Genomic DNA, 57,229 nt, shown 5'->3' with positions numbered 1-57,229 from the left:
GCCATGACCTCCGAGACGGAACCGGTCCGCGCACGCTGCCAGCCGGTCCCGGCCCAGAGGTTCAGCCGTTCCGCATCCCCGGCGGCAGCTGCGGCCGCGCGCAGGGGAGCGGTGAGGTGGTGCACGGCGGGATAGGACTCGGGTGCGTCGGGGTGGTCTCGGACAAACTCGTTGACCAGTGCCCGGGCGGACCGTCCGGTGAAGGCCCGCGTCAGCCGGGTCTGGGTGAAGCGCGGGCTGGCGAGGGCATCCTTGTGCAGCTGCCGGGCACCGCTCTCGTGCGTGCGGAGGAACGCGGTGCCCAGCTGGGCGGCCTGCGCCCCCGCGGCCAGTACCTCCTCCAGCCCCGCACGGTCCATCACGCCGCCGGCGGCAAGCAGCGGGAGTCCGACGGCGGCCCGCACCCGGGCGAGCAGCTCCGCCGTCGTGCCCGGCCCGCGGTCGGCGCCTCTGGATTCGTGCGCCGCAGTGCCCGGCTGGAACGCCGCGCTGTGGCCCCCGGCGCACGCATGCTGCACCACCAGCGCATCGACGCCCTGGCCGGCGGCCTCGAGCGCCTCGTCCACCGTTGTGACCGTGGCGAGCACGGCTGAGCCGGACCGCTGCAGCGCCCGGACAACTTCGGACCCGGGCAGCCCGAAGGCAAAACTGACCAGTTCCACCGGATCGGCCAGCAGCGCGTCGATCTTGCCCTGCCAGTGGTCGTCGTCGTCGAGCCGCAGCGGCGGGACCTCCACGCCGTACCGCAAAGCATCCGCCCGCAGCCGGGCGCGGTAGTCCTCCAGCTGCGCCCGCACCTCTGCGGACGGTGGCAGCTGCGCGGGATCGGGAACGAAGACGTTCATGCCGAAACGTGCCCCGGCGGCCCGGGTGCTGCGGACCTCCGCCTGCATGGCGTCCACGCTCTTATAGCCCGCAGCCAGGAAGCCCAGACCGCCGGCGTTGTACACCGCCGTCACGAAGGCCGGAGTGGAGGTCCCGCCGGCCATCGGTGCAGCAATAATGCGGGTACCAAAGATGTCGTGCGGCATTGCTCACTCCTGGAAAGGATTCAGTAGGCTGTTCCGGTGACCCATTCTGACATCCCGCCGGCGGCGGACCCCGTTTCCCCGACCGCACCCGCCGCCGTGATCGGCCTCGATATTGGCGGGACCAAGACCCGCGGCGTCCGCTTCGAGGACGGCACCGTCGTGGCCGACGAGTCGGTGGGCAGCTCCAACGTCCAGAACGTCAGCCGCGAAGAGGCGGCCCTGCACCTGGCGGAGCTCTTCGCCCGGATCGGCGGCGGACCGGTCGCCCAGGTCTACGCCGGAGCCGGCGGCATCGATACCGACGAGGACGCCGCCGCGCTCGCAGCCCTGATCGAACCTCACGTGCCGGGCGCCCGCATCACCGTCGTGCACGATTCGCGGCTCCTGCTGGCGGCCGGCGGCGCCAGCACCGGCGTTGCGGTCATCGGGGGAACGGGCTCGGCCGCCTGGGGCCGGAACAGCCGTGGCGAGGAGGCACGCGCCGGCGGCTGGGGCTATCTGCTCGGCGACGAAGGCAGCGGGTACTGGCTGGGCCGCGAGGCGGTCCGCCACAGCCTGCGGCGGATGAACCAGGGGCTGGAACCCGACGAGCTCACCGCCGCCCTGCTGGCCTCCTGCGGTGTGGACGACCCCAACAAGCTGATTGCGCTCTTCCATTCACCGGACACCGGACGCCGGTACTGGGCCGAACGGGCGCGGCTCGTCGTCGACGCTGCCGCCGCCCGCCACGCCGCTAGCCAGGAACTCGTGGACCAGGCCGGACGAGACCTGGCAGCCCTGGCGCTGCAGACGGTCCGGAAGCTCGGCATCGACGGCCCCGTGATCCTGGGCAGCGGACTGGGCATGAACGTCCCCCGCCTGCAGGAATCGTTCCGCACCGCCCTGGCCGCCGAGGGGATCACCGATGTCCGCGTCCTGGAGCAGGACCCCGTCTTCGGTGTGCTCCAGCTCGTGGCCGAACAGGGCTGACGCGGCCTGCCGGGCGACTGCGCCGCCGGGCTACTACGCTGCCGGGCTTCGACGCCGCCGGGCTACTACGCTGGAGGAATGAGCCTTAACTTCGACACCCGGCCCGCTGCCTACGCGGTCATCATCCGCGACGGCGCCATCCTCCTGGCGTACTGGAAGCAGGGCGGGAAGGAAGGCTGGACCCTGCCCGGCGGCGGCCTGGACCTGGCCGAGCACCCCGTCGATGGCTGCCGCCGCGAAATCTACGAGGAAACCGGGTATCACGCGGAGGTCGGCGGCATGCTGGGGATCGACGTCGGGCACTGGCCCGCGGAGATCCGGATCGACGGCGGCGAACGGGACTTCCAGTCCCTCCGGCTCATCTACGAAGCAACGATTACCGGCGGGGAGCTGCGGCACGAGGTGGACGGCAGCACCACGCACGCGGACTGGATCCCGCTGGAGGACGTTCCCGGGCTCAACAAGGTCTCGCTCGTCGACGCCGCGCTCCGGCTCCACCGCGAGCGGCCCCTAAACGGCCGGCTGTCCTAAACGGCCAGCTGTCCTGATCGGCCAACTTTCCTGACGGTTTCCTAGCCAGGCCCGGGGCATCCGGCTATTCTAAAAGCCGACAGCAAAGCCGACAGCGAAAACAGGGGAGGTGGAAACGATGACTGCAACAGTCCGGTGTGCCATGAGCACCCACACCAGCCAGGCCATCATTCCTGCCCCGGCCATCAGCACCCACTAGCCGCAACCCTGCCAGGTCCGATCCGCAGCGCGGCACGTGCACCGGGGCCCATCAAAGGGTTTCCGTTGACTACTTCATTTGCACATTCCGGCGCGTCCGGCGCCAACCACCCCGTCCCCAACAGCCTTCCCGCGGGTCCGGCAGGGTACGGCTTCACGGCCGCCGTCGCCGAACGGTTCGCGGCGCATCCCGTGCGGGGCGGCACCGGCGCGGGCCGGGTCATCCGAGTGGACCGCAACCTGGTCCTGACCGCCACGCACGATACGACCCTCCATTTGCCCTATCCCGGCACGGGGGAGCTGCCCGCCACCGGCGACTGGGTCTGGCTCGGATCCAATACCGCGGGGGAGCCCGCCATTGCGGGGATTCTGCCGCGGCACTCGGAACTGAGCCGCAAACGCGCCTTTGACGCGTCCTCGGAGGCGCAGGTCCTCGGCGCCAACGTGGACATCGTCGGCGTCGTGGTGCCCGTGGACCGGCCGCTCACCCACAACCGGCTCGAACGCACCCTCGTCGCCGCCTGGGACTCGGGTGCCACCCCGCTGGTCATCATCACCAAGGCGGACCTCGCCGATCTGGCTGACGACGTCGTCGGGAAGGTGATCCTCCAGGCCGCCGGCGTCGCGGTGGTCACCACCTCCGCGGAGCAGGGCGACGGCCTCGACGAACTCCTGGGCCACCTCCCGCCCGGCGGCACGCTCGTGCTGCTGGGTCCTTCCGGGGCCGGCAAATCCACCCTCATCAACGCCCTCGCCGGCGTGGAGGTCCAGGATACGGGGGACGTCCGGGCCAGCGACGGCAGGGGCAAACACACCACCACCTCACGCGAACTCGTGCCCCTGCCCGGAGGCGCCGTCCTCATGGACACCCCCGGGGTGCGCGGCTTCGGGCTGTTCGACGCCGACAGCGGGATGGCCGAGATGTTCGGCGACCTCGAGGACCTCTTCGCACAGTGCCGGTTCTCCGACTGCGCCCACGGCCGCGAGCCCGGCTGCGCAGTGCAGGCCGCGCTCGCGGACGGGTCCCTCGATGACCGCCGCTGGGAGAGCTACCTGAAACTCCAGCGCGAACTCGCTGCCCTGGCCCGGCGGCACGATGCTGCCGCCCGCCGCGCCTATGCCCGGGAGTGGCACCAGCAGATTGCGGCTGCGGGCAAGAGCCAGCGCTCGGCGGAAAGGGACAGCTACGAGGCCGCTGCCAACGATGACGGGAAGCGCGGCCGGAAGGGCCGGGGCGGGTCCAAAGGGGGCGGCCGGCGGACCCGCTGACCGGCACGTAGTACCAATACAGCAACGCGGGGTCACCTGCGGCCCATTCCACCCGCTGGAATGGGCGCGAAGTGACTGTGAGTCTTTACGTGGCTGGTCTGGGACTAGCTGGCAGTGTTGGTGCCGGTCGTTCTGCTTGGCGCGTGACTCGAAAAAACAATTGCCCCTTGAGGGTGCGTTTCCCCCGATTTGTCCGCGCTGGGTGGAGCGGTAGGCGTTGGCCTGTCCCACGTCGGTGGCTTGATTAGAAGCTTGCCCGGCCCTTTGGAGGTTGTGGCTCATCACAGTTTTGCCTCGGGGTGACTCTTCCCAGGTCCAGTGCCGGTCGTGATGCGACCTGTCTTGTCCGTTCTAAAGGAAGGAGGGTGGCCCGCGTTGACTATCGTTGCGCAGACCCGCCCGTTCGTCATCGGCGTGGACTGTCACGCCCGCACTCAGCCGCGGCCATTCCCCCCGGCGGCAGACTCATAAAGGGAGCCGCAACCGGCATAAAGGCCCTTGGAGGTGCCGGGAGAGCCGCAAAGAGCGCTCATGATATCCTGCCTACGCCTCGGGTGAGCAGCATGAAGCTGCAGAACATCGCCAACAACCTCTACAAGGGAACGACGAACCCAAACAGGATCGGGAACGGCACGACATGGATGCCATCGCGAATGAGCTGGCGACAGGCGCCCAGACTGGCACCAAGTGGCACACGATCAAGGGTCAAGAGTCGCTCCAAGGGCTGAATAACTGGCTCCGCAGAAATCCCGATGCTCCGTATCACGACCGACTCGTTGCCCAGAGCCTTGCCGACGAGTTGTCTGTCGTTCTTGGAGGTGCTGGATGAGCGCGGCAACCGAGAATGCGATCCAGCAGCTTGTGGCGACTCACCCCGCCCTGGCGCCCGTCCTGGCCGAGCACCTCGAAGAGAACTTCGGTGAGATGCTTCCGCACCTCGTGATGGCGGATGTTGTCAGGTGGCTCGTCGCCCACCGCGGCTCGGATCCAGCCATGTGTGCATCGGTCCTGGCTTGGATGGAGACGAGGTTCGACGAGGGCCCGGATGATGTTCGAGGTCTCATAGCGGTCAGCGGAGTCCAGATGATCCCTGATCCAGGCCAACCTGGATCAGAATTGCGGGACTTGCTCGGGCCAGCACTCCGTGAAGTCGACCCTTGGCGCGCGTGACCGGGTTAGCCAAAGCGATCTGCATTCGAAAGGCGAACATCCCCATCCTGCGGGCATTCCCTGGCACTCCCGGCCTCAACTACGACCGCAATGAGGGCATGGCCAGTATTAGCTTGGAATACAACAGCATTTCAAGACAACGCACCAACGCTGGTGGCCCCGATCAGACTCCGCGTCGTTCCGGCCCCCGCAGTGTCCTAGGAACTCGTCTCAACGGATTCTGTCTCAGGCCTGAGTTTGTAGGGACTTTGTGAGGCGGGCTCGCGACCGCTGCTGAGGGCTGGCGACTGTCCAAATGTTGACCTACCGCGGTACTACCCCGTCGGTGGTGGCGGGGGTGGGTCCGCTGGTGTCTCGGCGCGCCATGGGGCCCTCCACTCTGCAGCCTCCCAGCCATCCATAATGTACAGCCGCTCGCGTGCAACCCGTTCGCCACGGAACTCCATGATGCTGACGGTGTACATCCATGGCGCGCCGTCGTAGCTGATCAGGTTTTCCACAACGACAAGGTCGCCACGATGAGTGATTCGTCGGGTGCGGAATTGGAGCTTCGCCGGGTACTGTCGTCGCCATTCGCGGAAGTTCTCCACGCCTTCGAAACGTTCGCCTGACTGCGGAAACTCGAGCACCGCGTCGTCGTGGTAGATCTCGTGCGTGATGTCCTGGTCCGTGCTTGCGTACTCCCAGTGACGCCGCAGGGCCTGCAACAGGTCCGCTTCTTCGAGCATCACTCACCTCCCATGACAAAACCGATTGTAAGACTACGGCCCTTGCGCCACAACGGGCGTCCGTCACAGGGGGTCCCAGGATCTAGGGCTTCGGTGCGTCACCGGGCCCGTGTTAGGACGGCCGACGTGTTGAGGCGGCCGTTCATCCATGGCCGGGCGTCCGCCGGCGCGGCCGGCGGCTGGGTGTTGCCGGTCCGTCGCAGGGCTCCGGCCCGCCCTGGCCCTGTCTGTCTACGACGATGCTCCTATAGGCGTCAAATCGAACATCCAGCCCAAGCCTGGCCGATTTGTGGTTTGGATTCCGTCAGAGACTGGAAGGAAAAACTCGCCTACCCAAGTTCCCCTACATCGCAGCTCGGCACTGTCCGTGATTTCATTCCAGACCGGTACCCCTGTGCAGCAGCCGGGCTCCCAGTAGCCGCCACAGCTGTCAGCGGAGAGCGCGGCCGCGCCGGATGACCAGCAGGATGCCCCCGAGCAGGAGGGCGCCTCCGCCCAACCCCGCTGCGGCCAGCAGGGTTCCGGCCCCAGTGCTGGCCAGCTGCCCGGAGCTACCCGCTCCGCCGGCCGCGCGTGCTTCTGCCGCGCCGGCGGCAGCAGGGTCCATGACAGCCTCAGGGGCAATGGCAGCGGCAGGGTCACTGGCGGCAGTCGTCGGCGTGGCCGAAGTCAGGGGTGTAGCCGCCACAGTCGCCGAAGCGTTGAGCGTCTGGTACATGCCGAGCGAGGTAATCGGGTTCACACTGACCGAGAGCTTCTTGCCGGCGTCGGCCTTCGTCAGGACGTAACTCCAGCCGTATGCCCCGGCGATCAGGACGCCGTCGCGCAGCCACTGTACGTCGGAATCACTCCCTGCTCGGTCATACCAGGGATCGGGAGTCAAGGTCACCTTCGACCCGGCGGTCAGGGTCCCGCTAATGGTCCGCGTCGACTCACGCGCGGTCACGGGCTTGGGTGCGGTGACTTTTGCCCGGGCGGTGGTGTAGCCGGGGGCGGAGGCGGTCACCAGGACGGTGAGGGTCTTGCCAACCTGGGGCTTGTCCGGGGTGAACGTCGGGCCGCTGGAGAGTTTCTCCCTGTCTGAGGAGAACCAGTTGTAGGTGAACGTCAGCTTCTCGGCCGGCACGGACCAGGTGCCGACCGTCACCTTCATCTCGGAGCCGGTCACGGCGTCCCCGGTCACGACCGGCTTGGTGACATTCGTCAGCTGCTTCAGCTCCACCCCCGCGGCCGCCGGCACGGCGACCGCGTTGGAGTAGATGTGGGTGTCGTACCAAGTGCCGGACTCGAGGACCAGGGTGTGGCCCTGGTCCTCGGCCGTGATCTTGTAGGTCAGCGCGGTGGCTCCGGGAATCGCGACGCCGTCGCGCAGCCACTGGTAGGTGTGCGGCTTGCCCGGGCTGGAAGACCAGGGAACATCATCAACGGCGGTGAGGACGTCCCCCAGGCCGGTGCCGCCGGTGACCACGGCGCCGGGGGCTGGATCGAAGTCAGAAACCTTTCGCTGTTTAGAGGTCACGGTGGCCGGCTTGAACCCGGGCGCGTGACCCGTGACCCTGACGCTGAACAGCCCCGTTGAACGGCAGCCCCTCGGGTCGAACATGTCCGCGGTGGCACCCGGGATGGGCTTGCCGTCGCAGAACCACTGGTACTGGTCGTAGATGACCGGTGCGCCCTTAAACTTCGCCCCAGCGGACACGAGGCGGCTGGGCCTATCCGGGTGGGTGTTAAATGGATAGATACCAACGTACCCCGCATACACGACAGACGGGACGGTGCCGCCGGCGTTCGTGACAGGGGCGGTTTTGATGGACTGCTGGGTCGTCTTTGCATAGCTCGGCGCTGCCGCCGTGGTCGTGACCCGGATGCCCTTGCCGAGGTCCGCCGTGGTGAGCAGATAGGTGAGACCGGTGGCGCCCAGGACCGGCACGTCGTTGCGCAGCCACTGATGCGTGAGCTTCGCGTCGGCGGGATCCCAGTCACCGTCAACAACGGTCAGGGTGCTGCCGATCTGGAGGGCCCCGCTGATGCCGGGCCGCGGGCCGGCGACGGCGCCGCCGTTGACCAGCACCGGGTACGGATGCCCGTCCGGCGCCGTGCAGAATCTGACTGAGTCTACGACCGGGCCGCAGGTATCGGCGGTCGGGTTGGCCCACATGGTCTCATCGGCCTGGGCCGGCACGGCGAGGCCGGCAAGCGAGAGCGCGGCCAGAGCCCCGGCGATGCCGAGGCGGATGGTCTTCTTGTTCAATTTATCCCCCAGATTTTGAGCCGGCTCCCGGCTCTCCCCGTCGCCCAGCCTAGTGCCCAGGCACAGCTCTAGGCTATTTTTGCCCAGGTCAGGGCCCCAAAGGCTTCAATCGTTCGACCTTAATGTAAACCGATTGGATAACGTGGGGCTACTTTTTCCTGTTTGGTCGGTCAACCATTGGCGGTACGTTGTCGCAAGGTCGTCGTCGCGGAGGAGGCCGCGTTCCAAAAGGAAATCTTAGAGGGCCATTGGCCAAGTTCTCTGGCTGCGGTTGTGATAGTGAGACCAAGGGTGGCGCGCTTTTGGCGCAGATCGGTGTTATCTGGGGCTGGTTGAGGATTGGTGATCTGGCGGTAGATTTCCCGGGCTGCGTAGCGTTTGAGGCAGCGCATAATTTCCCGTTTGCTCTTGCCCTCCGCGGTGCGTTTGGCGACGTAGTCTTTGGTCCGTTGGCAGGACGCCATGCGGACCCGGACCACTTGATACAGGGCATGGTTGGCGTTGCGGTCACCACCTCGGCTGAGCCGGTGACGGGTGGTCTTGCCCGAGGACGCCGGTATCGGTGCGACCTCGACGAGGGCAGCGAACTGGGCCTCATTTCCAAGACGGTCCGGGTTGTCGCCACCGGTGCCCAGGAGCTGGCTCGCCACTTCCGTTCTTCCGCGAGGGACTGGCAGCGAGCAGCCAGGGTTTTCAACGTCAGCAGGCACACGTACTCGGGGTCAGCAATGTGGCCCGAAGGCCGGGTGCGCTGCAGGGACGTGATCAGCGCTGCGGTTCCGAGTGCCCGGTATTTTGCCCGGAGTTTGTCCGGGGCTGAAACGAGAAGACCCTTAATCTGATTGATTGCCGCGGTGCGGGCCTTAACGGCCGAGGTGCGCCCCGGCGCGCAGGATTCGCAGGGATTCAACGGGACCATCTTTGGCTTTCGGGATCGAATGGGTCCGGCCGTCGAGGACGGATTGGGCGGCCTCGTAGGCATCCCACGGATCTGATTTGCCCTTCAGCCGGCGCGCGGCCCGGGTTGGACGGTTCACCTCCAGTACGGTCAGTCCATCACTTCGAAGCGTCCTGGCGATTTCGGCCCCGTAGGAACCTGTTCCTTCGACGCCTAATGCGGTGACTGTGCCGTAGCTGGTGACGAAGTCCACGATCTTCCGGTATCCGGATCCCACAGCCAGGAATTCCCTGTCTGCGAGTGGTTTGCCGTGTTCGTTGATGATGGCCACGTGGTGTGTGTCGGCCTGGGTGTCGATACCGGCGATGATGTTGGTTGTTTCGGTTGCCAAAATGGAAGTTGCCCCCAGTCGAGATCGATGGCTGATGAATGGGGCGCGGGCCAGGTGGGCAGACAAAACGGTAATGGGACTGGTCGCATCAGGCTCCTATGAAGTCATGTCCGCCTGGCTCTACACCCTTTGACGGACCTTGAGCCAGCGGACAGATCGTCGATAAGACAGTGCCGCCAGGCACGTCAGTTTTTTGCTGGGTAACTCCGGCTCAAGACCTTTTCCAGTATTACCGTCTTTTGGCTGCTGTCCTGACGGATTGTACGTGTCCGCTCCGGCCCGTCTAATACGAAAGTGAGGGTGGTCAGGCTGCGTTGGCGGCGGTGATGGTGAGGTTGAAGCCACGGCTCTTGAGTTTCTTGATGGCGTTGTTCTTGGCTTTGATCGGGTCCAGCCGGGTGAAGTGGTCGGCGCCGGGGTCGGCGTAGCATTCGCCGTCGGCGAGCAGGTGCCAGGCCGCCATGAGGATGGAGTGTTCGAGGGCTGGCTTTCATGGGTCCGCGGCGGGCGGCGACGCGCCAGTATTTTGCGGCCAGGTAGGTGTCCGTGCTCCGGGAAGCGGACAGGGCCGCGATGCCCAGGGCGGCTTTGAGGTATTTGTTGCCGGGCAGGATGTGGGCTGACTTGATCCGTCCGGCGGATTCGTTGGCGCCGGGACAGACGCCGGTCCAGGAAGCGAGCCGCCCGGGTGTTTCGAAGCGGGACATGTCCGCGCCGGTTTCGGCGATGATCACGTCGGCGACTTTGAGTGAGATTCCGGGGATGGTGGCCAGGAATTCCCTGACGGCACGAAAGGGCTCCATCGCTTCCTCGATCCGCTCGGTGAGCGCGTCGATGATGCGGGACTGGGTATCGATCTGGTTCAGATGCAGCCGGGCCATGAACGCGTGGTGGCTTTTGAAGCGGCCGGTGAGGGCCTCCACGAGCTCGGGGATTCTGGAGCGAAGGGTGCCTTTGGCGAGCCCGGCCAGGACGTCCGGGTCGCGTTCCCCCTCGATGAGGGCTTCGAGCATCGCCCGGGAGGAGACTCCGGTCAGGTCCGAGACCACCGAGGAGAGTTTGATCCCCGAGCCCTCGAGGAACTTCTCTAGACGCTGGATCTCGCGCGTCCTGTCCCGGGTGGCAATGGCCCGGGCCCTGGTCAGGTCCCGCAGTTCACGGATCGGTTCGGGCGGGACGAACGAGGCCCGAAGCAGCCCGTGCGCGCCCAGCTGAGCGAGCCAGGCCGCGTCAGAGACATCGGTTTTGCGGCCCGGGATGTTCCTTGCGGCCTTGGCGTTGACCAGCATCACCGGCAGCGTCTCTTCGAGGAGATAGAAGAAGGGTTTCCAGTAATCGCTCTTGGCTTCCATGACGACCGTGGTGACGTGCTCGCGTTCCAGGAAGTCCCGCAGGGCAAGGAACTGGCCTGTGGCTGCGCCCCACGTTGTGACCGTGGAGGTGTAGGTTCCGGCCCGTTGCCCGGGCAGCCGGAGACAGACCTTCGCGTCGCGTTTGGAAATATCCAAACCGGCAGCCCGCTCGTGCACGGTATCCATGACTGTTCCTCCTGACACCTTGACCTCGTTATGTCGGCGTCTGCCGAGGGGAGGACAGGGAAAAACAGAGGAATCTAACACTCGTGCTCCAAAGGCAACAATCCACGGTTCCCGTGGAAGCCCTCCGCGCCACGCTAGCCCACAGGCTCAACCACAGCACCACAGACGGACCGGCGTCCACCACGGCAGACACCTTCATGATCCGCCCGAGACCTCATCCGCGGCCAGAGCCCGGGGCGAGGCAACCGCATACTTTCTCCCACCACGGCGCGACAGCGACGCTGAGTCGCTAGCCCCTCCTTCGTCGGGGCCTACGGGGCAGGAAATGTCCCTGTGGCGCTCCTTCGTCGCTGATTCCCTCCGGGAATTTCCCGCCCCTTGCCCTCACGGGTAGACCGGCCTCCGTCGGCCACAGCTCCGCAAGCGTCGCCAGCAGCCAAAACAACCGGGGGGAAGGGAAGCTGGCCGGTCGCCACGAGCCGCGCCCGCACTCGTTTCCACCCGCTGACAGACATAGAAGCATCCCCGCGTTGCAGGTGCAGGTCCTCCGCAGGGCAGTGGACGGAGGCTGCGGGAAAAGAATTTCCGCCCGGCACCCATCCAAAATCGCCGACCCTACGAATGACTACGTCAGCCACAGCACCCCCGGCGATATCCCTGACATTGTCAGCCGCGCTGGTTAGGCTGAGTTCTACGTGCTTTACAGTCAAAAATCAGCGTGTCTATGATCAGTTGGCTGGACCGTCCGTTGTTGTCGCCAACAGTTAGGTAAGCCCCGGAAATGGCTGAAGCCATGATCGAGTTCCAGAACGTCACCAAGCGATACCAGGGCGGCCAGCCCGCCGTCGACGGCCTGACCATGTCCATCGACAAGGGCGCCATCACGGTCTTCGTTGGGCCCTCGGGCTGCGGCAAAACCACCTCGCTGCGGATGATCAACCGCATGGTCGAACCGACCTCCGGAACCATCACCGTGGACGGCCAGGACGTCACCGCCGTGCCCGCGGCGAAGCTGCGCCGGTCCATGGGCTACGTCATGCAGTCCTCCGGACTGATGCCGCACCGTTCCGTCCTGGACAACATCGCCACCGTTCCCCGGCTCAACGGCGTCTCCAAAGCAGAGGCGCGGAAGCGTGCGCAGGAACTGCTCGACGTCGTCGGGCTGGCATCCGCGCTGGGCAAGCGGTACCCCTCACAGCTGTCCGGCGGCCAGCAGCAGCGCGTCGGCGTTGCCCGGGCGCTCGCCGCCGACCCTCCCGTGCTGCTCATGGACGAACCCTTCAGCGCCGTGGACCCCGTGGTCCGCGATGAACTGCAGCAGGAACTCCTCCGGCTCCAGCGCGATCTGGCCAAGACCATCGTCTTCGTCACCCACGACATTGACGAGGCCACCGTCCTCGGCGACAAGGTGGCAGTCTTCGGCCTCGGCGGCAAACTGGCGCAATACGCCACACCGGAGGAAATCCTGCGCGCCCCGGCCACCGACTTCGTGGCGTCCTTCGTGGGCCGGGACCGCGGCTTCCGGCACCTGGCCTTCAGCCCGTCCGACGGCGTCACCGTGCACCCGGCCCAGACGATCACCCCCGATGCACTTGTGCGTGCCGGCAACGACTCCGGCGAGTGGCAGCTGGTGGTCGACGGAAGCCTGCGTCCGCTCGGGTGGTCGGGTCCGGGCAAGGGCACCGCGACCGTTCCCGGCGGATCCCTCTTCCGGAAGGGCGACACGCTCCGCCGCGCCCTCGACGCGGCCCTGTCCTCGCCCTCCGGTCTCGGCGTCGCCGTGGACGCGGACGGCCGCGTGGCCGGCGTCATCACCGCTGAGGAAGTCCTCGCCGTGATCGAGTCGGACCGCCATGTCCGCCAGGGCGCGCGCTGATGGAGTGGTTCCTGGCCAACAGTGAGCAGGTCTTCAGCCTTGCCGTCCAGCACCTTGTCCTGGCCATCCTGCCGATGGTGTTCGGCGTGCTCATTGCCGTCCCGCTGGCCCAGGTCGCCCGGCAGAACCGTGGGCTCCGTTCCGTGGTCCTGACGGCGTCGTCGCTGCTCTACACCATCCCGTCCCTGGCGCTGTTCATCATCTTGCCGACCGTCCTGGGAACCCGGATCCTTGACCCCGTCAACGTGGTGGTGGCCCTGACCATCTACGCCGTCGCCCTCCTGGTGCGCGCCACCCTGGACGCCTTCGACTCGGTGGACGAGGACCTCCGGCAGGCCGCCGTCGCTATGGGCTTCAAGCCCTTCGCACGCTTCCTGCAGATCGACCTGCCGCTGTCCCTGCCGGTGCTATTTGCCGGGCTGCGCGTGGTCTCGGTCAGCAACATCTCGCTGGTCAGCGTCGCGGCGCTGTTGGGCATCGGCAACCTGGGAATGCTGTTCACCTCCGGCCTGCAGCGTGACTTCGTCACCGAGGTGGTGGTGGGCATCATCGCCATCCTCATCCTCGCGCTGCTGATGGACGCCGTCCTGGTCCTGCTCGAGCGGCTGCTGACCCCCTGGACCCGTGCCGCGGCGTCCACCGGCGGCAGCCCCGATTCGAGTGCCGGCCAGAACAAGACGGGCTCCGCTGCCGCGGCGCTGCGGCTTTCGGATGCGCAGACCTCCGGCGGTGCCGCATGAGCAGCGTCGTGACGGACACCATTGCCTGGCTCACCGATCCGGCGAACTGGTCCGGCAGCGCCGGGATCCCGGTCCGGCTGGCCGAGCACCTGCTGTACACGGGCCTGGTGATGGTGATCGCCACAGCCATCGCCGTCCCCATCGGCCTGTACGTGGGCCACACGGGCCGCGGGCGGGTCGCCGCCGTGGCCGTTGCCGGTGCCCTCCGGGCCCTCCCGACCCTCGGCCTGCTCACCCTGTTCGTGCTCCTGGCCGGCATCGGGCTGATGCCGCCGATCTGGGCCCTCGTGATCCTGACGGTCCCGCCGCTGCTCGCCGGCACCTATGCCGGCATAGCCAGCGTGGACCGGAACGTCGTCGACGCGGCGCGGGCCATGGGCATGACGGAACTGCAGGTGCTGTTCCGTGCCGAGTTCCCCAACGCCCTGCCTGTGATGTACGGCGGGTTCCGGACAGGTGTGCTCCAGGCCATCGCCACCGTCTCGGTGGTGGCGTACATCAACCTCGGCGGCCTCGGCCGGTACCTCTTCGACGGCCTCGTGCTGTCCGACTTCCCCCAGATGCTGGGCGGGTCCCTGCTCATCGCCGGACTGGCGATCGCCGTCGACCTTGTCCTTGCCCTCATCCAGAGGCTGTTCCTGTCCCAGGGAGCCTCAACCCAGCCAAACCGGAGCCAGCAGGCTGCGGTTGATCTCACAGACCCCGTACCCGCGGGGACTGTTGTTCAAGGAGGTACGTCATGAAGGAAATCCGCCATCGAGCACTCGGCAGGCGCGCATTCGGCGGCCTGGCCGCCGGCGTAGGCCTGGCCATGGCACTGTCCGCCTGCGGCGGCTCATCCGATCCGCTCTCAACGTCCCCCGCCACCGGCGGAGCCACGTCCGGTTCGGGCGCGGCCCTCGTGATCGGTTCCGCCGACTTCACCGAGAGCCAGATTATCGCCGAGGTCTATGCCGGGGCGCTGAACGGAGCCGGCGTCACGGCGAGCACCAAGCCGAACATCGGTTCACGCGAGGTCTACTTCAAGGCCGTCCAGGACGGGTCGGTGGACATCATCCCCGACTACAGCGGCAACCTGCTGCTGCACGTCAGCCCGGACGCCACGGAGGTCTCGGCCGAGGACATCTACAAGGCCCTGCCGGGCAAGCTGCCCGAGGGTCTCGCGGTGCTGGAGGCCTCCAAGGCCGAGGACAAGGACGCGATGGTCGTCACGAAAGCCACCGCGGAGAAGTACCAGTTGAAGTCGATCGAGGACCTCGCCAAGGTCTGCAGCGAAATCGTCGTGGGCGCCCCGGCGACTTTCGCTGAGCGCGCTTACGGGCTCCCGGGCCTGGAGAAGAACTACGGCTGCGTGCCCAAGAAGCTGGAGCCGTTCAGCGACGGCGGCGGTGCCGTGACGCTCAAGGCCCTGCTCTCGGACCAGGTCCAGGTGGCCGACATCTACACCACCACCCCGTCCATCGCGGACAACGACCTGGTGGTGCTGGAGGACCCGAAGAACAACTTCATCGCCCAGCAGGTCCTCCCGCTGTACAACACGGCCAAGATGACGGACAAGGCGAAGGAAACACTGAACGCCGTGTCGAAGGTCCTCACCACCGAGGACCTGATCAACCTCAACCGCGCGGTCAGCGGCAGCCAGAAGCAGAACCCCAAGGACGCTGCGGCGGCCTGGCTCAAGGAAAAGGGACTGGTCCAGTAACAGGGTCCGTCCGGATCCATCTGACGTACGACGGCGGCTGCCGGCGTCCCCCTTCACGGGGAGCGCCGGCGGCCGCCGAGCCGTTTTCTGACAGGGGTGTCCTGCCTGTGACGGCCGGACACCCGTGTGAGGCAGATCTCGGCGGAAGTACATCCCCCATATGGCATATTTGATGGATGGCAGAATTCAAGCAGTCCACCAAGCTTCATAATGTCCTCTACGACATCCGTGGACCGATCCTTCAGGCCGCCCAGCAGATGGAGGCAGAGGGGCACCGCATCCTCAAACTGAACATCGGAAACCCGGCCCCCTTCGGGTTTGAAGCGCCGGACGCGATCCTGGTGGACATGATCCGCCACCTGCCCCATGCCCAGGGCTACAGCGATTCCCGCGGCATCTTCTCCGCCCGGACAGCCGTTTCGCAGTACTACCAGACCCGCGGGATCCAGAACATCCACGTGGATGACATCTACCTGGGCAACGGCGTCAGCGAACTCATCACGATGTCCCTCATGGCGCTGCTGGACGACGGCGACGAAGTCCTGATCCCCACGCCCGACTACCCGCTGTGGACCGCCTCCGTTGCCCTGGCCAGCGGCCGGCCCGTGCACTATCTCTGCGACGAGGACTCGGGCTGGCAGCCGGACCTCGAGGACCTCGAAGCCAAGATCACGCCGCGCACCAAGGGCATCGTGGTGATCAACCCGAACAACCCCACCGGCGCCGTCTATCCGGAAGACACCCTCAAGAAAATCGTCGCCCTCGCGGAGAAACACGGACTGGTCCTCTTCGCCGACGAGATCTACGAGAAGATCCTCTACGAGGACGCGGTCCACGTGAACATGGCCAGCCTCACCGGCGACGACGTCCTGTGCCTGACGTTCAGCGGCCTCTCCAAGGCTTACCGCGTGTGCGGCTACCGGGCCGGGTGGATGGCCATTTCCGGGCCGAAAAAGGATGCCGCGGACTACCTAGAGGGCATCAACCTGCTGGCGAACATGCGCCTGTGCGCCAACGTCCCTGCCCAGCATGCGATCCAGACGGCGCTTGGCGGGTACCAGAGCATCAATGACCTCATCCTGCCGGGCGGGCGCCTGCTGGAGCAGCGGAACAAGGCCTATGACATGCTCAACGCCATTCCGGGGGTCAGCACCCAGCAGGCCCGCGGCGCCATGTACCTCTTCCCGAAGCTCGATCCGGAGGTCTACCGCATCCGCGACGATGAGAAGTTCGTCCTGGACCTGCTGCGCGAGCAGAAGATCCTGGTCTCCCATGGCCGGGCCTTCAACTGGGTCCGTCCGGACCACTTCCGGATGGTCACCCTCCCGCTCGTGAAGGACCTGGAAGAGGCCATTAACCGCATGGCGGACTTCCTCAGCCGGTACAAGGGGAACTAGCCTGAGCTCAGCAGCGCGGCGCGGACGGTGGTCCGGCGGTCCGAACGGAGGCTGCCCGAACCGGAAAGAGGCTTGGCATGGCAGACGTCGTGAAATTCAAGGAGCACCCCGCGGACACCCTGATTGCGGGCAAGGGCTTCAAGCTGAAGGACACGGATCCGGACGCCACCCCGGGCTACCCGGGGGACAAGTCCGACGGCGAGGCGCTGCTCGACGACCTGGATGACAACCTCGCGCTGCTGCAGGAGCAGCTTTTCGCCGAATCGCGCTTCGGCGGCACCAAACGCATCCTGCTGATCCTGCAGGCCATGGATACGGCCGGCAAGGGCGGGATCGTCACGCACGTCATGGGCGCCATGAACCCGCATGGCGTCCAGATGAAGTCCTTCAAGGCACCCACCGCCGAAGAGAAGTCCTACGACTTCCTGTGGCGGATCGAGAAGGAAGTGCCGGCCGCCGGGATGGTGGGCGTCTTTGACCGGTCCCATTACGAGGATGTTCTGATCCACCGCGTCCACCGCTGGGCAGACCCGAAGGAACTCGAACGCCGGTACAACGCGATCAACGAATTCGAGGCCCGGCAGACGGCCGCCGGCACGAAGATCGTCAAGGTCATGCTCCATATCAGCCGGGACGAGCAGAAGCAGCGGCTGCTGGCCCGGCTCGACGAGCCGGCCAAGCTCTGGAAGTACAGCAGCAATGACCTCAAGGAACGCGCGTTCTGGAGCGACTACATGGACGCCTACCAGAAGGCCTTCGAGAAGACGGGCACCGAGATCGCCCCGTGGTACGTCGTCCCGGCGAACAAGAAGTGGTACGCCCGGATCGCCGTCCAGCAGCTGCTGCTCGACGCGCTGGAGGGCCTCAAGCTGGAATGGCCGGTTCCGGACCTCGACGTCGCGATGGAACGGGAACTGGTCGAGCGCTCCTGACCGGCCGGCGCCGGCTAGCCGGCCTGTGAGGGCTGGTCGCGTGCCGCGGCCAGGCGCTTCCGGGCCCCTTCCAGCCACTGTTCGCAGCGCTTGGCCAGCGCCTCGCCCCGTTCCCACAGCGCCAGCGACTCCTCAAGGCTCGCGCCGCCGGTTTCGAGCCGGGTGACGATGCCGACGAGCTGCTCCCGTGCCTCCTCATAGCTGAGGCCCTCGATGTCGGCGTTGGGCTTTGTTTCTGCTGTCATGGCGTGCTGCTCCTTGCTGGGTCCCGCAGGACGGATCGTTCGGGTGGGAGGGCCGGGTGGGTTCTGTACTGCCGGTGGCGCCGGGTCATTCTTCGGCGGGTTCCTGGCCGCCGGTCGACTCCGCGGTGAACCGGCCTCCGGCCACGCGGACGGTCAGGGCGGTGCCCGACGGCGCCTGGTCAGGGTGCCGCACAACGTCCCGGCGGGTTCCGGGAGCCGTGCGGCCGTCGGCAAGCTGCACCACGGCGTATCCCCGGTCAAGGGTCTTCTGCGGCGAGAGTGCCCGGACCTGGGCCTTGAGGTGGACCAGCTGGTCGGCGGCCCGGACGACGGCGGTCGTGACCGCCGCCTGCGAGCGGCCCTTGAGCCGTTCGACGTCGTCGTGGCGGATGCTGACCATGACCTCGGGGGAGGCCAGCACGGGGCGGGAGCGCAGCGACGCCAAGCGGTCGGCCTCACGTTCCACCAGGCGGGTCACACCGCGCCGGAGCTGGTCCCTGGCCTGACGCACGCGGGCGAGCTCCTCGACAACGTCCGGGACGATGCGCTTGGCGGCGTCGGTCGGCGTGGAGGCGCGCAGGTCCGCGACATCGTCAAGGATCGGCCGGTCCGCCTCGTGGCCGATCGCACTGACCACCGGTGTGGAGGCACCCGACACCGCCCGGACGAGTTCCTCGCTGCTGAAAGGCAGCAGATCCTCCAGGGCACCGCCGCCGCGGGCGATGACAATCACGTCGACTTCGGGATGCGCATCCAGTTCGCGCAGCGCGGCGATGACCTGCGCGACGGCGGTGTTGCCCTGGACGGCCACTTCACGGATTTCGAACTCGACGGCGGGCCAGCGCAGCGCCGCGTTGCGCAGCACGTCCTTCTTGGCGTCCGAGTTGCGGCCGGTAATCAGGCCGATCCGGTGGGGGAGCAGCGGCAGGCGTTTCTTGCGGGCGTCGGAGAACAGCCCTTCCGCGGCGAGGGCATGGCGCAGGCGCTCGATCCTGGCGAGCAGGTCGCCGAGGCCCACCGGCCTGATGTCCTTCACGGACATGTTCAGCCGCCCCGTCTTGAGCCAGAATTCGGCCTTGAGCAGTGCCACCACCCGGGACCCGCGCTCCAGCGGGATTTCCTGGCGGTCCAGCACATTGGTCCAGGCGGAAGCGGGGAGGGAGATCTCGGCGTCGATGTCCCGCAGCGTCAGGTAGGCGTTGGTGCCGCGCCGGTTCAGTTCGATGACCTGGCCTTCGACCCAGGCGGAGGGGGCGCGGTCGATGTGCATCTTGAGTTTCTGGGACAGCAGCTGCAGCGGCCAGGGGTTGTCCGGGCTGGTTTCCGCTGCCGTGGCCGGAACCGTCGTGGCTGCCGCGACCTCCTCAGACATGCCGACGTCCCGGGGCGGAGATGGGCTGGTGCATATGCGTGGGTGTCCTTTGCCGGGGCGGGGCTGTCAGCAGGTGCGTCCCCAGCGACTGCGCGTCAGGAAAGGCCACCGGCCGGCAACTCGAACTTGTCGGTTTCAACTCTATCCATAGCTTTATCATCGGGGGCCGACTTTATCGTTCCGCAGGCCGCCCCCGTAGGATGGACACTAACCCCCCAACCACCTAGGACTTCTCGTGCGCACTCTTGTCTCGGCCGTAGCCGTACTTATCGGGCTTGTCCTGACGGCTGTCGCTGTTCCGGCCATGTGGGTGGACCGCAACATCGTCCAGGAGGACGGCTTCGTGGCGTTCACTGCGCCGCTGGGCAAGGACCCTGTGTTCCAGGAGCGGCTGGCTACGGCCGCCGTCGGCAGTCTCGGTGCGGAGCAGATCCCGGAAGCGCTCAGCGGACTCGTCACGCCTATTCTGGACAGCGCGGCCCGGTCTTTGACAAGCATGCCCGGCTACCCGGATGCCTGGACCGAAACGCTGCGCAAAAGCCATGAGCTGAATTTCGCCGACCCCAGCGCACCGCCAACCGGGACTGACACTGCCACGTCGCTGACACTGGACCTGGCGCCCCTCGTCGGTCTCGTGGCGAAGCAGGTGGCGGATGCCACCACCCTGCCGCTGGAGGCGCCGGAGCAGCTGCTGATCACGATCGGGCAGCCCGAGCACCGGCAGCTCCTCGACCGGGTGTCCGCGTTCGCGCCGATGGGCTACGCCCTGGCCGTCGGCGCCCTCATCGCCTTCGCACTGGCCTTTGTGGCTGCCCGGCGGCGCTGGACTGTCCTTGCCGGCATTGGAATCGGTGGCCTTGTGCTGGCAGGCGCATGGAAGCTGGCGGCCGACGCCGCCGGGAGTGCCGTGACGGCAACGAACAGCGGCAACGAGGTCGCGGAGATCTTCAAGAGCGAGTTTGTCGCCGCCGCCAGTGCAAGTTTCGGACAATGGATCCTGGTGGCCGCCGTGGTGGGCGGCGTCCTGCTGGCAGTCGGGCTTGTGGTGCGCGTCGTCGGCGGCCGCCGCGCCTGAGCGCCCGGCGCCGCGCCTGCGGTCGCCGCCCGATCGGCGGCCCGTCCAACACCGGTAGCATTGGGGCATGACTTCCACTGCTGTTTCCATTCCGATGCCAACCGTTCCGCGCCGGCGGCGTACGCCGGAAGAAGTCCTGGCTGCAGCCCCCGTCGACGGCCCGAAAAGGGTCCTGCTCGCCGCCCCGCGCGGCTACTGCGCCGGCGTCGACCGTGCGGTCATTGCGGTGGAAAAAGCGCTGGAGCACTACGGCCCGCCGGTCTACGTCCGCAAACAGATCGTCCACAACGTGCACGTCGTCAGCTCCCTGGAGGAAAAGGGCGCCATTTTCGTGGACGAGACCGACGAGGTCCCCGAGGGCGCGCTGGTGATCTTCTCCGCCCACGGTGTCTCACCCGCCGTCGTGCAGTCCGCGGAAGACCGCGGGCTGCGGACCATCGACGCCACCTGCCCCCTCGTGACCAAGGTGCATAAAGAGGCAGTGCGCTTCGCAAAGGACGACTTCGACATCCTGCTGATCGGCCATGACGGCCACGAGGAAGTCGAAGGGACCGCCGGCGAAGCCCCCGAGCACATCCAGATCATCAACGGCCCGCACGAGGTCGACAAGGTCACGGTCAGGGACCCGGAGAAGGTTATCTGGCTCTCCCAGACCACCCTCAGCGTGGACGAAACCATGGAAACGGTCCGCCTGCTCAAGGAGCGGTTCCCCACCCTGCAGGACCCGCCCAGCGACGACATCTGCTACGCGACGACCAACCGCCAGGTGGCCATCAAGAAGATCTCACCCCAGGCCGAGCTCGTGATCGTGGTCGGATCGGCCAACTCCTCGAACTCGGTCCGGCTCGTGGAAGTGGCGCTGGAATACGGCGCGAAGGCCTCGTACCGCGTGGACTTCGCCAATGAGGTGGACGAATCGTGGTTCGAGGGCGTGGCCACGGTCGGTGTGACCTCGGGTGCCTCGGTCCCGGAAGTCCTGGTCAAGGACGTCCTGCGCCTGCTCGCCGACTACGGATACGGCGCGGTCGAGGAAATTGTCACGGCCGAGGAGGACCTGCTCTTCTCGCTGCCGAAGGAGCTCCGCGCCACGCTGAAGCAGGCCGGCGACGTCACGCGCGCCCTCGGGGGCCGCGGGACACGCCCCGCCCAGACCTCCTAGGCGGGGCGCACCAGGTCCTACGCACAACGTCCGTCCTAGGCGGCGGACTCCTGGTCCTCCTCGCGCGAATCGTCCGGGGCTTCGTCCGCTGGCCGCCCGGACCCAAGCTCCGGCCCGTTCCCGGGCTGCAGCTCGGGGGCGGCCACGGAACGAGGCGTCACCTCGACGGCCGCGGGGGTGGCCAGCCCGGTCGCATCCAGGGCATTGAGCTTGCGTGCGGTCGGCAGCACCCGGGCCTCCAGCGTGCCCACCATGGAGTTGTAGCGGTCCACGGATGTCTTGAGTGAGGCGCCGAGCTTGGTGACATTCTCGCCGAGCGTTCCCATCCGCTCGTAGAGCTGGTGGGCCAGTTCGAAGAGCTCCCGCGCGCTGTCCGTCAGGACGTCCTGGCGCCAGGTGAAGGCGACGGATTTCAGGACCGCCAGCAGGGTTGAGGGCGAGGCCAGCACCACGTTCCTGGACAGGGCGTAGTCCAGCAGGGCCGGGTCCGCCGAGAGCGCGGCCGCGAGGATCGACTCGGCCGGCAGGAAGCAGACCACCAGCTCCGGGGAGTTGCCCGGGATGTCCCAGTACTTCTTGTTGCTCAGTGCGTCCACATGGGCCTTCAGGGCCTTGGCATGGGCCAGCAGGTGGGCCTGCTGCCCGCTCATGGACTGCGCGTGCGCCAGCCCGGGTGCCGATGCTCCGAGTTCCTGCGCTGCAAGATAGGCCGCGAGCGGCACTTTGGCATCGACGACGAGCTGCTTCTGGCCGGGGAGCTGCACGACGAGGTCAGGCCGGATACTGCTTTCCGGCCCGGCCCCGTGCTGCTGGCCGCTGTGAACCTGCTCGTGAAAATCGACATGGCGCAGCATTCCGGCAGCCTCGACCACCCGGCGCAACTGGACTTCCCCCCACTGGCCGCGGGCACTGTTGGACCGCAGCGCGGACTCCAGGGCATGGGTTGAGCGCAGCAGCTGTTCGTCCGACAACCGGGCTTCCTGCAGCTGCTGGGCCAGCTGCCCGTACTGCTCCAGGCGGTCGCGCTCCAGCAGCGACACCTGATGCTGCACCGCGGTGAGCTTCTCCGCCACCGGGGCCAGGGCCCGCAGCACGCTGCCGTCCTGGTTCCGGGACTCGCCCAAGTCCCGGTTCTGGGCCGCCAGCAGGCGCCTCTCGGCGTCGGCCGCGGCGAACTGCGCGCTGACCTCAGAGAGCCGGGCCGACACGGCGTCGAAGTCCTCCTCCACGGCGTGGGTGCGGCGCCGGATCAGCAGAAAGACCACGGCGGCGCCGGCGACCGCGCCGACGAGCAGCATGAGCAGGGCAAGAATCAGTGCAAAAGCGTCCATGCCTTCACTGTGGCATGCCCCTCCGACACTTTCCCGCCGACGCCCTGCGGGCGGCGGACCAAGTGGTGGACGAACGGCGCACCTCCCGGCGAACCAGCCCGTCGCAGGGGACCCCGGCCGCAGCAGGTAGAATTAGTACTCGTGGCTCTTACTATTGGCATCGTCGGACTGCCCAACGTCGGCAAATCAACTCTTTTCAACGCACTGACCCGCAACCAGGTGCTCGCAGCGAACTACCCGTTCGCCACGATCGAGCCCAACGTCGGTGTGGTCAACCTGCCGGACCCGCGGCTTGCCAAGCTGGCCGCCGTCTTCGGATCGCAGCGCCTGCTGCCCGCCCCAGTGTCCTTCGTGGACATCGCCGGGATCGTCAAGGGTGCGTCGGAAGGCGAAGGCCTGGGCAACAAATTCCTCGCCAACATCCGCGAAGCCGAGGCCATTGCCCAGGTTATCCGCGTGTTCGATGACCCCGACGTCATCCACGTCGACGGCAAGGTGGATCCCCGCTCGGACATGGAGATCATCAACACCGAGCTGATCCTGGCTGACCTTCAGACCATCGAAAACGCCATTCCCCGGATCGAAAAAGAAGTCAAGATCAAGAAGCGGGACGCCGCGGAGCTGGCCGCCATCAAGGCAGCGCAGGCCGTGCTCGAACGTGGCGACACCATTTTCGCCTCGGTCAAGTCCGACAAGCTGGAAATGGAGCACCTCAGGGAGCTCAGCCTCCTGACCGCCAAGCCCATCATCTACGTCTTCAATGCGGACGAGGGCATCCTGGGCAGCCCGGAGAAGCAGGAAGAACTGCGCGCCATGGTGGCCCCGGCGGACGCCATCTTCCTCGACGCCAAGCTCGAATCGGACCTCGTCGAACTCGACGAGGAAGAGGCCCGCGAAATGCTGGAGATGAACGGCCAGGACGAATCCGGCCTGGACCAGCTGGCCCGCGTCGGCTTCCACACCCTCGGGCTGCAGACCTACCTGACCGCAGGACCCAAGGAAACCCGGGCGTGGACCATCCACCAGGGGGACACGGCCCCGCAGGCGGCCGGCGTCATCCACTCCGATTTCCAGCGGGGGTTCATCAAGGCCGAAGTCGTCTCCTTCGACGACCTTATCGAGGCCGGGTCCATGGCGGAGGCGAAGTCCCGCGGCAAGGTTCGCATCGAAGGCAAGGAATATGTCATGGTCGACGGCGACGTCGTGGAGTTCCGCTTCAACGTGTGACAGATTGATGAATTCATCAAGTAATTAAGGATTAACTCGAGAAGCCCCGATTTGAGAATCGGGGCTTTTCCTGTGCCTGGGGACATTAGCCTGCGGTGCGCGGATCGTCAATAGCGTTGGAAGAATTCGTCCGGTGGAAGGACGTCCAATGTTGCAGCTCTGTAACGAACTTTACAGTCGGTCAACTTTCTTCGCCCGGCGCTGAATTTGGGGTTTACGCTACATCCCATGTGAGACGGACCACACTGCCGCTGGGGGAGTGTGGACGTCTGCCCGGTGCCTACGGCCTCGGTCTCATCCACACCACAGAAACAAGGAGGCGGAATGCGCTTCGGTCGTATTTCCAAAGCAGTGGGCGTGGCAGCAGCAGCTGCCCTCGCCCTCAGCGCCTGCGCAGGCAACAGCGGCGGGACAACCCCGACCACTGCTGCGGCAGCAAGCAAATCAGGGGGATCTGCAACAGTCGTGGAAGTGAACGCGTTCAACACGTTCAACCCGAACACGGCTGATGGCAACACGGACATCAACTCGAAGATCAGCTACGCCACCCACTCGGGCTTCTTCTACATCGACAACAAACTCAACGTTGTCCGCAACGAGAAGTTCGGCAAGATGGAAAAGGTTTCGGACAACCCGCTGACGGTGAAGTACACCATCAACGAAGGCGTGAAGTGGTCGGACGGCACTCCCGTGACCGCAGCCGACCTCGTCCTGCAGTGGGCCGCCTTCTCCGGCTACTACGACGACGCCGACCCCGAGGCCAAGACCGGAACGTCCTACTTCTCCTACGCCGGTGACCCCACGGGCATCGCCCTGACGGACTTCCCGGAACTTGGCGAAGACGGCCGCTCCATGACCCTGAAGTACTCCCAGCCGTTTGCCGACTGGGAAATCGCCATTGGCGGCCCCGGAGTGGACATCCCGGCCCACGTCCTGGCCAAGAAGGCAGGCCTGGCCGATGCCAAGGCATTTGTTGACCTGGTCAAGGGCATGCCGCGCGGCGACGCCAAGGCACCCCAGCCGGCCAACACCCAGCTCCAGGCCATGGCGGAGATGTGGAACACCGGATTCGACTCCAAGACCCTGCCGGCCGACCCGGAGCTGTACCTCTCCAATGGCCCCTACATCGTCAAGGGTGTCAACCAGGACCAGTCCTTGACCATGGTCAAGAACAAGGACTACAACTGGGGTCCGGAAGCGAAGCTGGACGAGATCACCGTCCGCTACATCGGTTCCGCTCCGGCCCAGGTGCAGGCGCTCAAGAACGGCGAAGCCGACATCATCGCACCGCAGGCTTCGGCTGACACGGTGGAGCAGCTCAAGGCCCTCGAAAGCCAGGGCGTCACGGTCGAGGTCGGAAACCAGCTGTCCTACGACCACATCGACCTCAACTTCAGCGGCGTCTTCGCCGAGAAGAATGTCCGCGAAGCGTTCATGAAGAGCGTCCCGCGCAAGGACATTGTCGACAAGATCGTCAAGAAGCTGGACCCGGAGGCCAAGCCGCTCGACTCGCAGCTGTTCGTGCCGGACCAGGCCCTCTACACCGAATCCGTCCAGGCAAACGGCTCGTCCGCCTACCAGGATGTCGACATCGAAGGTGCAAAGGCGCTCCTCGCCGGTGCCACGCCTGAAGTCCGCATCATGTACAACAAGGACAACCCCAACCGTGCGGACATGTTCGCGCTGATCAGCGAGTCGGCCACCAAGGCGGGCTTCAAGATCGTCGACGGCGGCCTCGGCAAGTCGGACTGGGGCAAGGCCCTCGGCGACGGCAGCTACGATGCCACCATCTTCGGCTGGATCAACTCGGGTGTCGGCGTCTCCGGCGTTCCGCAGATCTTCAAGGCTGGTAACGACTCCAACTTCAACCAGTTCAGCGACCCGGAAGCCGACAAGCTAATGGACGAACTGATTGTCACCACCGACAAGGGCAAGCAGGATGAGCTGATCAAGCAGATCGACCAGAAGATCTGGGCTTCTTCCTACGGCCTGCCGCTGTTCCAGGCAGTTGGCGTGGACGCGTACAGCGACCGCATCACCGGCGTGAAGTACATGCCGAACCAGACCGGTGTCTGGTGGAACTTCTGGGAGTGGGCGCAGAAGTAGCCGACGACCGCAAGTGATATTTGCTAGCTAAAGGCGTCGGGACCGGGCATTCTGGTTCCGGCGCCTTTCTAGCGACACCCCCTGATGATGGCGGGCCTGCCCCTACATCCGCGGGGAAAAGGCCAAACTCTGCGACCGGTCCGGGCAACCCCTGGGCCCGAATACCGAGGTTCTTTCCGATGGTGACCTACATAGTCCGGCGGCTTATCACCGCCGCCCTCATACTTCTCGGCGCATCCTTCCTGGTGTATCTCCTGACAGCGGCGTCAGGCGATCCCCTGGAGGAATTCCGCGCCAGCAGCGCCCCCAACAAACAGCAGCTGATGGACGCACGCACCGAGCTGCTGCAGCTGGACACCCCCGCCCCGATCCGCTATTTCCACTGGCTTGGCGGTGCGGCGCAGTGCCTCATCCCGTTCGCCAACTCGTGTGACCTGGGCAAGAACATCGCGGGCCAGCCCATCACCGACGCCCTGGGACATGCCCTGGTCCAGACCCTGACCCTGGTCACCGGGGCCACCGTGCTGGCGATCCTGATCGGCATCACACTCGGCATCATCACCGCCCTGCGCCAGTACAGCACGCTGGATTACGGCGTGACGTTCATGGCCTTCCTGTTCTTCTCCCTCCCGATCTTCTGGGTCGCGGTGCTCCTGAAGGAGTACGGCGCCATCGGGTTCAACAACTTCCTGCGGAATCCCGAGATACCGATCCCGGCATCCCTCGCCATCGGCGCCGTCCTTGGAATCCTGACGGCTGTGACCGTCGGCGGCGAGATGAAACGCCGGCTGCTGATCGGCGGCGTCGCTTTCCTGTTCGCGGCCGCCGTGCTGATGTACTTCTCCGCCACCGAGTGGTTCAAAACCCCGGGGCTGGGCCCGGTGGTCATCGCGATCGCCGGCGTCGGCATTGCGTTCGCCGTGACCCTGCTGTCGGCGGGGCTCAAGAACCGCAAGGCGCTGCAGTCGGCGCTGATCGCCGCCGGGGCCGGACTGGTGGTCTACTTCGTCATCCAGCCGCTGCTCAATGAAGCGACCTTCCTGATGATCGTGCTCCTTGCTGTCGCAGCGGTCCTGGTCGGGCTGGGGATCGGTTTCCTGATGGGCGGCTACGACCGCGGGCAGTCCATGCGGGCCGCCGCCCTGACTTCGTTCCTCGTCGGATTCCTGATCCTGCTGGACCGCTACATGCAGGCATGGCCCACGTACTTCAACAACAGCCGGGTCCGGGGCCGCCCCATCGCCACCATCGGTGCGGGCACCCCGAACATTGAGGGCGATTTCTGGATCATGAGCCTGGACTCCTTCACGCACCTGATCCTGCCCACCATGGCACTGATCCTGATCTCGCTGGCCGGCTACACCCGCTTCACCCGGGCCTCGATGCTGGAAATCATGAACATGGACTACATCAGGACCGCCCGGGCCAAGGGCCTGTCCGAACGGACTGTCGTCATGCGCCACGCTTTCCGCAACGCGCTGATCCCGATCGCCACCATCGTGGCCTTCGATATCGGCGGGCTGATCGGCGGCGCCGTCATCACCGAAACGGTGTTCTCGGTCCGGGGGATGGGCTTCCTGTTCCTGGAGGGCATCTCGCACGTCGACCCCAACCCTGTGATGGGCGTCTTCCTTTGTGTCGCCATCACAGCCATGGGTTTCAACCTCATTGCGGACCTCGCGTACTCCGCACTTGATCCGCGCGTAAGGGTAAAAGCATGAGCCAGCCAAGTCAGCAGGACGAAATCATGGCCGAAGACGCCGGGCTGCCGGCCGCCGGCGTCGAGCCGATCCTCGAAGCCAAGGGCCTGAGCCAGGGGCAGATCGTCCGGAAGCGGTTCCTGGGCCACTCCGGCGCCATCATCGGACTCGTCGTGTTCGCCATCATCTTTGTCACGGCCTTCACCTCGGTCGGCTACTGGGGCATCCCCGGCTGGTGGAAGTACAGCCACGATGAAGTTTCACCCCTGGTCAACGACGGCGTGCCCACCGCCTCGCTGTGGCCGCTGGCCTGGGGCGAACACCCCTTCGGCCAGGACCGGATCGGCCGGGACCTTTTCGCCATGACCATGCGCGGCGCCCAGCAGTCCATCACCGTCATGTTGGTGATCGGCCTCATCGCCGGCTTCATCGGCGTCGTGGTCGGGGCCCTGTCCGGCTACTTCCGCGGCTGGACCGAAGCGATCCTGATGCGCCTCACCGACGTCATCATTATCATTCCGGCGCTCCTGCTCGCCGCAGTGATGGCACAGATGGCCGGCCGGCGGGACTCCGGCGGCTGGTTTTCCGCCTTCGCCAGCAGCAACGGCATCCTGGCACTGGGCATCTTCCTCGGCCTGATCACCTGGGTGGGGCTCGCCCGGTTGATGCGGGGGGAGTTCCTCTCGCTGCGCGAACGCGAATTCGTCGACGCGGCCCGGATTTCCGGGGCCAGCAACGCCCGGATCATCTTCAAGCACATCCTGCCCAACGCCATCGGCGTGTTGATCGTCAACATCACGCTGACCATGTCCGCCGCGATCCTCACCGAAACCGCCCTGAGCTACCTCGGCGTCGGCGTCAAGGCCCCGGACACCTCGCTCGGGCTGCTCATTTCGCAGAACCAGGAGGCTTTCGCCACCCGGCCGTGGCTGTTCTGGTTCCCGGGCCTGTTCATCGTCCTGATCTGCCTGAGCATCAACTTCATCGGCGACGGCCTGCGGGATGCGTTCGACCCGCGCCAGAAGAAGTTCAACGCCAAAAAGGCCAAGGACGCCGGCAGCCATCCCCTCGAAGCGTCACCCGTCACCGCGTTCGACGGAACCAAGGACGACTAGGTGCCGGCCCCCCGCAGTGCCCGCACGGCTGAGCTACCGGGCGGCAACCGACCAGTAGCTGGCCGCGAGCAACAGGACGACGACGGCGGCCGCCGCCCAGCGGTAGGTCACTTTCACCGGTGTGGTGGCGGCATCTCCGGCAGCCAGTTCGCCGCTTTCCACCAGGCCATGCCAGCGCTCGCGCACCAGCCGGGCCGCCTGGCCGGAGTCCGTGGACTTCAGGTCCCCGGGCCGCACGGACTGGCCGGGGCCGTACGTGGTTGCCGGCAGGCCGCGGAGGTCCTCCGGGCGGGCATTGCGCCCGCCCCAGATGCCCGGCGCCGGGGCCGCCCAGGCCACGTAGCTCTTGCGGGCCGTGACCAGGGTGAGGGCAAAGCGGGTGTCGACATGCACCAGGGCCTCCCACGGCACATGGATCGACCGGAACGGGTTCTCCAGGGTGACCCCGCCGTCGTGCACCACGACGGCGGGCATCCAGAACAGCTGCCAGCCCAGGAACGCGACCAGCAGCAGCGGTGCCGTTCCGGCCAGCGCCGCCGGGCCGGCGGTGACCGCCGTGACGACGATGCCGAGAGCGGCCACCGCCCAGGACAGCCAGGCAAACCAGGCGTTCGTTCGGGCCTTGAAGATTTCAACGGTTCCGGCATGCGGCGCAGAGCTCATGCCCCCAATAATTCAGTATTCCGAGCCGCAGCACTAATCCCCGGTGGACCCGCGGCCCGGGTGGAAGGAAAGCCCCATCATGACTGACTTCATCACCCTCGATCCGGCCGTCACCCCGGCTCCGGGCAGGAACGAACCCGTACTCGAGGTCCGCAGCCTCAGCGTCGACTTCGGCGTGGACAAAAAGTGGGTGCCGGCCGCCATCGACTTGAACTATGAGGTGCGCGCCGGCGAAGTGCTCGCGATCGTGGGGGAGTCCGGCTCGGGCAAGAGTGCCAGCTCGATGGCCCTGCTGGGACTGCTGCCGAGCAACAGCCGTGTGACCGGAAGCGTCAAGCTCGCCGGAAAGGAGCTGCTGGGGACGGACGAGGCCAACATCCGGGCCGTCCGCGGCAAGGAAGTCGCCGTGATCTTCCAGGAACCCATGACCGCCCTGAACCCGGTGTACACCGTGGGCGCCCAGATCGTGGAGACCGTCCGGCTGCACAGCGAGGTCTCTCCCGACGAGGCCCGGCTGCGCGCGCTGCGCATGCTCGAGCTCGTGGAGCTGCCGGACCCCGAGAAAGCCTTCCGGTCCTACCCCCACCAGCTCTCCGGCGGCCAGCGGCAGCGCGCCATGATCGCCCAGTCCCTGTCCTGTGATCCCAAGCTGCTGATCGCCGACGAGCCCACCACGGCGCTCGACGTGACGGTCCAGGCGGAAATCCTGGACCTCATGCGCAACCTGCGGAACAAGCTGGACAGCGCGATCGTCCTGATCACGCACGACATGGGCGTCGTGGCCGACCTGGCCGACCGGATCGCCGTGATGCGCCGCGGCGTCATCGTGGAAACCGGGACCGCCGCCGAGATCTTCCACAACCCCCAGCACGCATACACCAAGGCCCTGCTGGCCGCCGTGCCGCACCTGGGCCAGGGCGGCGCTGACTCCACCGAGGAAGTGGACGTCACCGCAGCCCTCGCCGCCGCCACCCACGCCGAACTGAGCTCCATCCCGGAAGAGCAGCTGCTCCGGCGCGAGCGTGAAAACGCCGCGGCCCTGGCCGCCGCGGAAGCCGCCAAGCCGAAGGGGGACCCGGTACTGGAGCTCACGGACGTGGCGATCGAATACCCCAAGCAGGGCCGCGTGCCGGCGTTCCGCGCCGTGGAGGGCGCCAACCTGGTGATCTACCCGGGCCAGGTTGTCGGGCTGGTGGGGGAGTCCGGTTCCGGCAAGACAACCATCGGGCGCGCCGCCGTCGGCCTGCTGCCGGTTGCGGCCGGCACCATGAAGGTCGTCGGCCAGGACATTTCCGCAGCCAAGAGGAACGGCCGGCAGCTGCACGAGATGCGCCGCCACGTCGGCATGGTGTTCCAGGACCCGTCGTCGTCGCTGAACCCGAGGCTGCCGATCGGTGAGAGCATCGGTGAGCCGATGTTCCTGGCCAGGGTGGCGAAGGGCGCCGAGCTGCAGCAACGCATCGAGGCGCTGCTGGACCAGGTGGAGCTCCCGCGGAACTACCGCAACCGGTACCCGCACGAGCTCTCCGGCGGGCAGAAGCAGCGGGTGGGCATCGCCCGGGCGCTCTCGCTCAAGCCGAAACTGATGGTCGCCGATGAGCCGACTTCGGCCCTGGACGTGTCCGTGCAGGCGAAGGTGCTGGACCTGTTCCAGAACCTGCAGAAGGAGCTCGGCTTTGCCTGCCTCTTCGTCACCCACGACCTCGCGGTCGTCGACGTGCTGGCGGACCGGATCTGCGTGATGCAGCGCGGCCGCATCGTCGAGCAGGGCACCCGGGACCAGATCCTGCGCAATCCGCAGGAGCCCTACACCCAGCGGCTCCTGGCCGCCGTGCCGCTGCCGGACCCGGAAAAGCAGCGGGAGCGCCGCGAATTGCGGGCCCAGCTTCTGGCGGCTGAAACGAGTTAGACCTCCATAACCGGGATGGTCCGGCCGCGAATATTACCAGCCGGTAGCGTGTGACTTGAAATACATCGCGCTTGACGCTTACGGTCACGCTTTTGTCGGGTCACGGTTTGGCAACAGCGTTCCACCATCCGGACAACCTGGGGTTAGGCTAGTCACATATGTAGGCCACGTCACAGGGGATATCTCTGTGCCTGCCTGCGGGGAAGCATAAGTCTTTCCCTCACGAACTCCCACAACTCATAGGAGGCGGAATGCGTTTTTCGCGCACTTCCAAAGCACTGGGCATGGTGGCTATCGCCGCTCTCGCCCTGACCGGATGCGGCGCCGGAGGCGGCACCTCAAACGGTGCCAGCCAGGCTGCCGGCGACCCCAACAAGGTCATCGCCGCTTACAGCAACGAACCGCAGAACCCCCTGATGCCGGCCAACACCGGCGAAGTCTACGGCGGCCGCGTCGTCGAGCTCCTCTTCGAAGGCCTCACCAGCTACGACCCCAGTGGCAAGTCGGTCAACGCCCTGGCCGAGTCCATCGAATCCCCGGACGGCCAGAACTACACGATCAAGGTCAAGACGGGCACCAAGTTCACCAACGGCGAGGAAGTCACCGCCAAGAGCTTTGTTGATGCCTGGAACTTTGCCGCGCTGAGCACCAACGCGCAGGGCAACAGCAGCTTCTTTGAATCCGTCGAAGGCTACGACGCCGTCAGCGCCACGTCGAAGCAGATGGGAGCGGACGGCAAGGAAACCGAGGTACCCGCCCCCACCGCCCAGACCCTCTCCGGCCTCGCCCTGACGGATGATTCCACGATCACGGTCAAGCTGACGCAGCCGGAAGCCGACTGGCCGCTGCGCCTGGGCTACTCGGCCTTCATGCCGCTGCCCGCCGACGCCCTCAAGGACCCGAAGGCGTTCGGCGAGAACCCGGTCGGCAACGGCCCGTACAAGATGGAGAAGGAGGGCGCCTGGCAGCACGACAGCCAGATCGCCCTGGTCAAGAACCCGGACTACAAGGGTGCACGCGAAGCCAAGAACGGCGGCGTGACCTTCAAGTTCTACACCGATCCGGCCCCGGCCTACACGGACATCCAGGCCAACAACCTGGACGTCACGGACGTTCTGCCGACGAACGCCCTGAAGACCTACACGATGGACTTCCCGGAGAACAACCTGAACAAGCCGTACGCCGGCAACTCCACCCTGAACATCCCGGGCTACCTGCCCGAGTTCCAGGGCGAGGCGGGCCAGCTGCGCCGCCAGGCTCTCTCCATGGCGATCAACCGCGACGAGATCACCAAGGTCATCTTCTCCGGCACGCGCATCCCGGCCAAGGACTTCACGTCCCCGGCTGTTGACGGCTACAACGAAAATGTTGCCGGTTCCGAGGTTCTGAAGTTCGATGCCGCCAAGGCGAAGGACCTCTGGACGAAGGCTGACGCCATCAGCCCGTGGCCCGCAGACAAGACCCTGCAGCTCGCGTACAACACCGATGGTGGCAACAAGGAATGGATCGACGCCGTTGCCAACAACTTCAAAAACAACCTGGGAATCAAGGCCGAAGGCCAGCCGTTCGCCAAGTTCGCCGAAATCCTGAAGCTGCGGACCGCCAAGGAGCTGCCGGGCCTGACCCGCGCCGGCTGGCAGGCCGACTACCCGTCGCTCTACAACTTCCTGGGCCCGCTCCTGAAGACCGACGCCAGCGCCAACTACGAGGGCTACTCGAACCCTGAGTTCGACAAGCTCCTCAACGAAGGCCTGAGCGCACAGTCCACGGACGACGCCAACAAGAAGTTCACCCAGGCGCAGGAGATCCTGTTCAAGGACCTCCCCAACCTGCCGCTGTGGTACTCCGCACGCCAGGCTGTCTGGAGCCAGAATGTCAGCAACGTTGACTCCGGCTGGAACGGCGTTCTGCAGTACTGGGCCATCACGGCCAAGTAGTTCCCGAGTTCTGCGGAACTCATTTCCACATCACTAAAGCTTGGGGGTCCGGCCTTGCCGGGCCCCCACATGCTTGAAACCGGCAGGAAGCTGTCCCATGATTCCCCTTCGTTCCACCATCTCACCGGAGGCGCTGCTGTGATCCAGTTCATCCTCCGGCGCCTGCTGCAGGTCATTCCGGTATTCCTCGGAACCACCCTGCTCGTCTACTTCATGGTCTTTGCCCTTCCGGGCGACCCCATCCGCGCGCTCTTCGGCGACCGCCCGCCGAGCGAGGCGGTCATCGCGCAGCTGCGCCAGCAGTACAACCTGGACGAGCCGTTCTGGGTCCAGTACGGGCTGTTCCTGAAAAACCTCTTCACCTTCAACCTCGGCGTCGACTTCACCGGCCAGCCGATTGCCGACACCCTGGCGCGCGTCTTCCCCGTCACGGCGATGCTCGCCATCGAAGCCCTGATTATCCAGGGCGTCTTCGGCATCGCCTTCGGACTCGTCGCCGGCCTGCGCAAGGGCGGCATCTTCGACAGCACGGTCCTCGTGCTGTCACTGGTTGTCATCGCCATCCCGACCTTCGTGCTCGGCTTCGCGCTGCAGTTGCTGGTCGGTGTCCAGCTGGGGTGGGCTAAACCCACAGTCGGGTCGAATGTCACGTGGGGAAGCCTGATCCTTCCCGCGGTGGTCCTTGGCATGGTCTCCTTCGCCTACGTGCTGCGCCTGACGCGCGCGTCCGTCATCGAGAACATGAACGCCGACTACGTCCGCACGGCCACCGCCAAGGGCCTGTCACGCCGCCAGGTGGTCATGACCCACGTCCTGCGCAACTCGCTGATCCCCGTCATCACCTACCTCGGCGCGAGCCTGGGCGGCCTGATGGGCGGCGCAATCGTGACCGAAGCCATCTTCAATGTCCCCGGCGTTGGCCAGAAGCTTTACCAGGCCATTCTCCGGAGTGAAGGCCCCACCGTCGTCGCCATTGTGAGCGTCCTGGTGCTGGTCTTCGTTCTCGCCAACCTGTTGGTCGATCTGCTGTACGCCTGGCTTGACCCGAGGATCCGCTATGAAAACTAATCGAACATTCGAGCACTTTGTTGCCCCGGTCGAGGAAACCCCTCTGCTGGCAACGGATGCCGTCAAGGTCGACGAGGCCCCGCTGAGCCTCTGGGCAGATGCCTGGCGCAAGCTCCGCCGTCGTCCGCTCTTCATCATTTCCGCCATCATGATCGCGCTGATCATCGTGGTGGCCGTCTTCCCCGGGCTCTTCACCCAGGTTGCCCCGGACAACGGCTGCGAGCTGGCGAACTCCAACGGTGCCCCCACCGAAGGACACCCGCTGGGCTTCACCTTCCAGGGCTGCGACATCTACTCGCGCATCATCCACGGCACTCAGGCATCGCTCATGGTCGGCGTGTTCTCCGTGATTTCCGTGCTGATCATCGGCGTCACCTTCGGCGCCCTGGCCGGCTTCTTCGGCGGCTGGGTGGATACATTCTTCGCCCGCCTCGGCGACATCTTCTTCGCCCTGCCCATCGTCCTCGGCGCCCTGGTCCTCACCCAGCTCCCGCTAATGCGTGAAAACCGGGGAGTCTGGACCGTGGTCTTGGTCCTGGTGGTGCTTGGCTGGCCGCAAATGGCCCGCATCACCCGCGGCGCCGTCATCGAGGTCCGCAACGCCGACTTCGTGACCGCGGCCCGATCGCTCGGTGTCTCCCGGGTGGGATCCCTGGTCAGCCATGTGCTCCCGAACGCGTTGGCGCCGATCATCGTGCTCGCGACCATGGAACTCGGCGTCTTCATCGTCGCCGAAGCCACGCTCTCGTTCCTGGGAATCGGCATGCCCGGCTCTGTGATGTCTTGGGGCAACGACATCTCGGCCGCGCAGTCCTCCATCCGCACCAACCCGGCTGTTCTGCTCTACCCGGCAACAGCCCTGTCCATCACGGTGTTGAGCTTCATCATGCTGGGCGATGCCCTCCGTGATGCCCTCGATCCGAAGAGCCGTCAGCGATGAAGGAGGCAATCATGACAACGACCGACGTCACGATTCACGAGGCCGGAACCACGGCCGACCGGCCACTGCTGGAAATCCGCGACCTCGCGATCTCCTTCAAGACCGGCAGCGGCGAGGTCCAGGCCGTGCGCAACGCCCACCTGACCATCATGCCCGGCGAGACGGTCGCCATTGTGGGCGAGTCCGGATCCGGCAAGTCGACGACGGCGCTGGCCGCGATCGGGCTGCTGCCCGGCAACGGCCGTGTCGCCGGCGGGCAGATCCTGCTCGACGGTGAAGACATCTCGCACGCGTCCGAGAAGCGCATGATCGAACTGCGCGGCAACATCATCGGCATGGTCCCGCAGGACCCGATGTCCAACCTGAACCCGGTCTGGAAGATCGGCGACCAGGTCAGGGAGACGCTGAAGGCCAACGGCCGCCCCAGCGGCCCGGAGGACGTCGCCAAAGTCCTGGCGCAGGCCGGCCTGCCGGACGCCGCCCGGCGGGCCAAGCAGTACCCGCACGAGTTCTCCGGCGGCATGCGCCAGCGCGCGCTGATCGCCATCGGCCTGTCCTGCCAGCCCCGCCTGCTCATCGCGGATGAGCCGACGTCGGCCCTGGACGTCACCGTGCAGCGCCAGATCCTGGACCACCTGGAAAAGATGACCTCGGAACTGGGCACCTCCGTGCTGCTCATCACCCACGACCTCGGCCTGGCCGCGGAGCGTGCCGACAAGGTCGTGGTCATGTACCGCGGCAACGTCGTCGAGGCCGGTCCGTCCCTGGAGCTGCTGCAGAACCCGCAGCACCCCTACACGCAGCGGCTCGTGGCCTCGGCGCCGTCACTGGCGTCCCGGCGCATCCAGGTGGCCAAGCAGCTCGGCGTGGCGACGGACGAGCTGCTGGCCCCTGCCGAAGCCGTTGCCGTTGAACCGTCGATGACGGAAGACGTGCTGCAGATCCAGAACCTGAGCAAGGTCTTCAAGCTGCGCTCCGGGTTCGGCAAGTCGACCGACTTCACCGCCGTCGACGACGTCTCCTTCAACGTCAAGCGCGGGACCACGACGGCGATCGTGGGCGAGTCGGGATCCGGCAAGTCCACCGTGGCCCAGATGGTGCTGAACCTGCTGGAGCCGACCTCCGGCAAGATCATCTTCGACGGCGTCGACACCTCCGCGCTGAACAGCAAGGAGATCTTCGCGTTCCGCCGCCGGGTGCAGCCGATCTTCCAGGACCCCTACGGTTCCCTGGATCCGATGTACAACATCTACCGGACCATCGAGGAGCCGCTGCGGGTCCACAAGATCGGGGACAAGGCCAGCCGCGAGAAGAAGGTCCGCGAGCTGCTGGACCAGGTGTCGCTGCCGCAGTCCACCATGCAGCGGTACCCGAACGAGCTCTCGGGCGGCCAGCGCCAGCGCGTCGCGATCGCGCGTGCCCTGGCCCTGGATCCCGAGGTGATCATCTGCGACGAGGCCGTGTCCGCCCTCGACGTGCTGGTACAGGCGCAGGTGCTGAACCTGCTTGCGGAACTGCAGTCCCGGCTGGGCCTGACCTACCTGTTCATCACCCACGACCTCGCGGTGGTCCGGCAGATCGCCGACCACGTGTGCGTCATGGAGAAGGGCAAGCTGGTGGAGACAGGCTCGACCGACGACGTCTTCGACGCGCCGCAGCAGGAATACACCAAGGCGCTGCTCCATGCCATCCCGGGCGCGCGCCTGATGCTGCCCCCGGAAGTTGCCTGAGCTGTGTGAACCGGCTGAATGAGCCTGGCTGTTTGAACCTGGCTGAGCGAACCCAGCCGACATGACCCCGGAGCCGGTGTCCGCCCCCGGGGTGGACACCGGCTCCTGTCGTATCCGGTCCGGGCGGCCCGCCTGCTGGGTGGTTCTCCTGGCCAGCCGCTGTCAGCGGTTTGCCGCGGACCCTGCCTGCCCGGGGTCCGGCGCCCGGAACCCGAAGCCGCCCAGCCGCTGTGCCAGCAGCACGCCCAGGGCGGCGTGCCCCTCGGGAGCCATGTGCACGCCGTCGGCCATCAGTTTGGTGAGGTTGTGGCGCGTCAGCCAGTCCCCGACGCCCACAAAAGGAATCGAATGCCTGGCGGCGACAGTGCCCAGCAGCGCGTCCACCTCTGTACGGCGCCCGCCGCCGTCGGCGGTGCCGCGGGCAAGGGTCCCGATCATGGCCAGCCGGGCCTCGGGGTAGCGCTGCCGGACGCTGGCGATCAGCCGCTCGGCGTTGGCTGAGATCTGCTGGTCCGTTGCGCCGCGGGAGGCGTCGTTTCCGCCGCCTTCAATGACCACGAGGGGCGGCGATCCGTAGGGGAGCAGCCAGTCGCCGCGCTGCAGGGCATCGATGTAGTTGCCGGTCGCACCGTTGGAGGCAACAAATCCCGTGCCGCCCCGGCCGCAGAAGTGGACCTTGTACCCCAGGCTGGCCAACGCCGTCCGGGGCCACGAAAACATGGGTTCCGACTGGGAATCGCCGATCAGCACGGCTGTCCGGGCGATGTCCTCCACAACCACCTCGTTGCGGCCGCTGGCGGGATTCCGGTAAACGCTGCCCGCCGGCATGCTGCCCGGCGTCGGAGTCAGTTTCCGGTTGCCGTTCGTGCCCGCGGCCATCGGCTCGCCGGGAGCCCCGGCGGGTGCGGGAGCAGCCTGGCCGTAGATGCCGCCCGCCGCGGTGGCGCCGGCGTCGGCGGTGCGGGTGGAGGGTGTCTGTCCGCAGCCGGCAACCAGGATGCCTACGGCGATCATCGGTGCGACCAAACGGGACAGAGCCGAGGTGTTGCGCATTGATGTCTCCGTGCTGGCTGCTGCTGTCAGAGCAATGATGGGGCATGGACGCCGGAAAATCCAGTGACTTTACTCACACGCGGGGCGCGGATCTCCCGTCCTGACTACCCGGCCGGTATGCCGCGAATGAGGGATTTTAGGCCAATAAATGCCCTAGCGTTTAGAATGGATGAAGGTGCCCTGTGCCAAAGGGGCGTAACCGTCGTGCGTTCCGGTTGGAAATGTCGCGATACAACAGCTGACTTCACCACTGAATCGAGCAATAACGCATGTCTGAAACCACCACCAACACCGCGGTAGCCACTGCATCGCGCAGTGACCTGCGCAACGTCGCGATCGTGGCCCACGTTGACCACGGCAAGACCACCCTGGTCGACGCCATGCTCAAGCAGACCAACTCCTTTGCTGCCCACAACCACCTCGAAGACCGGGTCATGGACTCCGGTGACCTCGAGCGTGAAAAGGGCATCACCATCCTGGCCAAAAACACCACGGTGGCCTACAACGGACCGTCCTCCAAGGGCGAGACCATCACCATCAACGTCATCGACACCCCCGGCCACGCCGACTTCGGCGGCGAGGTCGAGCGCGGCCTGTCCATGGTCGACGGCGTCGTTCTCCTCGTTGACGCCTCTGAGGGCCCGCTGCCCCAGACCCGCTTCGTCCTCCGCAAGGCCCTCGCGGCCCACCTCCCGGTGATCCTGCTGGTCAACAAGACCGACCGCCCTGACGCACGGATCGAAGAAGTTGTGCACGAGTCCATGGACCTGCTCCTGGGCCTGGCCTCCGACCTCGCCGACGAAGTTCCGGACCTCGACCTGGACAAGATCCTCAACGTCCCGGTCGTATACGCCGCCGCCAAGGTCGGCCGTGCGTCCCTCGAGCAGCCCGCCGACGGCTCCGCCCCGGACAACGAGGACCTGGAACCGCTGTTCCAGGCCATCATCGAGCACATCCCGGCGCCGACCTACAACCCGAACGGTGTCCTCCAGGCGCACGTCACCAACCTGGACGCCTCCCCGTTCCTCGGCCGCCTGGCGCTGCTGCGTATCTACAACGGCACCCTGCGTAAGGGCCAGACTGTTGCCTGGGCCCGCGCCAACGGCGAGCTGAAGAACGTCAAGATCACCGAACTGCTGGCCACCAAGGCGCTGGACCGCGTCCCGACCGAGTCCGCCGGCCCCGGCGAGATCGTCGCCGTCGCCGGTATCGAGGAAATCACCATCGGTGAGACCCTGACCGACGTCGACAACCCGCAGCCGCTGCCGCTGATCACCGTTGACGATCCGGCCATCTCCATGACCATCGGTATCAACACCTCGCCGCTGGCCGGCCGGGTCAAGGGCGCCAAGGTCACTGCCCGCCAGGTCAAGGACCGCCTGGACAAGGAACTGATCGGTAACGTCTCCATCAAGGTGCTCCCGACCGAGCGCCCGGATGCCTGGGAAGTCCAGGGGCGTGGCGAGCTTGCGCTGGCCATCCTGGTCGAGCAGATGCGTCGCGAAGGCTTCGAGCTGACCGTCGGCAAGCCGCAGGTTGTCACCAAGATCGTCGACGGCAAGGTCCACGAGCCGATGGAGCACATGACCATCGACGTGCCGGAAGAGTACCTCGGCGCCGTCACGCAGCTCATGGCTGCCCGCAAGGGCCGCATGACCAACATGGCGAACCACGGCACCGGCTGGTGCCGCATGGAGTTCATCGTTCCGGCCCGTGGCCTGATCGGTTTCCGCACCAAGTTCCTCACCGACACCCGCGGCGCCGGCATCGCAGCGTCCATCTCCGAGGGCTACGAGCCCTGGGCCGGCCCGATCGAATACCGCACCAACGGTTCGATGATCGCCGACCGCGCCGGTGTTGTGACGCCGTTCGCCATGATCAACCTGCAGGAACGTGGCTCCTTCTTCGTCCGTCCCACCTCCGAGGTCTACGAAGGCCAGATCGTCGGCGAGAACTCCCGCGCCGACGACATGGACGTCAACATCACCAAGGAAAAGAAGCTCACCAACATGCGTGCCGCTTCCTCCGACACCTTCGAGAACCTGACGCCCCCGCGCGACCTGACCCTCGAAGAGTCGCTCGAATTCGCCCGCGAAGACGAGTGCGTCGAGGTCACCCCGGAATCCATCCGAATCCGGAAGCTCATCCTGGACGTCAACCAGCGCGCCAAGTCCAACCGCGCCCGCGCGAAGGTCTAGTTTCCGCGTCCTGCGCTGAAACCACGGATCGTTTGTGACTAAGAGAGCTGCCGGCGCGGCAGGCGGTATTGCCGCCGCCGTGCCGGCAGCTCTTTTTGCTGCCCTCGCAGGCACGGTGCTGCACGGGCAGGATTTCCAGTTTGCGGGCGTCGAGGTGCCGTGGGGTGCCGCCGCCGCGCTGGTGCTGCTCGGCTCCGTTGAGTTGTGGCTCGGCGCCGCGTTCCGTTCCGCGCTCCCGACGGCGGTCTGCGGCGCGCTCTGTTACGCGCTGGCCGGCTGGTGGTCCACGCTGGAGAACGGAAAGCGCCTGATCATCGGTGACCTGGCCGGGAACCTGTGGATCTACGGCATCGCGGTGGTCACGATTGGCATGCTGGCCTGGTGCCGGCGCTACCGCCCGGACAAGGCTTAGGCGTCTCCCGCCCCTTCTTCGCCCCCCGCCCCGGGGGACATGCCCAGTCTTCGCGCCCAAGAGTGGACATAATGGCAGCATGTCCATCCGCTGCGCGTGCCGTGGGACATGCCCGGTCTTCACTCCGCCCGCAGCCGGGGACATGTCCACGCCTCGCGCGCTGCCCGCGGACATGCCCATTGCCGGCCGCAGGTGTGCACCATCCCGGACGCGGAAGATGTCCACACCCGGCCCGGTCCGCGGGGCATGCCCTTTTGCACATAGCGGGGCCCGGCCCTGTTCCGGCCGGAGGTTTCGGCGCCACGATGTCCGCATGGTCAACATCATGGAAGTACTTTCGAAGTACGACGGCGTCGCCCGCGCCAAACACCTCGCTGCCGCAGGCGTCTCGGACTTCCAGCTCAAGTCCGCACTGGCCCGGGGCGCCGTTTCCCGGGTGGCCCGCGGCGTATACGCGGTCCCCGGAGCCGATGCCCAGCTCATAGCCATCCGGTCGCTTCCGGCGGAGCCCGCATGCGCCACCGCGGCGCAATTCCAGGGCCTCTGGGTACTCGAGCCGCCCGGGCAACCTCACATTGCGGTTTCCCACAGCCGCAGCTATCCGGGCTTCATATGCCATCGATCCGCCGCGCCGCCCACCCTTCTGGACACCGTTGTTCAAAGCCTGCGATGCCTGCCGGAACTCGACGGCCTCGTCATTGCCGAGTCAGCCGTCGTGGTCAAAGGCTTAGGTCTCGCGGGGCTGCGGCAGCGGCTGTCCGGGCGCAACGACGCGAGGGAGCGCCGGATGGTGGACAGGATCGTGCCGCAACCGCAGTCCATCATGGAGTGCATGGCACGGTACTGGCTGCGGAGGGCAGGGTTCCATGTGGAGTCCCAGGTCAACATCCCCGGCATGGGCCACCTTGATCTCATGGTCGACGGCCGGCTCGGCATTGAGACCGACGGGGCAGGCTTCCACATGGACCGGACGAGCTTCGAGGAGGACCGGCGCCGCTGGAACGTTACAACCCGGCTCGGCGTCCCGACGCTTGTGGTCAGCTACCCGCTGCTCCTGAACCGGCCCGATGAATTCATCGCCATGGTCCGCGACGCGCTCAACAGGATCTCCGCTGCGGCCTAGCACTGGACATGTCCTCCTGGATTGCGGTTCACCCGCTGCACCAAGTCCAGCGTTGGCAGCCGCCACTGGGCATGTCCAGCGTTCGCCGGCACGACCCCGGGGACATGTCCGGCGGGCGGCGTGGCCAATGGACATAGTGGGTATATGCCCATTGGCCGAAGCCAGGGGAGGGCATGTCCATCGGGAGGGGGGGAGGGGGAGATGGGAGTTGGGAGGTGGTGCGGAGTGCCGGGCGTTCAATGCTCAGTGCTGCTGGCGCGGGGCGCGGCGAGGCGGTGGGGGCGGGACCTGTTTGGCGGCCACCACTAGCGGCAGCGGGATCACGACGTCGGAGCGCCGGGTGCGGATGGTGCAGCCTTCCGTGGTGCGCGCCACCAGCTCGCCCAGGGCGTCCGTCAGCCCGCCCTCAATCCGGTACCGGACCACCACCCGGGTGCCGGGCTCAGCGGCGGCCAGGAACTCTTGGGGCGACGGCTTCGAGGAACTCACCCGTTCATACTAGGTCGGTTGGATCCCGGAGTGCGGACCCGTGTGACGCCCGGCTAGGTTCGCGGGAACCGGCTGGGAGATAATAGGCTCAGAAGTCAGCAGCCCGGCGCTCAGGCCGGGAGCAGTATCCGGCATCCGCCGGAACCAACGTGGAGAGGCCAGGGACGTGACGTACGTAATCGCGCAGCCGTGTGTAGATGTCAAGGACAAGGCATGTATTGAAGAGTGCCCCGTCGATTGCATCTACGAGGGTGAGCGTTCCCTGTACATCCACCCCGACGAGTGCGTGGACTGCGGGGCCTGCGAACCGGTCTGCCCCGTCGAGGCCATTTACTACGAGGATGACACCCCCGAGGAATGGGCCGACTACTACAAGGCCAACGTGGAGTTCTTCGACGACCTGGGGTCCCCGGGCGGGGCCGCGAAGGTTGGCAACACCCACACCGATCACCCGATGATCGCCGCCCTGCCGCCGCAGAACCAAGAGAACTAGGGCGGGGCGTCGGTGACTTCTGCGCTGCGCAGCTTCGGCCTCAGCCTGCCCGACTACCCGTGGGAAGCCCTGGCGCCGTATCTGGCCAGGGCTGCCGAACACCCCGGGGGAGTCGCGAACCTGTCCATCGGCACCCCGGTGGACGCCACTCCCGCAGTGGTGCAGGAGGCCCTGCGCGCAGCCGCGAACGCTCCCGGTTACCCCACGGTCCACGGCACGGCCGGACTTCGCGAAGCCATCGCGGCGTGGTTTGAACGCCGCCGCGGTGTGCCCGGGCTGGATCCGCAGGACATCATGCCCACCGTGGGCTCCAAGGAACTCGTGGCCTGGCTCCCGTTCCTGCTCGGCCTCAAGCCGGGCGACGTCGTCGTCCGCCCCACCGTCGCTTACCCCACCTACGACATCGGTGCCACGTTCTCCGGTGCCGAGCACATCGCTGCCGACGATCTCGATGAGCTCGACGCCGCCACCCGCGCCCGGGTGCGGCTGGTCTGGGTCAATTCCCCGGCCAACCCCACCGGCAGTGTGCGCGACGCCGGATCCCTGCGCCGGATCGTCCGTCAGGCCCGTGAGCTCGGCGCGGTCGTGGCCTCCGATGAGTGCTACGCCGAACTCGGCTGGGGCGAATGGGACGTCCAGCGCGGCGGCGCCGCGGTGCCCAGCATCCTGGACCCCCTCGTCGCGGAGGGCTCACACGAGGGCCTCCTGGCCGTGTACTCGCTGAGCAAGCAGTCCAACCTGGCCGGCTACCGCGCCGCCTTCGTCGCCGGCGACCCCGCCATCATGGCGAACCTCGTCAACAGCCGCAAGCACGCGGGCATGATCGTCCCGTACCCCGTCCAGGAAGCCATGCGGGTGGCCCTCGGCGACGACGCCCACGTGCAGGCGCAGAAGGACCTCTACCGCGGCCGCCGGGACCGGATCGTGCCGGCACTCGAGCGCTTTGGACTGACCATCCACGAATCCCGGGCCGGGCTCTACCTCTGGGCCACCGCGGGCGAGGCCACCTGGGACACGGTCGGCCGGCTCGCGGACCTCGGAATCGTCGTCGGCCCGGGGGTGTTCTACGGCGACGCCGGCAACGGATTCATCCGTGTCGCGCTTACGGCCAGCGATGAGCGGATCGACGCCGCAGCCTCGCGTCTGGCCACGGGGCCGTAACAATGCTGTGACACGTGCCACAACTGATGCGTTTTGGGTAGTCGCGGGTGGCCTTGGATTAGTGCCACCCGGAAACTGCCGGTAGTTTTTAACTGACTATCAATGGTGGCTTTCCACAAGAACGCAGCGCAGCCGTTGGAATCCGTGACTAAAACAGGTTCCGTGGGCGGCTTCACCAGAAGTTGGACCAGCTTTCTACAGAGGCCCCGACGCCTCAGAGGAGACTCCATGACTGAGACCACCAGCGCAACCCTGCGCCATGCAGGCGGCGAGCTCGAACTTCCGCGCATCCAGGTTGTAGAAGGAAACGAAGGCTACGACGTTTCCAAGCTGCTGAAGCAGACCGGTGCCGTTGCCTTTGACCCCGGCTTTATGAACACCGCGGCCACCACCTCCGCCATCACCTACATCGACGGCGACGCCGGTGTCCTGCGGTACCGCGGCTACCCGATCGAGCAGCTCGCCGAGCACTCAAGCTTTCTGGAAGTCTCCTACCTGCTGATCTACGGCAACCTGCCGACCGCCACGGAGCTGGAAGCGTTCGACCAGCGGATCCGCCACCACACCCTGCTGCACGAAGAGCTCAAGGGCTTCTTCAGCGGCTTCCCGCGCGACGCCCACCCGATGCCGGTGCTGTCCTCGGCCGTGTCCGCGCTGTCGACGTTCTACCAGGACTCGCTGGATCCGTTCAACGCCGAGCAGGTGGAAGTCTCCACCTACCGCCTGCTGGCCAAGATGCCGGTCATTGCCGCCTACGCCCTGAAGAAGAGCATCGGCCAGCCCATGCTTTACCCGGACAACTCCCACAACCTTGTGGAGAACTTCCTGCGCCTGAGCTTCGGACTCCCGGCCGAGCAGTACGAGGTGGACCCGGTCGTCGCCAAGGCCCTGGACCTGCTCCTCATCCTGCACGCTGACCACGAGCAGAACTGCTCGACCTCCACGGTCCGGCTGGTCGGTTCCTCCAACGCGAACCTCTTCGCCTCCGTGTCCGCCGGCATCAACGCCCTCTTCGGCCCGGCCCACGGCGGCGCCAACGAGGCCGTGCTGAAGATGCTGCGACAGATCCAGGCCGACGGCACCAAGCCCGAGGACTACATGGAGAAGGTCAAAAACAAGGAGGACGGCGTCCGGCTCATGGGCTTCGGACACCGCGTCTACAAGAATTACGACCCGCGCGCCAAGATTGTCAAGGCCACGGCCCACGAGATCCTCACGAAGCTCGGCGGCCACGACGAACTCCTGGAGATCGCCCTGCGGCTCGAAGAGAAGGCCCTGAATGATGACTACTTCATCCAGCGCAAGCTCTACCCGAACGTAGACTTCTACACCGGCCTGATCTACAAGGCCATGGGCTTCCCGGAAAAGATGTTCACCGTGCTCTTCGCCATCGGCCGCCTTCCGGGCTGGATCGCTCAGTGGCGCGAGATGATCAGCGATCCCAACACCAAGATCGGCCGTCCGCGCCAGCTCTACATCGGCGAACCGGAGCGCAACTACCCCTCGGTGTAGTTCACCAGAATCACAGCAGTTCGACGCCGGCCGCGCACCTTTCGGGGGACGCGGCCGGCGTCTTCTTGCGTCCTGGGACGGTGCCTGGACGGGACTTTCGGGTATCGACGCAGGTGGGGAGCCCTTCCGCCGGTGTGGCCCGCCGGCGTTGGGGCACATCCGTGCTAAAAAAGACTAATGCCCAAATTTGTCGACGCCGCTTTGCGGCGCCAGGAAGTGGTCGAAGCGGTCTTCCGGATCGTCGCAGCAGACGGACTCGAAAGGGCTTCCCTCCGCGAAGTCGCGGACGAGGCGGAACTGGCGGTCGGATCGGTCCGGCACTACTTCGCCAGCAGCGACGAGCTCCTGGCCCACTCCTTCGGGGTCGTCGTGGACCGGGTGGTCCGCCGGCTGACGGCAGCCGATGGGCGCCTCGCGGAGGCGCAGCCCGGTACCCCGGAGCACCACGAGGGTGTATTAACCCTGCTGGGTGAATTTCTCCCCCTGGATGAGGAGCGCGCCGTCGACGCCTGCGTCTGGATGGCGTTCAAGGCCGCGGCCAGGACCAAGCCGTTCCTGGCCCCGGAAGCCGACCGGAGCCACCGCGCCGTGGCCGCGATCGTCGGGCGGCTCGTCATGGAACTGTCCGCCGGGGCCGGGGCCGGGGCCGGGGCCGGGTCCGAGACGGCCGGCACCGACGCCGCCGTGGTGCAGCAGCGCCTGGTCACGGAGGCGGAACGGCTGCTGGCCACCCTTGACGGGCTCACCATGCACGCCCTGCTGCAGCCCGAATGGATGACCGCGCAGATGTGCAGTGATGTGTTGGAGTCCCACCTCAACGGACTGGGCAGCTACGCTGGCAGACATTAACGTGCGTTAACTTGGGGAATACACTGGAAACGTACGTCTTGCCAAGGAGGCAATTGGATGCACCACACAGGCGGGCCGGGCTGGCGGATCACGATGGACACTTCGGGTCCCATGCTCATTGCACTGTACGTTCGCGACGCCGCTGGCCTGGACACCGCGGGGCACCCGGCACTCTGCCACGCGGCACCGAAGATCCGGCCCGCGGACCACACGCACCTCATTTCGGAGGTGGGCGGAATCAATGCGCTCAAGACGGAGTGGGAGGCCTGGTGGGAACAGCTCCTCAAGGCGCATCCCGAGATGTCGCCGGAACTGGGTCCGCCCGGCTTCCGCGCCTTCAGTAATTCCCCCGCCCTCCGGCGTGTGCTGCAGGCGCATTTCGGTGCGGCACTGTCCTGGGCCAGGGAACGCCGGGGTGAATACCTGGCCCTGGAGGCGGAGCGCGAAGCCGCCGGCGGGGTGCAACTGCTGCAGGACATGGTGGACGACCGGCTGCTGGAGGTGGGGCGCGCCGCCAATGACTTCAACCTGACCATCATCGAGCTGCCGCTCGCCGAACCGCGGGCCTGGTACCTGGAGCCGGACAAGATCATCATGAGCTCCGACCTGCTCTCCCAGCCGGAACTGTTCCGCAGCTATGTGCAGCCGGTAGTGGACCTGCTGGTCTGAGCTGGCCGGAGCCTGAGCCACCGGAGGGGCGGGCAAACCCTGCTACTGCGCCGGTGCCTCGGCGACGGTGACCCTGACCTGTCCCGACGGAACCTCGGCGGCCTGCCAGCCGTTACGGTCCTGCCGCGTCCAGCTGCGCCCCTCCGCCTGGACCTCGGTGATGGAGAGGGCCTTGGCGTTGGCGACGGCCCACTGCGCCACGGCCCACGCCCGGTCGCCCTCGGCTTCCAGCACGAGGGTGCGGCCCTCCGTGGACGCCGGGACCGCGCCGAAGTCGGAGGTGAGGCGTTCCTGCACGGCCGCAGGGTCGCCGGCTGCTTCGGGGTCGCGCAGCGAACAGTCGAGGCCCGCGGCGGTCTGGCCGGTCAGCGACGAAGCGAAGGCGCGCGCCATCACCTCGTGCCGGGCGTAGGCATCCGGGTAGGCGGAGCGCTGGACCCGCTGCGCGGCGTCGGTGATTTCCAGCGCCTGGTAGTCCGGGACCTTCACCAGGGCATCGTAGAACGCGTTGCTCGCGTGGTACGGGTCCATCACCTGTGCCGTGGTGCCCCAGCCCTGCGACGGGCGCTGCTGGAAGAGCCCGCGGGAGTCCGGGCCGGCCTGGTCCCCGTGGCCGATGTTCCGGATCTTGGACTCCTGCATGGCGGTGGCGATCGCGATGCTGGCCGCCCGGGCCGGGAGCCCGCGGCGGACGGCGACAGCCGTAATGAGCCCGGCATTGGCCGCCTGGTCGGTGGCCAGCTGGGCGCTGCCGCCGCCCGCGGCCGTGCACCGTTCGGTGATGAGGACTTCCGAGCGCTCCACGAACGCCACCGCCGTGTAAACCCCGCCCGCGACCATGACCAGGGTAAGCAGCAGCACAATCCGACGGCGCCAGGTGCCTCTGCGTGCCACGAAACTACTCCCTCGGGCCCTTCCGGGGCCGGTCCTTGCTGTTAACGGTTCTGCTGTCCGCACCCAACCTTAGTTGGCGTGCAGGGCCTCGTTGAGTTCAACGGTCTGGCCCTTGCGCGGGAGCACCTCGACCTCACCGGTGGAGGAGTTGCGGCGGAACAGCAGGTTGGGGACGCCGGAGAGCTCCACGGCCTTGACGATCTGGCTGGTTTCTTCGCCGTCGGCGTCCTTGGCACCGACCACGCGGACGCGGGTTCCTGCCGTGACGTAGAGGCCGGCCTCGACGACGGAGTCGTCGCCGATGCTGATGCCCACGCCGGAGTTGGCGCCCAGCAGCACACGCTCGCCCAGGGAGATCTTTTCCTTGCCGCCGCCGGACAGGGTGCCCATGATCGAGGCGCCGCCGCCGACGTCGGACCCGTCGCCGGCGACCACACCGGCGGAGATGCGGCCTTCCACCATGGACGTGCCCAGGGTGCCGGCATTGAAGTTAACGAAGCCCTCGTGCATGACCGTGGTGCCCTCAGCCAGGTGCGCGCCGAGGCGGACGCGGTCGGCGTCGGCGATGCGCACGCCGGAGGGGATGACGTAGTCGACCATGCGGGGGAACTTGTCCACGCCGTAGACGGTGACGGCGCCGCGTTTGCGCAGCCGGGCGCGGGTCAGTTCGAAGCCCTCGACGGCGGCGGGCCCGAAGTTGGTCCACACCACATTGGGGAGCTTGCCGAAGATGCCGTCCAGGTTGATGCTGTTCGGCTGGACCAGGCGGTGCGAGAGCAGGTGCAGGCGCAGGTAGGCGTCGGCGGTGTCCGCCGGGGCCTCATCGAGGTGGATCTGGGCGAACACGACCCTCTGCTCGGTGCCGCGGTCGGCGTCGGCCCCGGTCGCGGCGATGTCCTGCAGCGACTGGTCCGCGTTCGCAACGTCGCGGAGGCTCTCTGTCGCGGTGCCGAGGGCCGGTGCCGGGAACCAGACGTCCAGCACGGTGGCGTCACCGTCGCCGGTGGCGATCGTGGCGACCCCGTAACCATAGGCGGAGCGGGCGTCAGCGGGCACAGCGGAAGAAGCGGTTTCAGTCATGCCTCCAAGTCTATAGACGGCGCCCGCCCTCCCCGAAACCCGTGACGGCACAGCAGCGGGGGAGCCCAGCGGATAAAGTGGGACGGTGACTGCCCCGGACCTGAACGCACGCCCGAACTCCCGCCCCCACGCCGCCGCCCGCCTGGACCCGCGCCAGGACGTGGCGCTGCTGACCGCCAGGCTCATCGACATCCACAGCGTCTCCGGAGCGGAGAAGGAACTGGCCGACGCCGTGGAGCATGCCCTCCGCTCCGTCCCGCAGCTGGAGCTCGTCCGCGACGGCGACTCGATCATCGCCCGCACCAACCTCGACCGCGCCGAACGGGTCATCCTGGCCGGGCACCTGGACACCGTGCCCCTGCCCACCACGGAGGGCTCCCTCGGGACCGTCCCGTCCTACTGGCCCTCGGGGTCGCCCGGCGAGGGCATCCTTTACGGCCGCGGCGCCACGGATATGAAGGGCGGTGTCGCGGTCCAGCTGGCGCTGGCCGCCGGGCTGTTCGACGGCGGCGCGGAGCCGGACAAGGACGTCACCTTCGTCTTCTACGACCACGAGGAAGTCGAAGCCGTCAAGAGCGGGCTCGGCCGGCTGGTGCGGAACCACGGCCACCTGCTGGGCGGGGACTTCGCGATCCTGCTCGAACCCACGGACGGGACCGTGGAGGGCGGGTGCAACGGCACCATCCGCTTCGAAGCGACCACGGTCGGCGAAGCCGCGCATTCGGCCCGGGCGTGGATGGGCAGCAACGCGATCCACGCCGCCGCGCCGATCCTCGCCCGGCTCGCGGCCTACGAGCCCCGGACCATCACCGTGGACGGCCTGGACTACCGGGAAAGCCTCAACGCCGTGAAGGTCAACGGCGGGACCGCCGGCAACGTCATTCCGGACCGGTGCGTCGTGGAAATCAACTACCGCTTCGCCCCGGACAAAACCCCCGACGAGGCGGAGCGGCATGTCCGCGACCTGCTGCAGGGCTTCGACGTCGTCCGCACCGACAGCGCCGCCGGGGCCCGGCCTGGGCTCAACCACCCCGCCGCCGCGTCCTTTGTCGCCGCAGTGGGGGCCGCGCCCAAACCCAAATACGGCTGGACCGACGTCGCACGCTTCAGCGAACTGGGCATCCCGGCAGTGAACTTCGGCCCGGGCGACCCGCTGCTGGCACACAAGGACAACGAACACGTCGAGGCCGACGCGGTCCGCGAATGCCTGCGGGTCCTGCGGAGCTGGCTCACGGCCTAACACTGGCAACACCGCCGGCAACACAGAAAGCCATGCAGCAGCCAACACAAAAGGTCCGGAACCCCTGGCGGGGTTCCGGACCTTTCTGCGTGCAGGGCAGCCTGGGTGAGGCGCAGGCTGCGCGGCCGGGGAGCTACTTGACCGGGATCCCCGCGACCGGCACGTGCACCACGCCGCCGGCGGCCTTCTTGGAACCGCGCCTCTCGATCCAGATCGCGAGCCGCGAGACCGAGAAGTTGATGGCGATGTAGATCGCCGCGGCCACGAAGAACACCGGGAACAGGTAGTCCGGTCCCAGGAAGTCGGCCATGATCTGCACTTTGCGCAGCAGTTCCTCGTAGGACACGATGTAGCCCAGCGAGGTGTCCTTCAGCAGCACCACGAGCTGCGCCACGAGGGACGGCAGCATGCGCCGGATCGCCTGCGGCAGTTCGATGCTGCGCCGGGAGGCGAAGCTGGTGAGGCCGATCGCGAGGCCGGCTTCACGCTGCCCCTTGGGCAGGGACTGGATGCCGGCGCGGATGATCTCGGCGAAAATCGCCGAGTTGTAGAGCACCAGGCCGGCGACGACGGCGACGAAGGAGCCGGTCGCGAACACCAGCAGCACGAAGAACATCATCAGGACCACGGGCATGCCGCGCAGGAACTCCAGCACAATCCGGGTGGGGATGCGGATCCAGGCGACGTCGGAGATGCGCATGAGGCACAGCACCAGCCCCAGCGGGAAAGCGATGACGGCGGCGACGGCCGCGGCGGTGAGCGTGGCGACGATGCCGTTGCCGATCAGCACCCAGACCTCGGGAATCTGGAAAACGGCCCAGCGTTCGGGTTCGAAAATTCCCTGCTGGGCGAGGATGGAGATCGCCCACCAGAGCAGCCCGGCAATCGCGACCGCGCCGACGATGGAGCCGATCAGGGAGACACGGCGGGCCTTGGGGCCGGGGACGTCGTAAAGGACCGAGCTCATCGGGCGATCGCCACCTTTCGTTCAACCAGGTTGGCGAGGTAGCCAAGCGGGACGGTTATCAGCAGGTAGAAGAAAGCCACGCCGACCAGGACCCACAGCACGGCGTCGCCGTTGGCGTTGGCGAGCTGACGGCCGTAGCCGAAGAGTTCCAGGACGTAGAAGGCGCCTGCCACCGAGGAGTTCTTCACCAGGGCGATGAGGATGTTGATCATGGGCGGGATCACCGTGCGCAGGGCCTGCGGCAGGATGATCAGGGTGAGGACCTGGCTGAATTTCATGCCGATGCTGCGGGCGGCCTCTGCCTGGCCGACCGGGACGCTGTTGACGCCGGAGCGCACCGCTTCGGCGATGAAGGCCGAGGTGTAGGCGCTGAGGGCGATGATGGCGGCGACCTCGAACTGCTGGAACGTCACCCCAAGCCGGGGGAGGACCACGGCGGCGAAGAAGAACGCGATGGTCAGCGGGGTGTTCCGGACGATCTCCACGTACGTCATGCTGAAGCCGCGCAGGGCGGCGATGGGCGAGACACGGGCTGCCGCGAGCAGGGTGCCGAAAATCAGTGCGAAGATCCCCGAGACCACGGACAGGAAGAGGGTTCTGAGAAAACCGTCCACATATGCGGGAAGGTTATCAATGATGACGTCCATAGGTTCCTTAGGCTGCCTTGAGGGAAGTGGAGCGGGAGACGGGAATGGCGGTTGCCGGAGCCGCGTCGGGCGCGAACCCCGGCAACCGCCACACCAGGCTAGTAGCGGTCGATCGTGGGAAGGGCAGGAGCAGTCTTGATGACCTCTCCGGCGGTGTCTTCCCAGGCCTTCTTGTAGGAACCGTCCTTGTCGGCGGCCTCCAGCTGGTCGTTGATCCACATGCGGAAGGCGGTGTCGTCCTTCTTCAGGCCGATGCCGTAGGGCTCCTTGGTGAAGGTCTCATCCGAGGCGAGCTTGAAGGCGTCCGGCTCCTTGGCCACGAAACCGGCCAGGATGACGTTGTCGGTGGTGATCGCTTCAACCTGCTTGTTGCGCAGCGGCTCCAGGCAGGCGGAGTAGGTGGCAGCCGGAACCAGGATTGCTCCGTACTTCTCGACGATCGTGGCGGCCGGCGTGGAACCGGTCACGGAGCAGACGTTCTTGCCCTTGACGTCTTCGGGCTTGGTGATGGACGTGTTGTCCTTGTTCACCATCAGTGCCTGGCCGGCCTCGTAGTACGGGCCGGCGAAGTCGACTTCGGTCTTGCGCTTGTCGTTGATCGTGTAGGTGGCGACAATCATGTCCACCTTGCCCTGCTTGATGAACTGCTCGCGGTTGGCGGAGACCGTCTCAACCCACTCGATCTTGTCCGCGGGGATGCCCAGCTTGGCGGCCATCAGTTTGCCGATCTCGACGTCGAAGCCAACGGGCTTGCCGTCGAGGCCCTTCTGGCCGAACAGCGGCTGGTCGAACTTGGTGCCGATGACGATCTTGCCGGCGGATGACAGCTTGGCCATGGTGGTGTCAGCAGCGAAGCTCGGCTTCTCGGCCACGGGCGGGTTGGAAGAGGAGGTGCTGCCGCCGCAGGCGCTCAGGCTAAGGGCCAGAGCTGCGGACGCGGCAACCAGAAGGGATTTCCTTCGGGTCAAAAATGCCATCATGACATTCCTTTCATTGGACGGCCGCCTTGCGGCGGCCAGGTTGCGAACTCGTCAGGGATCAGTGGGTCAGGAGTTTGGAGAGGAAGTCTTTGGCGCGGCTGCTCTTGGGGTTGGTGAAGAACTCTTCGGGGCTGGCGTCCTCGACGATCTGGCCGCCGTCCATGAACACCACGCGGTCCGCGGCCTTGCGGGCGAAGCCCATCTCGTGGGTGACCACGATCATGGTCATGCCCTCCTTGGCCAGCTGGATCATGACGTCGAGGACCTCGTTGATCATTTCCGGGTCCAGCGCGGAGGTGGGCTCGTCGAAGAGCATGACCTTCGGCTTCATGGCCAGGGCGCGGGCGATCGCGACGCGCTGCTGCTGGCCGCCGGAGAGCTGGGCCGGGAGCTTGGGCGCCTGGTGCCCGACGCCGACGCGCTCCAGCAGGGCCATGGCGTCCTTGTCGGCCTCGGCCTTGGAGAGGCCTTTGACCTTGATCGGGCCGAGTGTGACGTTCTCAAGGATCGTCTTGTGCGCGAAAAGATTGAACGACTGGAAGACCATGCCGACGTCGGCGCGCAGCTTGGCGAGTTCCTTGCCCTCTGCGGGCAGTTCCTTGCCGTCGATCTTGATCACGCCGTCGTCGATGGTCTCGAGGCGGTTGATGGCACGGCACAGCGTTGACTTGCCGGAACCCGACGGTCCGATGACGACAACAACCTCGCCCTTGCGGACATTCAGGTTGATGTCCTTCAGGACGTGCAACTGGCCGTAGTGCTTATTGACGGCATTCAGGGAGACGAGGGCATCGCCGGGCACTTGAGTAGTCATAAGAAGAATCTAGCGAACATCCGCGGAATATGACCGCAATCACTCCGAGTTCCTACAGATCGTGATTCAAGAGATACCTGCAGGTCAGCCTGCCAGCGGCGTCCCCGGGTGCTCTGCGGTGCCGGCCGGGCCATCTTGTGTGGGCACGCGCCCGCCCGCACCGTGCCGGACTGGCGCGGGCGGGGATCCGCGCTAACCTGTGGGCATGAGTACGGAACCGCAGCAACAGGAGGATCCGGCCCCGGCCGGTAGGACAGCCGGAGAGGCAGCCGGCACGTCAACCGGTAAAGCAGCCGGGAAGACCGCCGCAAAGACCGCCGGCGAAACCCGCGACATTCCGGCCCCGGCCGGGATCCGGCACAAGGGCCCGCTGGAGCTGCGGCGCAAAGCCGCCAAGGTCACGATGTCAGACCGGACCCTGCTGGACACCAAGGGGCCCGGACAATTCGTCCACACCGACCCCTGGCGCGTCCTCAGGATCCAGAGCGAGTTCGTGGAAGGCTTCGGCGCGCTGGCGGACCTCGGCCCGGCGGTCAGCGTCTTCGGCTCGGCACGGACCGTGCCCGGCAGCCTCAACTATGAACTCGCCGTCGAGGTGGGGCGCCAGCTGGCCGAAGCCGGGCTGGCAGTGATCACCGGCGGAGGACCCGGTTCGATGGAGGCGGCCAACAAGGGCGCCGTGCAGGGCAACGGGGTGTCCGTGGGCCTCGGCATCGAGCTGCCCTTCGAGCAGGGGATGAACCAGTGGGTGGACCTGGGCATCAACTTCCGCTACTTCTTCGCCCGCAAGACCATGTTCGTGAAGTACGCCCAGGGGTTCATCGTGCTGCCGGGCGGCCTCGGCACACTGGACGAACTCTTCGAAGCGATGGTGCTGGTCCAGACCCGGAAGGTGACCTCCTTCCCGATAGTCCTGATCGGCACAGCGTTCTGGAGCCCCATGCTGGACTGGATCCAGACCACGCTGGTGGCCGAGGGCATGATGTCCGAGGAGGACCTGGACCTGCTGCAGGTCGTGGACGATCCGGCGCTCGCCGTGGAACTCGTGGTGGAAGGCGCCGCCCGGCACCGGAACCCCAACGGCAGCACCACCGGGAACGGGTCCAGCCCCGGGGCCGCCGGCGGCACGCGGGGCTGACGGGCCACCCGTCGGACCCGCCGGCGTCTGGCACGATGGGGGAGTGAGCTTTTTCCTGGTCTTCCTAGCGATTGCGCTCGTCGGCGCCGCTTTCCTCCTCGGCAGCGGCCGGGCGTCGAACTTCTTCCGCGGCCGCCGCGGAACCGATGCCGGTGAACTGACTGCCCTGGATGACGGCTTCGACCAGCCGGTCGCCAACCTCCCGCCGGTGCTGCTGCCGGCCGAGGCGGAGCCGGACGACGTCGACCGTCTCCGGTTCGCCGTGGGCCTGCGGGGCTACCGGATGGACCAGGTGGACCAGGTGCTGGACGAGCTGCGGGACCAGCTCGCCGCCAAGGACCGGAAAATCGCGGCCCTCGGCGCCGCACTCGGACGCCGGCGGCAGGAACCGGAGCAGGCCCCGTGAGCAGCGACCCCCTAAAGGCGCAGGTTCCCGCGGCGGTGCAGCGGCACAGCGGGAGTGAGCCGGCAGGCGGAACCGGCATTTCCGGGCCGCGGGGCCCGACCGCCGCGGCCTGGAGCGGCGTCTCGGCAGCTGCGGCCCGGGCGGCGCGCTGGCCCTGGTGGGTCCAGGTGGGCGGCCTCTATGTCGCCGCCCGGTTCCTCAGTGCCTGCATTTTCATGGCCGCCGCCCTGCACCAGGGCGTGAACCCCTGGTTTCCCGCCAAACCGGATTATTGGTCCTTCGTCAATATCTGGGATGCCCGCTGGTACGGCGAGATCCTCCAGAACGGCTACCCGGAAGTCCTTCCGACCGACGGGGCCGGGAACGTCCAGGAGAACGCCTGGGCGTTCTATGCGCTCTTCCCCGTGCTGGGCCGGGTCGTCGCGGGCGTGACCGGGCTGCACCCGGCGTTCAGCCTGACCCTCATCGCCATGGTGTGCGGGCTGGGCGCGGCGCTGGTCATCTACCGGCTGTTCCGGCACAAGGCATCGCACCGGTCTGCGCTCTGGGGAACGGTGTTCGTTTCCACCTTTCCGGTGGCCCCGGTGCTCCAGGTTCCCTATGCCGAGTCGCTGAACCTGCTCCTGCTGGCCACGGCACTGCTGCTCGTAGTGACACGCCGCTACCTGTGGGCGCTGCCCGTCGTCGTGCTGATGTGCCTGTCCCGGCCGACCGGTGTGCCGTTCGCGGCGATGGCGGGGCTGCTGTTCCTTTACCGGGGGTGGCAGTACTACTTGGCGTCCCGCCGCCCGGCACGCGGGGAAGACCCGGACACGGCGGTCGGCGGGCAACCCGGCGTCGTCCCGCACACCGGCACCCAGCTCTGGTCCCTCGCCGGGCTGACGGCGGTCAGCGGACTGGGAGCACTGATGTGGCCGGGGATCGCCTGGGCTGTCACCGGGGATATCCGGGCCTACACCAAGACCGAAACCGTCTGGCGCGGCCACGACCTGGTGCCGTTCAAACCCTGGTTCGACACCGGCATCCTGCTGTTCGGGCCGGTCCTGGGAGTGCTGGCGCCGTTCGTTTTCGTTGCCCTGTTCACCTTGCTCATGACGTGCCGCCCGGTGCGGGCGCTGGGCACGGAACTGCGGCTGTGGTGCGCCTGCTACATGGGCTACCTGCTGCTTTTCCTGCACCCTCAGACCAGCACGTTCCGGATGCTGCTGCCGTTGTTCCCGCTGGCCCTCGCCGCGGCCCTCATCTCCCGGTCCCGCGCGTACCGCGGCGCGGTGGTGGTCATGTTCGTGCTGCTGCAGATTGTCTGGATCGTGTGGCTGTGGGCCTGGGCTCCGCTGCCCGGCGGAGGGGACTATCCGCCGTGACGGACAGCACCATTGGCGGCTGCTGGCCCGGCATGACGCGGCACGTCGGAAAGTCCAACGATTAGCTACAGCCGCGTTGTTACGCGATAATAGTTGGTAAGCAAGGACAAGAAGCAAACTGAGTATATGGCCCTGATGGCACCCCATCACGGCCGCCGGGCAGCTTGATTGACTAAGCGGACGCAGCCCGGCCGGGCTGGTATGTCACTGGACTAATGGAGGGGATATTCCTTATGGCGGCAATGAAACCACGCACCGGCGACGGCCCGATGGAAGTTACCAAAGAAGGACGAAGCTTGATCATGCGTGTTCCGCTCGAAGGCGGCGGACGGCTCGTGGTCGAACTCAATTCCGCTGAAGCTGCCAACCTGAAGGAATGCCTCGTCGGCGTTACCGAATAGCTACACGCACTCTTTGACAGCGGGTGGGGGGGGGGGGGGGGGGGGGGGGGGGGGGGGCCCCCCCGCGGGCGGGGGGGGGGGGGGGGGGGGCGCCCCCCCCCCCCCCCGGGGGGGGGGGGGCCCGGGGGGGGCGGCCGCGCC

General features: G+C 66.6%; 49 protein-coding genes and 2 pseudogenes (1 of these 51 cut by a window edge). 34 read left to right on the top strand and 17 right to left on the bottom strand.

All coding sequences use genetic code 11. From position 1 onward, the window contains the following. Positions 1-1,031 carry the 5' portion of a nitronate monooxygenase gene (locus ABIC21_RS00255; protein WP_354348458.1) on the bottom strand. It extends 16 nt beyond the left edge of the window, so only the first 1,031 of its 1,047 coding nucleotides appear in the window; its start codon is at positions 1,029-1,031; its stop codon lies beyond the left edge, outside the window. 36 nt (positions 1,032-1,067) lie between these two features. Here ABIC21_RS00255 and ABIC21_RS00250 point away from each other — a divergent pair, with 36 nt between their 5' ends. The 4 genes from ABIC21_RS00250 to ABIC21_RS00235 all read left to right on the top strand — a co-directional run bounded on the left by ABIC21_RS00250 (position 1,068) and on the right by ABIC21_RS00235 (position 5,168). Continuing rightward, positions 1,068-2,000, top strand: a complete 933-nt coding sequence (locus ABIC21_RS00250) for an N-acetylglucosamine kinase (RefSeq protein ID WP_354348457.1) — start codon at positions 1,068-1,070, stop codon at positions 1,998-2,000. A gap of 78 nt (positions 2,001-2,078) precedes the next feature. After that, positions 2,079-2,531 carry an NUDIX hydrolase gene (locus tag ABIC21_RS00245; protein WP_354348456.1) on the top strand — a complete coding sequence of 151 codons (453 nt, stop codon included), beginning with the start codon at positions 2,079-2,081 and terminating at the stop codon, positions 2,529-2,531. Positions 2,532-2,795: 264 nt separating this feature from the next. Continuing rightward, the gene (rsgA, locus tag ABIC21_RS00240; protein ID WP_354348455.1) at positions 2,796-3,998 is read left to right on the top strand and encodes a ribosome small subunit-dependent GTPase A; all 1,203 of its coding nucleotides are present in this window, start codon (positions 2,796-2,798) and stop codon (positions 3,996-3,998) included. Between the two features lie 825 nt (positions 3,999-4,823). Next, complete coding sequence (locus tag ABIC21_RS00235; protein ID WP_354348454.1) at positions 4,824-5,168, top strand: hypothetical protein; 345 nt, start codon at positions 4,824-4,826, stop codon at positions 5,166-5,168. Between the two features lie 314 nt (positions 5,169-5,482). Here ABIC21_RS00235 and ABIC21_RS00230 read toward each other — a convergent pair whose 3' ends face one another. The 4 genes and pseudogenes from ABIC21_RS00230 to ABIC21_RS00215 form a co-directional block, all read right to left on the bottom strand. Further along, positions 5,483-5,896: a nuclear transport factor 2 family protein gene (locus ABIC21_RS00230; RefSeq protein ID WP_354348739.1), complete on the bottom strand. Its 414-nt coding sequence runs from the start codon at positions 5,894-5,896 to the stop codon at positions 5,483-5,485. Between the two features lie 430 nt (positions 5,897-6,326). Further along, entirely contained in the window at positions 6,327-8,147 is a 1,821-nt protein-coding gene (locus tag ABIC21_RS00225; protein WP_354348453.1) for a hypothetical protein, read from the bottom strand. 353 nt (positions 8,148-8,500) lie between these two features. Then, positions 8,501-9,439: pseudogene (locus tag ABIC21_RS00220) on the bottom strand (IS110 family transposase); the annotation flags it as partial. A 301-nt stretch (positions 9,440-9,740) separates the two neighbouring features. Next, a pseudogene (locus tag ABIC21_RS00215) lies at positions 9,741-10,974 on the bottom strand (IS110 family RNA-guided transposase). A 781-nt stretch (positions 10,975-11,755) separates the two neighbouring features. Here ABIC21_RS00215 and ABIC21_RS00210 point away from each other — a divergent pair. From ABIC21_RS00210 to ABIC21_RS00185, 6 genes are all read left to right on the top strand, one after another. Further along, complete coding sequence (locus ABIC21_RS00210; RefSeq protein ID WP_354348452.1) at positions 11,756-12,850, top strand: ABC transporter ATP-binding protein; 1,095 nt, start codon at positions 11,756-11,758, stop codon at positions 12,848-12,850. Beyond that, positions 12,850-13,590 (top strand): ABC transporter permease, encoded by a 741-nt coding sequence (locus ABIC21_RS00205; RefSeq protein WP_354348451.1) that lies wholly within the window; start codon positions 12,850-12,852, stop codon positions 13,588-13,590. Before ABIC21_RS00210 ends, ABIC21_RS00205 begins: the two co-directional genes overlap by 1 nt. Continuing rightward, on the top strand, positions 13,587-14,333 hold the full coding sequence (locus tag ABIC21_RS00200; protein WP_354348450.1) for an ABC transporter permease: 747 nt from the start codon (positions 13,587-13,589) through the stop codon (positions 14,331-14,333). The genes ABIC21_RS00205 and ABIC21_RS00200 overlap by 4 nt, the downstream gene beginning before the upstream one ends. After that, a complete protein-coding gene (locus ABIC21_RS00195) occupies positions 14,330-15,292 on the top strand; it encodes an ABC transporter substrate-binding protein (RefSeq protein ID WP_354348449.1) in 963 nt (320 codons plus the stop codon). Before ABIC21_RS00200 ends, ABIC21_RS00195 begins: the two co-directional genes overlap by 4 nt. A 176-nt stretch (positions 15,293-15,468) precedes the next feature. Beyond that, positions 15,469-16,689, top strand: coding sequence for a pyridoxal phosphate-dependent aminotransferase (locus ABIC21_RS00190; protein ID WP_282379978.1), 1,221 nt, complete (start codon positions 15,469-15,471; stop codon positions 16,687-16,689). Positions 16,690-16,766: 77 nt separating this feature from the next. Continuing rightward, on the top strand, positions 16,767-17,621 hold the full coding sequence (locus ABIC21_RS00185) for a PPK2 family polyphosphate kinase (protein WP_354348448.1): 855 nt from the start codon (positions 16,767-16,769) through the stop codon (positions 17,619-17,621). Positions 17,622-17,635: 14 nt separating this feature from the next. Here ABIC21_RS00185 and ABIC21_RS00180 read toward each other — a convergent pair whose 3' ends face one another. Together ABIC21_RS00180 and xseA are read right to left on the bottom strand one after the other, a co-directional pair. Then, positions 17,636-17,866 carry an exodeoxyribonuclease VII small subunit gene (locus ABIC21_RS00180; RefSeq protein ID WP_354348447.1) on the bottom strand — a complete coding sequence of 77 codons (231 nt, stop codon included), beginning with the start codon at positions 17,864-17,866 and terminating at the stop codon, positions 17,636-17,638. Between the two features lie 85 nt (positions 17,867-17,951). Continuing rightward, complete coding sequence (gene xseA, locus ABIC21_RS00175; RefSeq protein ID WP_354348446.1) at positions 17,952-19,238, bottom strand: exodeoxyribonuclease VII large subunit; 1,287 nt, start codon at positions 19,236-19,238, stop codon at positions 17,952-17,954. Between the two features lie 235 nt (positions 19,239-19,473). Between xseA and ABIC21_RS00170 the strand changes: the two genes are divergently transcribed. Further along, complete coding sequence (locus ABIC21_RS00170; protein WP_354348445.1) at positions 19,474-20,313, top strand: hypothetical protein; 840 nt, start codon at positions 19,474-19,476, stop codon at positions 20,311-20,313. Positions 20,314-20,380: 67 nt separating this feature from the next. After that, the gene (locus ABIC21_RS00165; protein WP_354348444.1) at positions 20,381-21,472 is read left to right on the top strand and encodes a 4-hydroxy-3-methylbut-2-enyl diphosphate reductase; all 1,092 of its coding nucleotides are present in this window, start codon (positions 20,381-20,383) and stop codon (positions 21,470-21,472) included. Between the two features lie 35 nt (positions 21,473-21,507). Here ABIC21_RS00165 and ABIC21_RS00160 read toward each other — a convergent pair whose 3' ends face one another. Then, complete coding sequence (locus tag ABIC21_RS00160) at positions 21,508-22,803, bottom strand: DNA recombination protein RmuC (RefSeq protein WP_354348443.1); 1,296 nt, start codon at positions 22,801-22,803, stop codon at positions 21,508-21,510. 141 nt (positions 22,804-22,944) lie between these two features. Between ABIC21_RS00160 and ychF the strand changes: the two genes are divergently transcribed. The 4 genes from ychF (at position 22,945) to ABIC21_RS00140 (ending at position 28,951) form a co-directional block, all read left to right on the top strand. Next, the gene (gene ychF, locus ABIC21_RS00155) at positions 22,945-24,030 is read left to right on the top strand and encodes a redox-regulated ATPase YchF (RefSeq protein ID WP_354348442.1); all 1,086 of its coding nucleotides are present in this window, start codon (positions 22,945-22,947) and stop codon (positions 24,028-24,030) included. Between the two features lie 324 nt (positions 24,031-24,354). Beyond that, positions 24,355-26,136 carry an ABC transporter family substrate-binding protein gene (locus tag ABIC21_RS00150; RefSeq protein ID WP_354348441.1) on the top strand — a complete coding sequence of 594 codons (1,782 nt, stop codon included), beginning with the start codon at positions 24,355-24,357 and terminating at the stop codon, positions 26,134-26,136. Positions 26,137-26,315: 179 nt separating this feature from the next. Then, positions 26,316-27,857 carry an ABC transporter permease gene (locus tag ABIC21_RS00145; protein WP_354348440.1) on the top strand — a complete coding sequence of 514 codons (1,542 nt, stop codon included), beginning with the start codon at positions 26,316-26,318 and terminating at the stop codon, positions 27,855-27,857. Beyond that, a complete protein-coding gene (locus ABIC21_RS00140) occupies positions 27,854-28,951 on the top strand; it encodes an ABC transporter permease (RefSeq protein WP_354348439.1) in 1,098 nt (365 codons plus the stop codon). The genes ABIC21_RS00145 and ABIC21_RS00140 overlap by 4 nt, the downstream gene beginning before the upstream one ends. A gap of 33 nt (positions 28,952-28,984) precedes the next feature. On the opposite strand, the gene ABIC21_RS00135 is transcribed toward ABIC21_RS00140, so the two are convergent. After that, positions 28,985-29,614, bottom strand: coding sequence for a PH domain-containing protein (locus ABIC21_RS00135; protein WP_354348438.1), 630 nt, complete (start codon positions 29,612-29,614; stop codon positions 28,985-28,987). Between the two features lie 79 nt (positions 29,615-29,693). Here ABIC21_RS00135 and ABIC21_RS00130 point away from each other — a divergent pair, with 79 nt between their 5' ends. From ABIC21_RS00130 to ABIC21_RS00110, 5 genes are all read left to right on the top strand, one after another. Further along, positions 29,694-31,523 (top strand): ABC transporter ATP-binding protein, encoded by a 1,830-nt coding sequence (locus ABIC21_RS00130; RefSeq protein WP_354348437.1) that lies wholly within the window; start codon positions 29,694-29,696, stop codon positions 31,521-31,523. A gap of 251 nt (positions 31,524-31,774) precedes the next feature. Next, positions 31,775-33,460, top strand: coding sequence for a peptide ABC transporter substrate-binding protein (locus ABIC21_RS00125; protein ID WP_354348436.1), 1,686 nt, complete (start codon positions 31,775-31,777; stop codon positions 33,458-33,460). A gap of 138 nt (positions 33,461-33,598) precedes the next feature. Then, positions 33,599-34,528 (top strand): ABC transporter permease, encoded by a 930-nt coding sequence (locus ABIC21_RS00120; RefSeq protein ID WP_354348435.1) that lies wholly within the window; start codon positions 33,599-33,601, stop codon positions 34,526-34,528. Continuing rightward, positions 34,518-35,468 carry an ABC transporter permease gene (locus ABIC21_RS00115; protein WP_354348434.1) on the top strand — a complete coding sequence of 317 codons (951 nt, stop codon included), beginning with the start codon at positions 34,518-34,520 and terminating at the stop codon, positions 35,466-35,468. Before ABIC21_RS00120 ends, ABIC21_RS00115 begins: the two co-directional genes overlap by 11 nt. A gap of 11 nt (positions 35,469-35,479) precedes the next feature. After that, on the top strand, positions 35,480-37,198 hold the full coding sequence (locus tag ABIC21_RS00110; RefSeq protein WP_354348433.1) for an ABC transporter ATP-binding protein: 1,719 nt from the start codon (positions 35,480-35,482) through the stop codon (positions 37,196-37,198). Positions 37,199-37,360: 162 nt separating this feature from the next. Here ABIC21_RS00110 and ABIC21_RS00105 read toward each other — a convergent pair whose 3' ends face one another. Then, the gene (locus ABIC21_RS00105) at positions 37,361-38,251 is read right to left on the bottom strand and encodes an SGNH/GDSL hydrolase family protein (protein WP_354348432.1); all 891 of its coding nucleotides are present in this window, start codon (positions 38,249-38,251) and stop codon (positions 37,361-37,363) included. Between the two features lie 269 nt (positions 38,252-38,520). On the opposite strand from ABIC21_RS00105, the gene typA reads away from it, so the two are divergent. From typA to ABIC21_RS00090, 3 genes are all read left to right on the top strand, one after another. Beyond that, positions 38,521-40,449, top strand: coding sequence for a translational GTPase TypA (gene typA, locus ABIC21_RS00100; protein WP_354348431.1), 1,929 nt, complete (start codon positions 38,521-38,523; stop codon positions 40,447-40,449). 34 nt (positions 40,450-40,483) lie between these two features. Then, positions 40,484-40,861, top strand: a complete 378-nt coding sequence (locus ABIC21_RS00095; RefSeq protein WP_354348430.1) for a hypothetical protein — start codon at positions 40,484-40,486, stop codon at positions 40,859-40,861. A gap of 313 nt (positions 40,862-41,174) precedes the next feature. After that, positions 41,175-41,984, top strand: coding sequence for a type IV toxin-antitoxin system AbiEi family antitoxin domain-containing protein (locus ABIC21_RS00090; protein WP_354348429.1), 810 nt, complete (start codon positions 41,175-41,177; stop codon positions 41,982-41,984). A gap of 243 nt (positions 41,985-42,227) precedes the next feature. Here ABIC21_RS00090 and ABIC21_RS00085 read toward each other — a convergent pair whose 3' ends face one another. After that, positions 42,228-42,473 carry a putative acetyltransferase gene (locus tag ABIC21_RS00085; RefSeq protein WP_354348428.1) on the bottom strand — a complete coding sequence of 82 codons (246 nt, stop codon included), beginning with the start codon at positions 42,471-42,473 and terminating at the stop codon, positions 42,228-42,230. Between the two features lie 166 nt (positions 42,474-42,639). On the opposite strand from ABIC21_RS00085, the gene fdxA reads away from it, so the two are divergent. The 5 genes from fdxA to ABIC21_RS00060 all read left to right on the top strand — a co-directional run bounded on the left by fdxA (position 42,640) and on the right by ABIC21_RS00060 (position 47,157). Continuing rightward, entirely contained in the window at positions 42,640-42,966 is a 327-nt protein-coding gene (fdxA, locus tag ABIC21_RS00080) for a ferredoxin (RefSeq protein ID WP_282384023.1), read from the top strand. 12 nt (positions 42,967-42,978) lie between these two features. After that, positions 42,979-44,127 carry a succinyldiaminopimelate transaminase gene (gene dapC / locus ABIC21_RS00075; RefSeq protein ID WP_354348427.1) on the top strand — a complete coding sequence of 383 codons (1,149 nt, stop codon included), beginning with the start codon at positions 42,979-42,981 and terminating at the stop codon, positions 44,125-44,127. Between the two features lie 228 nt (positions 44,128-44,355). Continuing rightward, on the top strand, positions 44,356-45,639 hold the full coding sequence (locus tag ABIC21_RS00070) for a citrate synthase (protein ID WP_354348426.1): 1,284 nt from the start codon (positions 44,356-44,358) through the stop codon (positions 45,637-45,639). A 177-nt stretch (positions 45,640-45,816) separates the two neighbouring features. Continuing rightward, the gene (locus ABIC21_RS00065) at positions 45,817-46,488 is read left to right on the top strand and encodes a TetR/AcrR family transcriptional regulator (protein WP_354348425.1); all 672 of its coding nucleotides are present in this window, start codon (positions 45,817-45,819) and stop codon (positions 46,486-46,488) included. Positions 46,489-46,545: 57 nt separating this feature from the next. Beyond that, the gene (locus ABIC21_RS00060; RefSeq protein WP_354348424.1) at positions 46,546-47,157 is read left to right on the top strand and encodes a hypothetical protein; all 612 of its coding nucleotides are present in this window, start codon (positions 46,546-46,548) and stop codon (positions 47,155-47,157) included. 42 nt (positions 47,158-47,199) lie between these two features. Here ABIC21_RS00060 and ABIC21_RS00055 read toward each other — a convergent pair whose 3' ends face one another. Then, positions 47,200-48,051, bottom strand: coding sequence for a hypothetical protein (locus ABIC21_RS00055; protein WP_502935936.1), 852 nt, complete (start codon positions 48,049-48,051; stop codon positions 47,200-47,202). A 69-nt stretch (positions 48,052-48,120) separates the two neighbouring features. Continuing rightward, positions 48,121-49,131: a 2,3,4,5-tetrahydropyridine-2,6-dicarboxylate N-succinyltransferase gene (gene dapD / locus ABIC21_RS00050; RefSeq protein ID WP_354348423.1), complete on the bottom strand. Its 1,011-nt coding sequence runs from the start codon at positions 49,129-49,131 to the stop codon at positions 48,121-48,123. Between the two features lie 85 nt (positions 49,132-49,216). On the opposite strand from dapD, the gene dapE reads away from it, so the two are divergent. After that, positions 49,217-50,371, top strand: a complete 1,155-nt coding sequence (gene dapE / locus ABIC21_RS00045) for a succinyl-diaminopimelate desuccinylase (RefSeq protein WP_354348422.1) — start codon at positions 49,217-49,219, stop codon at positions 50,369-50,371. 133 nt (positions 50,372-50,504) lie between these two features. Here the strand turns inward: dapE and ABIC21_RS00040 are convergent, their stop codons facing one another. The 4 genes from ABIC21_RS00040 to ABIC21_RS00025 form a co-directional block, all read right to left on the bottom strand. Then, on the bottom strand, positions 50,505-51,338 hold the full coding sequence (locus tag ABIC21_RS00040; protein WP_354348421.1) for an amino acid ABC transporter permease: 834 nt from the start codon (positions 51,336-51,338) through the stop codon (positions 50,505-50,507). Continuing rightward, positions 51,335-51,985 (bottom strand): amino acid ABC transporter permease, encoded by a 651-nt coding sequence (locus ABIC21_RS00035; RefSeq protein WP_282384015.1) that lies wholly within the window; start codon positions 51,983-51,985, stop codon positions 51,335-51,337. The genes ABIC21_RS00040 and ABIC21_RS00035 overlap by 4 nt, the downstream gene beginning before the upstream one ends. Positions 51,986-52,083: 98 nt before the next feature. After that, positions 52,084-52,965 (bottom strand): glutamate ABC transporter substrate-binding protein, encoded by an 882-nt coding sequence (locus tag ABIC21_RS00030; RefSeq protein ID WP_354348420.1) that lies wholly within the window; start codon positions 52,963-52,965, stop codon positions 52,084-52,086. 58 nt (positions 52,966-53,023) lie between these two features. Then, on the bottom strand, positions 53,024-53,779 hold the full coding sequence (locus tag ABIC21_RS00025; RefSeq protein WP_354348419.1) for an amino acid ABC transporter ATP-binding protein: 756 nt from the start codon (positions 53,777-53,779) through the stop codon (positions 53,024-53,026). Positions 53,780-53,984: 205 nt separating this feature from the next. On the opposite strand from ABIC21_RS00025, the gene ABIC21_RS00020 reads away from it, so the two are divergent. The 4 genes from ABIC21_RS00020 to ABIC21_RS00005 all read left to right on the top strand — a co-directional run bounded on the left by ABIC21_RS00020 (position 53,985) and on the right by ABIC21_RS00005 (position 57,088). Beyond that, positions 53,985-54,917, top strand: a complete 933-nt coding sequence (locus ABIC21_RS00020; RefSeq protein ID WP_354348418.1) for an LOG family protein — start codon at positions 53,985-53,987, stop codon at positions 54,915-54,917. Between the two features lie 43 nt (positions 54,918-54,960). Next, entirely contained in the window at positions 54,961-55,323 is a 363-nt protein-coding gene (locus tag ABIC21_RS00015; protein WP_354348417.1) for a DivIVA domain-containing protein, read from the top strand. A 77-nt stretch (positions 55,324-55,400) separates the two neighbouring features. Further along, entirely contained in the window at positions 55,401-56,687 is a 1,287-nt protein-coding gene (locus ABIC21_RS00010) for a putative hexosyltransferase (protein ID WP_502935943.1), read from the top strand. A 233-nt stretch (positions 56,688-56,920) separates the two neighbouring features. After that, a complete protein-coding gene (locus tag ABIC21_RS00005) occupies positions 56,921-57,088 on the top strand; it encodes a DUF3117 domain-containing protein (RefSeq protein ID WP_160664543.1) in 168 nt (55 codons plus the stop codon). Positions 57,089-57,229: the final 141 nt, after the last annotated feature.

Origin of the sequence: Pseudarthrobacter sp. PvP090, from assembly GCF_040547365.1 — a bacterium.
In the GTDB taxonomy this organism is placed as follows: Bacteria; Actinomycetota; Actinomycetes; order Actinomycetales; family Micrococcaceae; genus Arthrobacter.
The sequence above is the reverse complement of the archived record's forward strand: the minus strand, read 5'-3'. Positions and strand labels throughout refer to the sequence as shown.

Excerpts from the sequence above, each read along its gene's own strand:
- ABIC21_RS00185 (WP_354348448.1), top strand. The coding sequence starts at position 16,767 with ATGGCAGACGTCGTGAAATTCAAGGAGCACCCCGCGGACACCCTGATT.
- ABIC21_RS00230 (WP_354348739.1), bottom strand. The coding sequence starts at position 5,896 with ATGCTCGAAGAAGCGGACCTGTTGCAGGCCCTGCGGCGTCACTGGGAG.
- ABIC21_RS00200 (WP_354348450.1), top strand. The coding sequence starts at position 13,587 with ATGAGCAGCGTCGTGACGGACACCATTGCCTGGCTCACCGATCCGGCG.
- ABIC21_RS00115 (WP_354348434.1), top strand. The coding sequence starts at position 34,518 with ATGAAAACTAATCGAACATTCGAGCACTTTGTTGCCCCGGTCGAGGAA.
- ABIC21_RS00245 (WP_354348456.1), top strand. The coding sequence starts at position 2,079 with ATGAGCCTTAACTTCGACACCCGGCCCGCTGCCTACGCGGTCATCATC.
- ABIC21_RS00020 (WP_354348418.1), top strand. The coding sequence starts at position 53,985 with ATGAGTACGGAACCGCAGCAACAGGAGGATCCGGCCCCGGCCGGTAGG.
- ABIC21_RS00145 (WP_354348440.1), top strand. The coding sequence starts at position 26,316 with ATGGTGACCTACATAGTCCGGCGGCTTATCACCGCCGCCCTCATACTT.
- ABIC21_RS00035 (WP_282384015.1), bottom strand. The coding sequence starts at position 51,985 with ATGGACGTCATCATTGATAACCTTCCCGCATATGTGGACGGTTTTCTC.
- xseA (WP_354348446.1), bottom strand. The coding sequence starts at position 19,238 with ATGTCTGAGGAGGTCGCGGCAGCCACGACGGTTCCGGCCACGGCAGCG.
- ABIC21_RS00060 (WP_354348424.1), top strand. The coding sequence starts at position 46,546 with ATGCACCACACAGGCGGGCCGGGCTGGCGGATCACGATGGACACTTCG.
- ABIC21_RS00140 (WP_354348439.1), top strand. The coding sequence starts at position 27,854 with ATGAGCCAGCCAAGTCAGCAGGACGAAATCATGGCCGAAGACGCCGGG.
- ABIC21_RS00125 (WP_354348436.1), top strand. The coding sequence starts at position 31,775 with ATGCGTTTTTCGCGCACTTCCAAAGCACTGGGCATGGTGGCTATCGCC.
- ABIC21_RS00205 (WP_354348451.1), top strand. The coding sequence starts at position 12,850 with ATGGAGTGGTTCCTGGCCAACAGTGAGCAGGTCTTCAGCCTTGCCGTC.
- ABIC21_RS00040 (WP_354348421.1), bottom strand. The coding sequence starts at position 51,338 with ATGAGCTCGGTCCTTTACGACGTCCCCGGCCCCAAGGCCCGCCGTGTC.
- ABIC21_RS00150 (WP_354348441.1), top strand. The coding sequence starts at position 24,355 with ATGCGCTTCGGTCGTATTTCCAAAGCAGTGGGCGTGGCAGCAGCAGCT.
- ABIC21_RS00005 (WP_160664543.1), top strand. The coding sequence starts at position 56,921 with ATGGCGGCAATGAAACCACGCACCGGCGACGGCCCGATGGAAGTTACC.
- ABIC21_RS00235 (WP_354348454.1), top strand. The coding sequence starts at position 4,824 with ATGAGCGCGGCAACCGAGAATGCGATCCAGCAGCTTGTGGCGACTCAC.
- ABIC21_RS00130 (WP_354348437.1), top strand. The coding sequence starts at position 29,694 with ATGACTGACTTCATCACCCTCGATCCGGCCGTCACCCCGGCTCCGGGC.
- ABIC21_RS00135 (WP_354348438.1), bottom strand. The coding sequence starts at position 29,614 with ATGAGCTCTGCGCCGCATGCCGGAACCGTTGAAATCTTCAAGGCCCGA.
- dapD (WP_354348423.1), bottom strand. The coding sequence starts at position 49,131 with ATGACTGAAACCGCTTCTTCCGCTGTGCCCGCTGACGCCCGCTCCGCC.
- ABIC21_RS00165 (WP_354348444.1), top strand. The coding sequence starts at position 20,381 with ATGACTTCCACTGCTGTTTCCATTCCGATGCCAACCGTTCCGCGCCGG.
- ABIC21_RS00090 (WP_354348429.1), top strand. The coding sequence starts at position 41,175 with ATGGTCAACATCATGGAAGTACTTTCGAAGTACGACGGCGTCGCCCGC.
- typA (WP_354348431.1), top strand. The coding sequence starts at position 38,521 with ATGTCTGAAACCACCACCAACACCGCGGTAGCCACTGCATCGCGCAGT.
- ABIC21_RS00105 (WP_354348432.1), bottom strand. The coding sequence starts at position 38,251 with ATGCGCAACACCTCGGCTCTGTCCCGTTTGGTCGCACCGATGATCGCC.
- ABIC21_RS00070 (WP_354348426.1), top strand. The coding sequence starts at position 44,356 with ATGACTGAGACCACCAGCGCAACCCTGCGCCATGCAGGCGGCGAGCTC.
- ABIC21_RS00025 (WP_354348419.1), bottom strand. The coding sequence starts at position 53,779 with ATGACTACTCAAGTGCCCGGCGATGCCCTCGTCTCCCTGAATGCCGTC.
- ABIC21_RS00195 (WP_354348449.1), top strand. The coding sequence starts at position 14,330 with ATGAAGGAAATCCGCCATCGAGCACTCGGCAGGCGCGCATTCGGCGGC.
- ABIC21_RS00160 (WP_354348443.1), bottom strand. The coding sequence starts at position 22,803 with ATGGACGCTTTTGCACTGATTCTTGCCCTGCTCATGCTGCTCGTCGGC.
- ABIC21_RS00190 (WP_282379978.1), top strand. The coding sequence starts at position 15,469 with ATGGCAGAATTCAAGCAGTCCACCAAGCTTCATAATGTCCTCTACGAC.
- ABIC21_RS00065 (WP_354348425.1), top strand. The coding sequence starts at position 45,817 with ATGCCCAAATTTGTCGACGCCGCTTTGCGGCGCCAGGAAGTGGTCGAA.
- ABIC21_RS00030 (WP_354348420.1), bottom strand. The coding sequence starts at position 52,965 with ATGATGGCATTTTTGACCCGAAGGAAATCCCTTCTGGTTGCCGCGTCC.
- ABIC21_RS00210 (WP_354348452.1), top strand. The coding sequence starts at position 11,756 with ATGGCTGAAGCCATGATCGAGTTCCAGAACGTCACCAAGCGATACCAG.
- ABIC21_RS00110 (WP_354348433.1), top strand. The coding sequence starts at position 35,480 with ATGACAACGACCGACGTCACGATTCACGAGGCCGGAACCACGGCCGAC.
- ABIC21_RS00180 (WP_354348447.1), bottom strand. The coding sequence starts at position 17,866 with ATGACAGCAGAAACAAAGCCCAACGCCGACATCGAGGGCCTCAGCTAT.